The organism is Streptomyces bullii (genome assembly GCF_042657145.1).
Taxonomy (GTDB): Bacteria; Actinomycetota; Actinomycetes; order Streptomycetales; family Streptomycetaceae; genus Streptomyces; species Streptomyces bullii.
The window spans coordinates 1-55,122 of record NZ_JBHSNY010000013.1; the positions used below are offsets into that span (position 1 = coordinate 1).

Sequence of the window (55,122 nt, forward strand, 5' to 3'; positions counted from 1 at the left end):
GCGACCCGCGTCGCCACCGACCAGCTCAACGCCCGCGCCCGACCCTGGATCTGGGGCAGACCCGCACCACCCACCAGGCGCTTACACCGCCGATATGTGTACATCCTTTGAGGAACGCAGCACTAGTGTGCGGGTCGCCCCGGCAGGGACCTTTGCATAGGCTAAAAGTGGGCGGGGCGTCTGCGGAGAAGGGCGGCTCTCGAGCGCCCGGACACCGCAGGAGTGCGACATGACCGACACGAAGCCGTCAGGAAGCTCGACGGCACTGTCCTGCATGCCGGCGGTGGTGATGGCTGTGGTCGCGGTCGCGGACCTCGTGGCCGGGCCGGATGTGGGGCTCCTGCCCTTGGTGTCGCTCGGCCCCGCGTTCGCCGGCCTGGTCGGCGGATGGCGGCGTACGGCGCTGATCGGCGCGGTGGCCCTGGTGCTGTGTGTCGGGCTCGGGTGTACGACGGCCTGTTCGGAGAGCGCCGGGGCTACACCGCGATGGTGTCGGTCGCCGGCGTGACCGGGGCGGGGATCGCGGCGGCCGTGATGCGCTCGCGCCGGGAGGCGGAACTGGCCAGCGTGCGGTCGATCGCCGAGGTCGCCCAGCGGGTACTGCTGCGACCGGTACCGCTGACCGCGGGACCGCTGCAGGCCGCGGTGTCGTACAGCTCGGCCGTCGCCGAGGCGCGCATCGGCGGGGATCTGTACGAGGTCGTTGCCTCGCCGCACGGAGTCCGGGTGATCGTGGGCGATGTGCAGGGCAAGGGGCTGGCCGCGGTGGAGACGGCGGCCGTGGTGCTCGGAGCGTTCAGGGAGGCCGCCCATGAGGCACCGGACCTGGTGGCTCTGGGGGAGCGCCTGGAACGCAGCATGACCCGCGAATTGGAAGGGGAGAAGTTCGTCACGGCGATCCTCGCCGAGATCGGTACGGACCACGAGGCCGTCTTCCTGAACTACGGTCACCCGGCCCCGATGCTCGTACGCCGCGACGGCAGCGTGGACTTCCCGCAGCCCCCGTCCTACGCCCTGCCGCTGGGCCTGGGCGCGCACAGCAGCGAAAGACCCGGCCCCCACCGTGTGCGGTTCCCGCCCGGCGAGCAGCTGTTGCTCTACACCGACGGGGTCACCGAGGCCCGTGACGAGAGCGGACGGTTCTATCCGCTCGGTGACCGCGCCCACCTTCTGAAGGACCCCGACGCGCACCGCGCCCTGCACACGCTGCGGGAGGATCTGGCTCAGCACGCCGCCGGGCCGCCCCACGACGACGCCGCCATGCTGCTCCTGCGCTACCACGGTCATGGGTAGGGAAAATCTGCTCCGGTCGGGTGCGTGGGCAAGGTCTGCGGCGCGGTAGAAAGGAGGCATGCCGGAGCAAGAAATCCCCACGGGAGCCACGGACGATGTCGATGCGGTCACCCGCGCGGTCCTGACAGCGTCCCGCCTGCTGGTGGCGGTCTCCGCCCGGTCGCTGGCCGAGGTCGAGGAGCGGGTGACGCTGCCCCAGTTCCGGATGCTGGTGGTGCTCTCCACGCGCGGTGCCACCAAGCTGGTCGCCCTGGCCGACCTGCTCCAGGTGGCGCCGTCCACCGCCATGCGCATGGTCGACCGGCTGATCGCGGCAGGGCTCGCCGACCGCAAGCCCAACCCCGGCAACCGCCGCGAAACCCTTCTGCAGTTGACCGAGGAAGGGCGGCGCACCGTGGAGTACGTGACCGCTCGGCGCAGAGCCGAGATCGCGGCGATCGTCGAACGGCTCACGCCCCGGCAGCGGGCAGCGCTCATCGAAGCGCTCACCGTCTTCAACGAGGCGGGTGGAGAGCCCCTGGCCCCCGCCCTGGGCGACAAGGAACCCCACCCTTTGGGCTGGGCGGTCGACGTCCCGGTGGCACGCGACGCCTGACACCTCCGCGGCGCTCACCGGCCCCGCTGCCCGGTCCCGGCAATGAGGGCCGCCCGTGCGTGTCCGGTCCGGGGCGCTGCGCATGATCCGGTTTTGCGTCAGGATGCGTGCGCAGGAACGACGTTGGGAGTGGAGACGCACATGCGCCGACCGCGCCGCCGGCCGCCCACGGCCGAGCCGCACTTGATGGCACATCTGCGGTCCACGGTGTGGGGGCCTGCCGAGTTCGTCGGCCTGCCGCCTTGGTGGCTGGTCGCCGAGGGGCTGGTCGCCGGAGTCCTCGGCGCCGGCGCCGTCATCGGCACCACGCTCGTGGGCGCCTGGTACGGACTGCCCGCATGGGCGGGCGGCGAGGTCGCTCTCGTGTGCTGCGCCGCGCTGGTGCTCTATCTGAGCGTGGTGCGGGCCGGGAGGGCACTGATCGGCTTGGTCGCCGTGCTTTCCGTCTGCCTCGCGTTCCAGGCGCCGCAGGCAGCTGCCGGAGTGGTGCTGGCGGAGCGCGGGCGGGTGGAGTCCGTGGTGGTGACGTCGGTGGAAGGCGGATCGGCGGCCGTCCCCGGCCGCGGACGCTACCTCTGCTCGGTCGCCGACCGGGACGGCGTGCCGCTCCAGGTCCGCATCTGGCGGGGCTGCGGGCAGACCACCCGGCCGGGCGACGCATTGGCTGTCGTGTACGACCCGAAGGGGCGGGTGCCGCCTCGGGGGGTGGCGGCCGGCGCAGGACCGTACGAGCCCCTGCGCGATCCGGCCGCCCTCGCGGCTGCCCTGGTGGGTGCCTGCGCGATCGCGGTCGTACGCTCCTACCGGCTCACGCATGTCGTCTCCGATGCCGAGGCGGGTGGGTCCGGCCGGGGCGCTGCCGAACGTCTCTGATCACCTGGCCGGGGACGGTTCCGGAGCGTTCGGAGGGTTCGTCCGCAGGTCCCGCAGGTCCTCGGGGATGTTCAGGGTCAGGACCGGGGATCCCGGCTGCGGAGGCGGCGGTGTCGTCTGCTCCTTGGGGAGTTTGGCCGGGCTGCTCTGCTGGAAGTTGACCTGCTCGTGGTTCACGTAACCGGTCTTCTCCAGCACGGTGATGTGGTCGAGCACCGTGTCGTTGGCCTGGTCGGCCAGTTGCCGCACCAGGGTGTTCCTCGTACTCGCGCGGATTTTCGCGATGACGGGGAAGATCTGGCCGTGGGTGACGCGCATGATGTTCACGGCGATGGAGTCGAACTCCCTGCCGCTGCTGGACTCGACCGTCGACACGAACTGCTGTTGCTGCGGTGATGCCTGGTTCGGCAAGGTGATGCCCAGCTCGATGGCGATCTTGCGGCAACTGGCGTCGAGCCGGCCGTGGCCGACGACCAGGTGCTCACCGGCCTCCTTCATCTCGGGCGTTGTGCCTCGCTGCATCGTCAGCATGCCCAGGGGATGCTCCCACAGCCCGGCCGCGCGCACCTTGACCACGAAGTCGCGGTCCGCCTCGGTGAGCGGGCCGTAGCTGGTGTTGGCGATGATGCGTTCCTGCGAGTTCGCCGTGTTCTCGATTCCGACCATGGCGGGGTAGGCGAGGGCGGCGAGGGTCAGGCCCATCGCGCCGAACACGACGACGCGGCCTAACTTGGCGGGGGAGATCGGCATCGGAGCCTCCTGGTCGGGACGGGTTCGCCAGGAGATACGGACGGGCGGAGACGATCCCTTCATTGCGCTGAGTAAAATTTGCACACTGCTATATGGCGTGCGTCACACGGGGGTGGGCGTGGTGGGTGGCTGAGCCGCCCTGGCCCGCGTGGCTCGCAGTCGCGTACCGGCACAGTGTCGGCAGGCGGACGTGCGGGCCGGTGGGCGCGCGCGAGCGGACCGCCCTCGCTGTGGCTGCGGAAGGCGCAGGCGCTGGACTTACTGCGGCGCGCTGGGGTTGTTCCTCTAGACGGTCACCAAGGCGGCCACCAGGCGCGTGAGGGACGGCCGTGGGTCAGGCGTGCCCGGCCAGCTGGTCATCAGGAGATGGTGGGCGGTGCCGACGATGGCGAGGGCCACGGTCGGCGGGTCGACGGTGTCCGCCACCCGGCCGAGCTTCTGTTCGTCCTTCAGGTAGCCGGTGATGGCCTCTTGGATCGCGTGGAAGCCGGGCGCCCCGCCTTCCAGGGCCTCTCGGATGCGCAGGGCGGCCGCGGGGCGGGTCATGGCGAGGCCCGACAGGGCGGGGCCATGGGAGTCGAACAGTGCGAGGGCGACGCCGTCGAGATTCCCCGCCACTGTGCCCTGCCCGGCGAGTCCCGGCAGCGCCCGCGCCTTCGCCGCCGTCCGCGCGAACCGGTCGAGGCAGAGCTCGGCCAGGAACTCGTCGAACCCCACGAAGTGGGCGTGCAGCAACCCCTTGGCGCAGCCGGCCTCGGCGGTGACGGACCGGCTGGTGAGCGCGCCGGGTCCGCCCTTCTCCACGACGCGCTCGGCGGCCGCGAACAGCCGCTCGCGTACGTCCGGCGTCGCCACTCCGCGCGGTGACATGGGTCGCTCTCCCGTTCCGTCTCTAGGGGCACGCCTTCACGGAATCGTAGCGGGGATTGCCAGTTTGGGCACGCGCCCATACTGTTTGGGCGTACGCCCATTCTCCGTCATCCACCACAGGAGGAACCCGTGCCGGACGTCGTCAACACCGACCAGGCTCAGGCGTGGAACGGCCCCGAAGGCACCCACTGGGCCCGCAACCAGGACCGCTGGAACGCCGTGAACGAGGGCTTCAACGAGCCGCTGCTCGATGCCGCCGGGATCAGCCTGGACCACCGGGTCCTCGACCTCGGCTGCGGCTCCGGGCAGACCACGCGCCTCGCCGCACTCCGGGCACCCCGAGGGCGCGCGCTGGGCCTCGACCTGTCCGCCCCGATGCTGGCCGAGGCGCGGTCCCGAGCGGAACGTGAGGGCATCACCAACGCCTCCTTCACACAAGGCGACGCGCAGATGTACCCCTTCCGGGCGGACGCGTTCGACGCCGCCATCAGCCGCTACGGGGTGATGTTCTTCGCCGATCCCGTGGCGGCCTTCGGCAACGTCGGCCGAGCGCTGCGCCCCGGCGGGCGCCTGGCGTTCGTCTGCCCGGCCGACGCCAGGCTCAACGGCTGGGTGACGGCAGTGGCAGCACTGCGCGACTTCCTGCCGGTCGGTGACTTCGGGAGGCCGGGGCTTCCCGGCATGTTCTCCCTGGCCGCTCCCGACCGCATCCGTGACATCCTCACCGCGGCTGGGTTCACCGACATCACCGTCAACCAGGCGCAGGCATACGGGACATGGGGACACGGACCCGAGGACGCGGCGGAGTTCCTGCTGGCAACCGGCCCCGGTCGCCACCTGCTGGAGCGGGCCGACGCGACTGCACGGGCCCGCGCCCACCGCACCCTGACGGACCATCTGCGCGACCATGTGGCAGCGGACGGCACGGTGCGGCTGCGCAGCACGTCGTGGCTGGTCACAGCGGACCGCCCTTGAACGACCGGGGCGGGGCGTTGTGCGCCGCCCCGACCGTCAGCGGTGGTCGGTCAGGCGGTGGTGCGGAACGGGCCGGTGACCTCGTAGGTGATGCCGCCGGAGGAACTGCCGGACGTACCGCGCTGGCTGGAGAAGTACAGCCGCTTGCCGTCGGGCGAGAACGCCGGGCCGCAGATCTCCGAGCTCGACTGGCCGGTGATCCGCAGGAAGGGGGCGATGATGTCGTCGGGGGTGATGACGCAGATCTCCATGGTGCCGCCGTCCTCGGCGACGAACAGGTCTCCCGAGGAGCTGCCGGTGACGTTGTCGACGCCGGTCAGGGGAGCCGTGCCGTTGGTGACCAGGCTGTCGTCGTAGGCCAGTTCGTAGGTGCTGTTGAGCAGGTCGAGCTGCCAGACGCGGTTGTCGCCCTTGGTGGTGAACCAGACGGTGTCGTTCGCGTAGTGGCAGCCCTCGCCGCCGTTGAAGATCTTGGCGCCGGAGACCTGGTCACGGGTGGAGGTGGGGGAGCCGTCGGGATCGGGCACGTTCACCCAGGTGAAGGGGCCGGAGGTGCCCGTGCCGGCCTTGAGCACCTGCAGAGTGCCGGAGGACAGGTCGCCCCAGGTGGTGGGGACGAACCGGTAGAAGCAGCCGTCCGACTCGTCCTCGGTCAGGTAGATCACCTTGCGCACCGGGTCGGCCGCGGCGGCCTCGTGGTTGAACCGGCCCATCGCGTCGCGGCGGACGGCGGGCTTCACGCCCCACGGGTCGGTCTCGTAGACGTAGCCGCGGCTGACCTCCTCACAGGACAGCCAGGTGTTCCACGGGGTGGCCCCGCCCGCGCAGTTGCGGTTCGTGTTCGACAGGATGCGGTAGGCGCCCGTGACGGTGCCCGAGGAGCTGAACCTTACGGCGCTCGCGCCGCCGGTGGAGGAGATCTCGGAGTTGGAGACGTAGATCCAGCCGGTGCCGTCGGCGAAGCACGCTCCGCCGTCGGGGGCGCTGTGCCAGGTGTAGGAGGTGCCGGGAACCGTCTGGCCGGAGCGGGCGATGACCCGGCTGGTGAAGCCGCTGGGCAGCATGATCCCGTTGGCGTCGGCGGCCAGCAGGCCACCGTAGGGGCCGGCGCCGTTCTGTGCGGGGGCCGCGTAGGCGGCGCCGTGCATGAGTGTGCCGCCGAAGGCGGCGGCCGAGGTGCCGAACACCGCACCACGCAGGAAATTGCGACGTTCCACCGCTACTCCTTCATCCGGGAAGGGGCGAACGCTGACTCGTTGAGCGCCGCCGACTGGTCACCGGGACCCTAGGGCTGTCGACCCGCAGCGGTCAGGGGCCCTTGGACCAACTCTCGCCGACCAACTGGTGAGCAGACATGCGGGAGAAACGACAAGTCCGTCGCCAAATGAACAAGGAGCAAATCCTCGTGGGCCGCGTAGTGCCGGAGGGCGGGACGGCGGGGTATCGGGACGGAGCGCCGGGACCGAGGACTGTGACAGAGGACGGTGTGAAGGTGGGGGGCGAAGTGGTGGCCGGCTGGGAGTGGGACGACACGTTGTTCTCCGGGGCAGCCCCCTACTACCAGCGCGGGAGGCTTCCCTACGCGCCCGGTCTGGCGGACGTGCTGGCCGGGGCCCTGGGGCTCGACGGGCGGGGGCGGCTCCTCGACGTGGGCTGTGGGCCGGGGACGCTCGCCCTGAGCCTCGTGCATCTGTTCCGCGAGATCGTCGGCGTCGACCCGGACAGGGAGATGATCGCCGAGGCGAGGCGGGGCGCCGCCGAGCGAGGAGTCACCGAGAAGGCGCGGTGGGTGCAGGCCCGGGCCGAGGAACTGCCCGCGGGACCGGGGACGTTCAGCGTGGCCACGTTCGGCCAGTCCTTCCACTGGATGGACCGCGACCTGGTGGCGGCGACCACCAGGGGCTTGCTTCGGCCAGGCGGAGCCCTGGTGCACATCTCGGACCTGAAGACGGAGACCCGAACCGTCGACGGGCTGCCGCATCCGGCCGTGCCCTACGCGGCGATCGAGGAACTGGTCAGGCAGTACCTGGGACCGGTACGACGGGCCGGCCAGGGGGTGCTGGCGCACGGCACACCCGGCGGGGAGGCGGCGGTGCTCGCCCGGGCGGGATTCTCCGGCCCGCACAGGCATGTCGTTCCGGGCGGGCAGGCGCTGGAGCGCACGTGCGACGACGTCGTCGCCTGGACGTTCTCGATGTCGTTCTCCGCTCCGCACCTGTTCGGCCCGCGTCGCGACGCCTTCGAGACGGACCTGCGCCGGGTGCTGCTCGACGTCTCCGCGTCGGGCCGGTTCTCCGAACGGGGACCGAGCACCGAGGTCTTCGTCTGGCGGAACGGCGCCGCCGGGGGCTGAGTCAACAGGTGCGTGGCGTGACCAGGCCCGACTCGTAGGCGAAGACCACGAGTTGAGCCCGATCACGGGCGTGGAGCTTGGTCATGGCCCGGTTGACATGGGTCTTCGCGGTCATCGGGCTGATCACCATGCGGTCGGCGATCTCGTCGTTGGACAGGCCCTGCGCGACCAGGGCGACGGCCTCGCGTTCACGGTTGGTGAGCTCTTCCAGCCCGGCGCCGGTGCCGATGCCGAGCGGCTGGCTGACGTACCTGTTGATGAGCTTGCGGGTGATCGAGGGGGCGAGCAGGGCGTCTCCGCGCGCGGCGACGCGTACGGCGTGCAGGAAGTCCTCCGGGACGATGTCCTTGACGAGGAATCCGGCGGCGCCGGCGCGCAGCGCGTCGAAGACGTGTTCGTCCAGGCCGTAGTTGGTGAGGATGACGACGTGCACGCCGGCCAGCGCCGGGTCCGCGGCGATGCGCCGGGTCGCCTCGATCCCGTCGACGACCGGCATCCTGATGTCGACGAGCGCGATGTCGGGCAGGTGTTCCCTGGCCAGGGCCAGGCCCTCCTCGCCGTCGGCGGCCTCGGCCACCACCTCGATGTCGTCCTCCAGGTCGAGGAGCGCGCGGAATCCGCTGCGCAGCAGCGGCTGGTCGTCGACCAGCAGGACCCGGATCACGGCGTCCGGTCCACGGGGAGTTCGGCCTGGACGGTGAAGCCGCCCCCGTCGCGCGGTGCGGCGCGCAGCCGGCCGCCGAGCGCGGTGACGCGTTCGCGCATGCCGAGCAGTCCGACGCCGGGCACGGGGGCGGCGCCGGGCGCGGCCTTGCCGTCGTCGTCGACGCGGACCGCGAGAGTGTCCGGACGGCAGTCGATCCGCACCGCGGCCGTGGCCGCGTCCGCGTGACGGGCGATGTTGGTGAGCGACTCCTGCACGATCCGGTAGACGGTCCGGTCCACCGCGGCCGGCACCTCGGGTCGCCGTCCCTCGATCGTCAGCGTCGCGTCCAGGCCGATGGCACGGGCCCGTTCCACCAGTTCCGGGACGTGGTCGAGCCCGCGCGGCGGGGCCGTGTCGTCGTCGCGCAGCGCCTGCAGCGTCGCGCGCAGCTCCCGGGTCGCCTCACGCCCGGCCTCCTGGATCGCCAGCAGCGCCTCCGGCACCTGTTCACCACGCTTGCGGGCCACATGGACGGCGACCTCGGCCTGCACCTTGATGACCGAGATCTGGTGGGTGAGCGCATCGTGCAACTCCCGTGCGATACGCAGCCGTTCCTCGTCGGCACGGCGCCGCGCGGTCTCCTCGCGGGTGCGCTCGGCCTCGTCGGCCCGCCGCTCGGCCTGCCGCAGTGCTTCCCCCGCGGCGCCGGCGGCGATCAGCCAGGCCAGTTCCAGGGCACCCCGGGCCCGCGCGAACGCCTCGCCCGTGTCGTGCAGGCCCGAGGCGAGGGCCGCGAGGGGGAGAGCGGCCAGCACGGCCACGCTCACCACGACCGTGGCGAAGCGGTGTCCCGCCCGTACCGCCGCGTACACGGCGAACAGGTATGCGACGGCGGGTACGTCGAAACCGGCCGCCTGGTACCCCACCGCGCACAGCCCGGTGACGGCCAGGACGGGGAGCGGCGCGCGGCGGCGCGCGGCCAGCGCCAGCCCGCCGGCCGTCAGCAGCGCATAGCCGAGCAGGTCGAGATGCGTGGCGGTGTGCCGCCCGGACACCCCGGTGATCAGCAGCGTCGCCGCCACGCCGACGGCGATCGCCCCGTCCCCGACTCCGAACCGTCCCCTGCCCATGCGCGCACCTTAGCCCGGACGTCCGCGCGGGCGACTCCTGCGCGGGGACGATCGTCCGGCTACCCCGAACGCGGTACTCGCGCGGCGCTCTGCGGCGTCCGCGGGAGCCGGACGCGGCGTCGACGGCAGCGCGAAGTGTCCGCGTCCGCCGGACGACCGGGGGTGGGCCCGGCGGACATGATCGGGCGACGTCCTGTCGAGGAGAAGTCGAGGAGAAGGAGCACCCGATGTCGGTCGCCTCCGTGTTCGCCGCACCTGCCGCCGCCGCCCACGTCGCGGTCCAGCCGGCCGCCGCCGGTTTCTACACCATGAGCCCCGGGCGACTCGGGTCCACCACGGCCGCGCTGGTGGCGCTGGTCGGCGTGGTCGTCGGCGGGCTGGCCCTGGCCCGCTCCACCGGTCTCTCCCGCCCCGGCGCCCTGCGCGGCAGGGCCCTGCTGGCCCTGGCCGCCGGGCTCTTCGGCATGCTCCTCGGTGGCGTGGTCGCGGCCACCGCCGACGGTGGCCTGGGAACCGGCAACGGGCTGGGCGGCGCCCTCGTGGCCCTGGTGGTCGGGCTGGCCAGCATGGTCCTGGGCGGGCTGGGCCTGGCCCGGTCCCGCCGCACCGGCTGACACCTCGAACCTGCCCGGTACCGCCTTGTCGACCGGTATGCGTCCCGTGCGGTCCCTCAGCCGCGATAGCTGCGCAGCTTCCGGTAGAGCGTCGCCCGGCCGATGCCCAGGGCCGCCGCGGTACGGGCCTTGTTGCCGCCGGGCCGGCGCAGGGCCTCCAGGATGGCGGTGCGCTCGGCGTGCTCCATGGGGCTGAGCGGCCGGGGCGCGGGGCCTTCGCGTACGGGATCCGGCAGCTCGGCGCGCCGGACGGGCCCCGTCACCCTGCGCCGTTCCGCCAAGGAGCGGACCAAGTGAGCGAGTTCGCTGACGTTGCCGGGCCACGGATGGCGCTCCAGGGCGCGCAGGACCTCCAGCGTCCAGGGCAGTGGTGGATGCCGGGGGCTTCGCCTACCGCGGCGGCGGCAAGTGGATGCTCATGGGCACCCTGACCATGCACGGCGTCAGCCGCTCGGTGCCCCTGGACACCACCATCTGGGCACGGTCAACGGGGGCTACGGCGAGGAATTGCGCTGCGCGGTGCTGGCCACGGCGGAGCCGCACCGCGAGGACTGCACGCTGATCCCGGGTCCATGCTGGCGCCGGCATCGCCGTGGTCGGTCCGACGGTGCAGCTGGAATATGAAAGGTCCCCGCATGTCAACCGTGCAGTACTAGCCAGAACGGCCAGAAGGCACAGTTGGTGAAGGCCACGTCTACAGGCAGTGTTCGACCATCAGTCGAAGAAAGGTCCGGGTCGATGGCTTGTCGGTGAGTGGCCGTAGGGCTCTCCCTTGTCGAGTGCTTGCTGGACGAGCTGGGAGAGCGCGCCGATCTGCGACGGCAGGCGCCGACTCCACATCACCCGCGCCTGTCTCACTCCTGCCGCCCCGGCTTCGGGCGGCGGCCAACCGAAAGGCACCAGCCGTGTCCGACACCCAGCCCGAGACGAAGCGGCGCCCGACCGCCCGCGAGGTTCTCAGCGACATGTCCGAACGGATCCTCGCCACCCGGTACGCCGGGCAGGTACGCCCCGTCGTCATCGAACGCGCCCTGATGCCGACGGCCGCAGCCGACGACCGCCGCACCCGCACCGCATCCCAGCGTGCAGGAGGCCGGCCGTGACAACCCACCCGCAGCACTCGCCCCGGGCAGCCCGCCGCGGCAAGCACGCGCCGTGCCCGAAGCAGCACGAGCGCGCCCACCGCCAGGACGCCATCGAAGCACTCCTGAAGCGGGGCGTTCGTGGCATGCTCACCAGCCCCGAAGCGGCCCTGCTCGCGGTGTATTGGCGGGCCGAGCGGTGTCTCGCCGAAAGAAGCCGGCAGATCCTCGGCGACAACGCCCGCGCCCTCCAGCGGCACCCCGGAGCCGCCGACGACGAGATCCGGTGCCTCGAGGCCCGTATGGAGGAGCTGCTGGCCGCCCGTGGGCGAGACGCTGAGGCGGGGGAGCCTGCCGCGTGAGACGACCCCGGCCCGTCGGCACATGCCCCACCGGAAAGCTGCGCTTCCGCGACCGCATCGCCGCCCTCCTCGCCCTCGGCCGCATCGACAACGCCGACCCCCGCCGCGCCGAGAAGCGCGCCTATCGGTGCCACCTCTGCCACGGTTGGCACCTCACCAGCAAGCCGATGAGAGGGAAACGATGACCGGCCTTGGCCGTCAGCCTTCGGCAGCGCATCGCCCAGGCCAGCCAGCGGTCAAGGCAGCACCACTTGGGGCGTGGTGGCCGACGCTGTCCTCACCGAACTCGAACGCGCCGGGCTCAGTCTGCACGGGCCCGACGAGAGCAGCCGGAACCGGCGAGCAGCTTGCCCTGGAGGTCGGACTTCCCAGCGCCGGCCCCCACCCGGAGGTGGAGGCACGCACCCACTGGGAGCACCGCGGCCCCGGTCGGTGGGAGCCCGGGCTTCGCCGGGCATCGCTCACCTCCCCGGGCTCCTCCCGCAGGAGCCGGCCACGAGGGCGTCGCAGCCGTGTGCCGCTGCGACACCCCGGTTGCCCGGTCCCTCTCCTACGCGGCGAGTTCCTTGCGGATGCGGTCCAGCATGAACGCCGAGGACTCCCGGGCCCGCTCCTCCCAGGCGAAGACGCAGGCCGTCGCGACACCGTCGAAGTCCAGCTCGCGCAGGGTGCCGAAGAAGGCGTCCCAGTCGACCTCGCCCTGGCCGATGTCCAGGTGCTGGTGGATGCGGGCCGGGGTGCCGGGCGGGTTGAGGATGTAGCGCAGGCCCGAGGAGCCCTTGTGGTTGAAGGAGTCCGCGATGTGCACGTGCTTCAGCTTGTCGCCGGCGTAGCGCATCATCGCGGCGATGTCCGCGCCCACCTGCGAGGGACCCGACAGGTGGAAGGTGTGCGGGGCGCAGTACAGGTAGTTCACCCAGGGCTTGTTGATCGCGCGGACGAGGTCGACCGCGGGGGTGTTCTCCTCGCAGAAGTCGTCCGGGTGCGCCTCCAGGTTCAAAGCGATGCCTTCACGCTCGAACACCGGCAGCAGCTCCTCCATCGAGCGCCAGAACGCCGCCTCGCTCTCGGCGGCGCGCTCCGGGCGGCCGTTGAACTCCGAGTTCATCAGCGGGCATTCCAGCTCGACCGTGATCTCGATCATCCGCTTCCAGTAGCGGATGGCGGCCTGCCGCTCGGTCTCGTCCGGAGAGGACCACTTGTACAGCGGGAGCACGGAGGACAGCTGCACGCCGTGCGTGCGCAGGGCCCTCTTGAACTCCGCGACCCGCTCGTCGTCCGCCCGGGGATGCAGGAAGAACGGCATGAAGTCGTCGCGTGGCGACAACTCGATGTACTCGTAGCCGAGTTCGGCGACGGTGCGCACCATCTCGTCGAGCGGCAGCGCGCGGAACATGTAGGGGTCGAGGGCGATCTTCATGCGGTGCCTCCGTAGAAGGCCGGGCGGGGCTTCATGTCGACGGTGACGACGGTGCCGTCGGACTCCAGGGAGCGCACGGCGGCGTCGGTGATGACGGTGGCGGCGTAGCCGTCCCAGGCGTTCGGCCCGGTGGGCTCGCCCCCCGTGGCGATGGCGTTGATCCACTCACGGAACTCGGTGTCGAAGGCGTCCACGAACCGGCCCTTCCAGTCCTGCAGGACGGCCGTGCCGTGCCGTCCGGCCGTGCGGACACCGACCGCGGCCGGGTCGGGCAGCCGCACCAGGCCGTCCTCGCCGACGATCTCGCACTGGATGTCGTAGCCGTACTGGCAGTTGACGAAGACCTCGAGGTCGACGCGGACACCGCTCTGCGTCTCGAAGAGCATGATCTGCGGGTCCTTCAGGTGCGCGAACCGCTTGCTCGTGGCGCGCGGGGTGATCACCTGGGCGGAGACGATCTCGTCGTCGAGCAGCCAGCGCAGGGTGTCGATCTCGTGCACCGCCGTGTCCTGCGCGGCCATCGCCGAGTGGTACGCGTCGGGAACGGTCGGGTTGCGGTGCGCGCAGTGCGCGATCAGCGGGGTGCCGAGGGAACCGGAGTCGAGGAGGTCCTTCATCTGGCGGTAGCCCGCGTCGAAGCGGCGCATGAAACCGACCTGGACCAGGCGGCGGCCGTGGGCGCGCTCGGCGTCGACGATGCGCAGGCAGTCCTCGGCGGTCGTCGCCAGGGGTTTCTCGCAGAACACCGGTTTGCTAGCGGCGATGGCGTTCAGGACGTGCTCGGCGTGGGTGGGGCCCCAGGAGGTGACGAGAACGGCGTCCACCTCGGGGGAGGCGATCAGGTCGGCGCCGGTCGGGAACGCGGTGGCGCCGACCCGGGCGGCGACCTCCGCCGCTCGGGCGGCGTCGAGGTCGGTCACGGCGGTCACGGCGGCACCGGTGACGACCTCGGTCAGGCGCCGTATGTGGTCCTGCCCGATCATTCCGGCGCCGATGACGCCTACACGTACGGTCATGTCCATTTCCTTCGACAAAGGGGATCAGGTCCCTCGACACAGGGGGATCAGGAGAAACGGGCGCGCAGTTCGGCCTCGAGGGTCTCGAGCGTGCGGCCCTTGGTCTCGGGGACGTAGAGCTTCACGAACGTGAGGGACACCAGGCCCACCGCGACGAACAGGAAGAAGGTGTTGGAGATCCCGATGCCGGACACCAGCGACGGGAAGACCAGACCGATCACGAAGTTGGTCAGCCACAGCACGACGGCCGCGACGCCCATCCCGAAGCCGCGCATCCGCATGGGGAAGATCTCCGACAGCATCAGCCAGGTCACCGGGGAGATCGCGCCCTGCTGGAAGGCGAGGAAGGTGACGGTCATGGCGAGCACGGCGTACGCGCGCCCGTCACCGGCGGGCAGCGCCAGCGAGAAGACGCCGATCAGCAACAGCGCGGCGGTCGTGCCGAGCTGACCGATCATCAGCATGGGGCGGCGGTTGACCCGGCCCAGCAGCCAGATGCCGACGAAGGTGGCCAGCACCGAGATCACACCGTTGGCGATGTTCGCCGTCAGCGCGCTATTGGCGGCGAAGCCCGCGTCGGTGAGGATCTGCGTGCCGTAGTACATGATCGTGTTGACGCCGGTGATCTGCTGCACGATGGCGATGCCGAACCCGACGAACATCAGCCGGCGCACCCACGGCACCGCCCTGATGTCCTGCCAGCCGCCGAGCTTCTCCCGCTCGTCCTTGACGGCCAGCGCGGACACCTCGCTCAGCTCGGCCTCGGCCCGCTGCCGCGAGCGCACCTGCCGGAGCACCTCCAGGGCGTCGGAGAAGCGGCTCTGCGAGGCCAGCCAGCGCGGGCTCTCCGGCATGACCAGCATGCCGAACCACAGCACGACGGCCGGCAGGGTGGCGATCACCAGCATCCAGCGCCACACGCCGCCGGACTCGCCGCCCACCCGCGCGATGATCGCGTTGGAGGTGAAGGCCAGCAACTGCCCGCTGACGATCATGAGTTCGTTGCGGGTGACGAGCGCGCCGCGCCGCTCGGCGGGGGAGATCTCCGCGAGGTAGACGGGCACGGTCACCGAGGCGCCGCCCACCGCGAGACCGAGGACGAACCGGGCCACGACCATGACCGCGGTGGTCGGGGCAAGGGTGCAGCCGAGCGCGCCGACGAAGAACAGCACGGCCAGCGTGAGGATCGTGCGCCGCCTGCCGCGCGCGTCCGACAGCCGGCCGCCGGCCACGGCGCCGAGCGCGGCGCCCAGCAGCAGCGAGCTGGTGACCATGCCCTCGGTGACCGGGGTCAGCCCGAGGTCGTCGGTCATGTAGGGCAGGGCACCGTTGATGACACCGGTGTCGTAGCCGAAGAGGAGTCCGCCGAAGGTGGCGATGACGGTGATGACCCTCAGCCGCCGCCGGACCGCGGGAGGCCCGTCGTCGACGAGGGTGGCGGGCGTGGTGGGTTTCGTGTCGTCCGTGATGTCCATGGGGCCTCCTAGCGCGTCAGCTTCGGGCGCCGGGTGCCCGTCAGACCGCAGCCGGCCAGGTGCTCACGGGTGCGCAGAGCGATGGGGAGCGGCACGTCGGGTGCGCACGGGTACAGGTCCTGCTCGACGATCACGAACAACTCGGCGCCCAGCTCGGCGAGTTCGGCGACCACGTCACCCGGGTTCGGCACCCCAGCGGGCGGTGTCACGCACACGCCGCGCTTGACGGCCTCGCCGAAGGAGAGGTCCTCGGCGGCGACCTGGGCCAGGACCGTCGGGTCCATCTGCTTGATGTGCACATAGCCGACGCGCTCGCCGAACCGGCGGATCAGGTCGATGTTGTCACCGCCGCCGTAGGCCACGTGCCCGGTGTCCAGGCACAGGTTGGTGTACCGGCCGTCGGACTCGTTCAGCAGCCGCTCGATCTCCGGCTGGGTCTGGATGTGGCTGTCGGCGTGCGGATGGACGACGAGGCGTACGTCGTACTCGTCGAGCAGGAGCTTGCCGAGCCGGTCGGCCCGTGCGCCGAAGCCGGCCCACTGCTCGGCGGTCAGCTCGGGCGACTCGGTGAAGGCGCCGGTCTTCTCGTCCCGGTACATCGGCGGGATGAGGACCAGGTGGTGGGCTCCTGCGGCGGCGGTCAGCGTGGCCACCTGGCGGACGTGCGCGAGCATCTCGTCCCAGGCCTCGGGGCGGTGCAGCGCGCCGAAGGCGGTGCCGCCGGAGACCTGCAGGCCGCGCGCGTCGAGCTCCTCCCTCAGACGCCGCGGATCGGTCGGCAGGTAGCCGTACGGGCCCAGCTCCAGCCACTGGTAGCCGGCCTGCGCGAGCTCGTCGAGGAAGCGGGTGTACGGGACCTGGTGTTCGTCCTCGGGGAACCAGACGCCCCAGGAGTCGGGGGCGGAGCCGAGACACAGATTGCCCGCGACGATCGGGAGCGGGGAAGGCGCCGTTGCCATGGCGAGTCCTTTGGGGAGGGTGCGCGGAGATCCGCGGATCCAGGGATCCTCAGATCGTGTCTGGCGCGCTCTACTAGAGCGCTCTAGACGAGTACGATGAGCCCTGTCCAAATGTCATGTCAATAGCTTGTTGCGGGAAGATTGCGGGACGGCCCGTAAGGTGGGCGGCGGCGAAGGGTGGATGCACAGGTGGACGGATCGAGCGGGCGGCGGCCCACGATGGCGGACGTCGCCGAGAAGGCGGGTGTCTCCCGGGCGCTGGTCTCGATCGTCTTCCGCAACCAGCCGGGCGCCAGCCAGGAGACCCGCGAACGGGTGCTGCGCGTCGCCGACGAGATCGGCTACCGCCCCGACAACGCCGCCCGGTTGCTGGCCCGTGGCCGCAGCCGCACCCTCGGCGTGATGTTCACCGTGCACCAGACGTTCCACACCAACCTCATCGAGGGCATCTACCCGGAGGCCGAACGGCTCGGCTACGACGTGCTGCTCTCCGCGGCGGCCCAGGCCCGCAGCGAGGCCAAGGCGGTCGAGGCGCTGCTCGGCCACCGCTGCGAGGCGGTCATCCTGCTCGGCCCCGACGCGGAGGCCGCCTACCTCGACGAGCTCGGCCGCCGCACGGTGACCGTCTCCGTCAGCCGCCGAGTCCCCCATGCCCGCGTCGACTTCGTGCACTCCGCCGAGGCCAAGGGCATACGCCAGGCCATGGACCACCTCGTGGAACTCGGGCACCGCCGCATCGTGCACATCGACGGCGGCCGGGGCCCCGGCTCCGCCGAGCGGCGGCGCGCCTACCGGTCCGCGATGCGCCGCCACGGGCTGGAGTCGGAGGTGCGGGTGATCCCCGGCGACCACACCGAGCAGTCCGGCATCGAGACGGGCCATCTGCTCCTGGCGGAGCGGGACCGCGGCCTGCCGCTGCCGACCGCCGTCCTCGCGGGCAACGACCGGTGTGCGTGGGGCCTGTTGATGATCCTGACCCGGTCCGGCGTCGACGTGCCGCGCGATCTGTCCGTCGTCGGCTACGACGACAGCCACCTCTCCCACCTGATGCCGATCGGGCTGACCACCGTCCGCCAGGACGCCGCGCTCATGGCGGAGCACGCCGTGCGGTTCGCCGTGGAGCGGCTGGAGAACCGGGCGCTGGAGCCGAGGGAGGCGGTGGTGGACCCGAAACTGGTGGTCCGGGGCACCAGCGGGCCGGCTCCCGAGGAGCCGGCCTCCTGACGGCCTGGCAGGCCTTCCGGCGCGGTCGCGTCCGGATGTCCGCCGCTTTCGCTGTCCGGACAGCGCAGCGGGGCCGTCCGCGCCCCGTCGCCGGCGCGAACGACCCCGCCTGTCCTGGTGCCTAGCGCGTTCCCTTCTCCGCGAACTTGGCGATGGTGTCGACGTTGTCCTTGGTCACGAAGGCGGGTCCGGTGAGCACCGGAGCGGTGCCGCCTCCGCTGAAGTTCCCGTTGGTCTTGTACAGCCACAGGGAGTCCACGGCGAGGTAGCCCTGCAGGTACGGCTGCTGGTCGACGGCGAACTCCACGCTGCCGTCCTGGACGGCCTTCACCAGGTCCTTGTTCAGGTCGAAGGTCGCGACCTTGGCCTTGCTGCCCGCGTCCTTCACCGACTGCACACCGGTCAGCGCGAAGGGTGCGCCGAGCGTGACCACCTGGTCGATGGAGGAGTCCTTCTGGAGCTTGGCGGTGAGCGTGGACTTCACGGACGGCATGTCGGTGCCGTTGACGTAGAGGTTCTCGGTCGTGCCCTTGAAGCCCTTCTTCAGACCGGCGCAGCGCGCCTCCAGCGCGACCTGCCCCTGTTCCTGGATGACACAGACGGCGTGCTTGGCGCCCATCTGGCTGAGCCGCTCACCGAAGGCCTGGCCGGCGATGTTCTCGTCCTGACCGAAGTACTCGAGCATGCCGAGCTGCTGCCAGTTGTCCAGTCCGGAGTTGAAGCCGACGACCGGGATACCGGCCGCCTTCGCCTTGGCCACCACGTCCTTCATCGCGTCCGGCTTGGCGGCCGTCAGCGCGATGCCGTCGACCTTCTGGTCGATGGCGTTCTGCACCAGGTTGGCCTGGTTGCCGGCGACCGGATCGCTGGAGTAGACGAGCTTGACGTTGTCCTTCGCGGCGGCGGCCTGGGCGCCCTTGCGGATCAGGTCCCAGAAGGTGTCACCGGGGGCCGCGTGGGTGACCATGGCGATGGTCATGCGGGGCGTGTTCGCCTTGCCCGCGGCGGCCTCCGTGCCGCCTTCGTCGGACTTCTTGCCACCGGACCCGCTGGAGCAGGCGGTGGCGAGCAGGGCCGCGGCGAGGGCGGTGGCGGTCAGGGCGGCGGCTCGGTGGTGTCTGTGCATGTCCCTTGCACCTCTGTGCTGGTCGGGGCGGGAGTCGGTGTGTGGGGGGGCTTCGGTCGGCTCTGGGCATTCCGAGTGGGCCGTGTGGCCCTGCGGGGTGGGGGAGCGGATGGCGCTGCCCCGGGCGGCGGGAGCGTATGCGGGGTGGTCCGGGGTGAGGACCATGCGTCCGTCGGGTGACTAGAGCGCTTTATTAGCGCGCTCTAGTGGCAGGTACTATGCGGCGGCCCGCAGGGGATGTCAACAGCTTTGTCATGACGTTCCAACAAAAGACGGTGACAGTCCCGCCGACGATGGTGCGGACCCCGAGAATCCCCTGGGTGCCCTGGGTGTCTCCCCGGCCGTGCGCGAGCCACCTGGCCGTGGTTGAGTGCCGCCCGGCGCGATTGCGTACTCATGCGTGACACGCCGGGTCCGGATGCGAGGATGAGGCGCCATGACGGCAGGGTGGTGTGCTCGCGCGACACGGGCCGCGGTGTTCGCGGCCGTCTGTGTCGTGCTCGCCGCCCTGGGCCACGTCATGATGTCCGGCGACCATGTGCCGCCGCCGACGCTGGCCGTCGGCTGGGCCGTGACCGGAGTCGCCGGCTGGTGTCTGGCGGGCCGTGAGCGCGGACTCGCCATGATCGTGACCGTCGCCGTCGCCGCCCAGACGCTCCTGCACTCGGCCTTCTCGCTGACGCCCCAGGCGTCGACGGCGGCCGCCCGCGGGACGGCGGGCGGCGGCCCGGGGCCCCTGGACATGGGGTCCACGGGACCGGCGGGAGCCACGGAACACCACACCGCCTCCCTGACCATGACCCCGCCTGCGCCGGCGCCCGTGTCGACGGGCGGTGGGCACGGCATGGGCGGTCACCTGGGGCACGCCGGGGATTCCGTACCCGGTGACTCGTCGCTCGGCATGGTCGCCGCCCACCTGCTGGCCGCCCTGCTGTGCGGCCTGTGGCTGGGGTACGGGGAGCGGGCCGCCTTCCGCCTGCTGCGCGCCGTGGGCGGCCGGCTGACCGCGCCGCTGCGGCTGCCGTTCGCCCTGCCCGCGCCGCCCGACCGGCCGCGGGTACGGGTACGGCGGGCCCGCTCCGACCGGGCGCCGCGGCTGGTTCTCCTCGTCCACGCGATCACGTCCCGGGGCCCGCCCGCGGGAGCCGCTGCCATCTGACGGCAGCCGGCATCACCCGGGGCCGCCGACGCGTGCCCCGGGTCTCGGCCGTACGCCTGGACACCCGCCCGCCGCTGTGTCGGTGCGGGCCGGGCGAGCCGTACGGCCGTAACCCCCCGCTCACCGGACCGCGCGTCGATGCGGAAGCGGACGCGGACCTCTACGCGTACACGTCCGCACAGCACACGCACACGCCCAGGCCGTCCGTCGTGCATCGGCACGCCCAGGCCGTCGCGCACACGCGCACGGCACCGGCCGCCGTGCACACGCACGGGCCCAGGCCGCCCTGCCCGCCCGCACGCACGGGGCCGCGGGCACACACACGCGCGCGTGCCCGCGGCCCGCGGTCCCGGACATCCCGAGAAGGACACCAGGTGATCATTCCTGCTCAGCCCACCTCGCACGAGAGAACCGAGCCGCCGGTGACGGCCGACGAGTCGACGACCGCATGGGCGCTGGCCGCCAGGAGCGGCGACCCGGACGCCGTCGACCACTTCGTCCGGGCCCTGCACCGCGACGTCATCCGGTACGTCGCCCATCTGTCCGCCGATCCGCAGGCCGTGGACGATCTGGCGCAGGACACGTTCCTGCGGGCGCTGGGCAGCCTGCACCGGTTCGAGGGCCGCTCCTCGGCCAGGGTTTGGCTGCTCGCCATAGCCCGGCGTGCGGTGGCCGACAGTCACCGGTACACCGCCGTACGGCCTCGCCCGGCCGATGTGCCGGACTGGCAGCTGGCGGTCGAGCTCGCCCAGCCGCGCGGGCTGCCCGGGTTCGACGACGGCATCGCGCTGCTGGACCTGCTGGACTCGCTGCCGGACGAGCGGCGGGAGGCGTTCGTCCTCACTCAGCTGCTCGGACTGCCGTACGCGGAGGCGGCCGCAGTGAGCGACTGCCCCGTCGGCACGGTCCGTTCGCGCGTGGCCCGTGCCCGGGCGGCGCTCACCGCCCTGCTCGCCGAGGCGGAGCCCTCCGCGCCGTCGCCGTCGGCGGTGGTCTGAGGCGAGGGGTGTCGGCGCCGTGCGGCCGGGCGGCGCCGACACCCCTGTCCTGACGCCCCGCACACCGTCGGCGACCGCACCGGCCGCCCCGCAAGGCGCCCCTCCGGTAGTGCAGGGAGCCCCGACTCAGCCCGCCGGCCGGACACCGGCCCGCACCGGCCGCGCCGCCCTGGCTCCCCATCGCCGCACGCGGTACCTGCCGGCCATCCGGCACACCGCGTAGACCGTGAACGAGATGGTGGTGACGTACGGGCTGATCGGGATGCTGCTGCCCAGCGCCAGGAGGATGCCGCCCTCGATCGAGACCACGGCGAAGAGCACGCTGAGCGCGGGCAGCAGCACCGGCGAGGCGGTGACCCGGGCGGCGGCCGCAGCCGGGGTGACCACGAGGGTCAGGACCAGCAGCGCGCCGACGACCTGCACGGACAGGGCCACCGCGAGCCCCAGCACGAGCATGAACGCGAAGGACAGCGCCCGCACCGGCACGCCGCGCGCCCGGGCGACGTCCGGGTCCGTGCTGGCGAAGGCCAGCGGGCGCCACATCACGGCCAGGGCGACGAGCACCAGGGCCGAGGTGCCCAGCAGCCAGGACATCTGCGGGGTGTCCACGGCGACGATCTGCCCTGTGAGCAGGCCGAACTTGTTGGCCGCGCGGCCCTTGTACAGGGCGAGGAAGAGCACGCCCAGACCGAGGCCGAACGGCATGATGATGCCGATCACCGAGTTGCGGTCCCGGGCCCGTGCGCCCAGCACGCCGATGGCGCCGGCCGCGAGGAGCGAGCCGACGATCGAGCCGGCCACGATGTTCACGCCGAGCAGCAGTGCCGCCGACGCGCCCGCGAAGGACAGCTCGCTGATGCCGTGCACCGCGAAGGGCAGGTCCCGCATCAGGACGAACACCCCGGCCAGCCCGCCCACGAGCCCCAGGGCGACACCGGCGACGAGGGAGTTGCGGACCAGGGCGAGGAGTTCCCCGTAGTGGTCGAAGGTGAAGATCTGCTGCCAGACCCCGTCGGCGAGCGTCATGGGCGGACTCCGTCGGTCTCGTGGACGGTCGGCGGGTGGTGCGGCGGCGCGGCGGTCTCCTCGGGCGCTCCGCAGACCACGATCCGACCGCGGACGCGGACCACGTCGACCTGGGTGCCGTACAGCCGCGACAGCGACTGCGAGGTCAGCACCTCGTCCGGGGTGCCGATCCGGTGTCCGCCGGGCGCGAGGTACAGCACCCGGTCGACCGGCCCCAGCACCGGGTTGATCTCATGGGTCACGAACACCACCGCCGTGCCGTGGGAGCGGCGCCGGGCGTCGATGAGCGCGGTGACCGCCCGCTGGTGGTGCAGATCGAGGGAGAGCAGCGGTTCGTCGCACAGCAGGATGCGCGGGTCGGTGGCCAGGGCCTGCGCGATGCGCACCCGTTGGCGTTCCCCGCCGGAGAGCATGCCGAGGGGGACGTCGGCGTACGCCGCGGCCCCGACCGCGTCGAGGATCTCCGCCACCCGGCGACGGGTGGCGCCCGTGCGCCGCGGCGGGCCGAAGCGGTGCCCGTCGATTCCGAACCGCACCAGGTCACGGGCGCGCAGCAGCGCCTGCGCGGACAGTGCCGCCTGCTGCGGGACGTAGCCGACGTACCGGCCGGCCTCGCGGGCGGGCCGGCCGAGGACCGTGAGCGTGCCGGCGGACAGGGGCCGCTGCCCCAGCAGGGCACGGACGAAGCTGGTCTTGCCCGCCCCGTTCGGGCCGAGCACGGCCAGGAACTCCCCGGGCCGCACCTCGACGTCGAGGCCGCTCCACACCGTGCGCTCTCCGTAGGACAGGGCCGCCCCGCGCAGGCTGATCACCGCCGGACCGGTACCGGCCCGGCGGGGCGGAGGTGCGGAGGCCATGTCCCGGGCCCTCACGTGCCGAGCGCGCTCGCGAGCGCGTCGACGTTGGCGGTCATCCAGCCGAGGTAGTCCTCGCCCTTCGGCAGCGTCTCGGTCACGGGCACGACGGGCACTCCGGCCGCCTTGGCGGCCTGCTCGGCCTTCTGCGTCTGTGGACCGGAGGTCTGCTCGTTGTAGACCAGCGCGCGGACCTTCCTGCCGGTGAACAGTGCGAGGGTCTCCTGGAGGACCCGTGGGGAGACGTCGTCGCCCTCCTCGATGGCCTCGCTGTACTGCGCGGGCGTCCGGTTGACCAGGCCGCTCGCCTCGATCATGTACAGCGGCACGGGCTCGGTGATGGCCACCGCCGTACCGCCGTACTCCTTCTTGATCCTCGCCTCCTGGGCCTCCAGCGGTGTGAGCCTCGCCTTGAAGGCGGTCGCCCTCTTCCTGAAGGCGGCGGCGTCGGCGGGGTCGGCCTGCCCGAGGGCGGCGGCCACCCGGTCGGCGATCCTGGCGACGGTGGGGAAGTCGTACCAGACGTGCTCGTTGAGCTCGCCGCCCCGGGGAGCCGTCCTGCCGGACACCTTCACGGCGTTGATCACCTCGGCGGAGTCGTTGTGGCCGCTGTTGAGCATCCGGTCGACGAAGTCGTCGTAGCCGCCGCCGTTCTCGACGACGACCTTCGCCTTGGACAGTGCCAGCTGGTTCTGCACGTCGGCCTCGTAGCTGTGCGGGTCCTGGTCGGGGTCGCTGATGACCGAGGTGACGTCGACCCGTGAGCCGCCTATCCGCCGCACGATGTCGCCGTAGACGTTCGTCGAGGCGACCACCGCGACCTTGGCGGAGCCGGCCGGTTCCGCCGCGCCGCCGCTCCGGGAGTCCGAGGAGCCGCCGCAGCCGGTGAGCAGGGCCAGACAGACGCCGGTCAGCAGCGCCGGACGCCAGGACGGGGACAGGGGCATGGGTCCTCCATGACGGGTGCACGGGAGTGCGGGGCGGACGTCACGCTAGATGAAGATGAATGTCAAGAGCGCGTTCTGGCCGAAGTCATGTGAAAACCATTGCCAAGTGTTGGTGATGCCCGGACGGCCGGTCCGCCTGGACTGCCTGTCTGGGCGCCTGGACTGCCCGCCTGGGCTGCCTGTCTGGACTTGCTGGACTAGGAGTCCAGCTCCTGGACGTGTAGTCTAAGTTTCGGTCGAAGGAAAGGAGGTGCCTCATGGCGGGCGAACAGGCCCTGGAAGCCGAGCGCGACGCGATCCTCGCCGCGCTCGCGCCGCTGGTCGACGGGATCGCCGCGACCTTCGGCCCGGTGTGCGAGGCGGTGCTGCACGACTACCGGCGCCCGGAGCGGTCGGTGGTCGCCGTGGCCGGGTCGGTGACCGGGCGGACCGTGGGCGGCGCGATGAGCGAGATCGGCATGCGTGTGCTCGCCCGCGGCGACGAGGCGGCCGACGAGCTCAACTACGTCACCCGCACCCGCGAGGGGACGCTGCTGAAGTCCTCCACGATGGTGCTCCGGGACTCCATGGGGTCCGTGTTCGGCGCTCTGTGCCTCAACGTGGACGTCACCGCCGTGGACCGGGTCCACCGCCTGCTCGGCGCGTTCGCCGGACTCGACGGCGACCCGGCCGAGCCGCCGACCACCACCTTCGGCAACGACATCGACTCGGTCGTCGACGCCCTCGTCGACGCCCACCGGCACAAGAGCTGGGCGGAGCTCGACCGTGCGGAGCGCCTCGCGCTGTTCCGCGGTCTCGACGCGCGCGGCGTCTTCGCCGTACGGCGCGCGATCGAGCAGGTCGCCGCCCGGCTCGGCATCTCCCGCGCGTCCGCCTACAGCTACCTCGCGCAGGCCCGGGCCGCGACCGACACGACTTCCCACGGAGGACACGCGTGACGACCACCACCCCACCGGTGACCCTCGACGACGTCCGCGGCGCCGCCGCCCGGCTCCGGGGCGTCGCGCACCGCACCCCGGTGCTGCGCTCCCGCACCCTGGACGCGCTCGTCGGCGCCGAGGTGTTCCTCAAGTGCGAGAACTTCCAGCGCGTGGGCGCCTTCAAGTTCCGCGGCGCCTACCACGCGGCCTCCCGGCTCGACCCCGGCCGTCTGGCCCGGGGCATCGCCGCCTACTCCTCCGGCAACCACGCCCAGGCCGTCGCCCTGGCCGCCCGCGAACTCGGCACCACCGCGGTCATCGTCATGCCCGAGGACGCCCCGCCGTCCAAACGGGCGGCCACCGAGGAGTACGGCGCCGAGATCATCACGTACGACCGCTACAGCGGTGACCGCGTCGCGATCGCCGAGGCACTCGCCGCCGAGCGCGGGCTGACGCTCATCCCGCCCTACGAGCACCCGCACGTCATCGCGGGCCAGGGCACCGTCGCCCTCGAACTGCTCGAAGAGGTCGGCGAGTTGGACGCTTTGATCGCGCCCGTCGGCGGCGGCGGACTGATCGCCGGCAGCGCCACTGCGGCCAAGGGCCTGTACACCGGGATCCGGGTGATCGGCGTCGAACCGGAGGCCGGGGACGACACCAAGCGCTCCCTGGAGGCAGGCCGCCGCGTCAGCATCCCCGTCCCGCACACCATCGCCGACGGCCAGGCGCTGCACACCCCGGGAGAACTGACCTTCTCCCTGAACCGGCGGCTGCTCGACGGGATCGTCCTGGTCGGCGACGACGAGATCCGGGAGGCGATGCGGTTCGCCTTCGAACGCCTGAAGATCGTCGTCGAGCCGAGCGGCGCCACCCCACTGGCCGCGCTGCTCACCGGCCGCACCGGCCCCCTCCCGCGCCGGGTCGGCGTGATCGTCTCCGGCGGAAACATCGACGCCGGGCGCTTCACACGGCTCTGCGGGCCCGGCACCCCCTGAATGGCGCCCCCGGCCGGGCGGGCGGACCATGGAGGGGTGGGGCGGGGCTACCGCCGTGCCACTCGGGGCAGACGGAGACCGGCCCCGGGTCGCGCGCAGCGCGGCCGGAAGGGAGGAGAGCGTCATGCTGGAGATCAAGACGCTCGACAAGCCCGACGAGCGGCGCGACTTCCCCCGCGGGCACCTCGAAGCCGTCCACATGAGCGGACTGGACTTCGCCGTGGCCACCTTCGAACCGGGCTGGCGCTGGTCCGAGTCGGTGAAGCCGATCGCGGGGACCGACAGCTGCCAGGTCCACCACAACGGCTACGTCGTCCAGGGACGCCTGCGCATCCGCATGGACGACGGTGCCGAGCAGGAAGTCGGACCCGGCGACGTCTTCGTGTGCCCACCGGGCCACGACGCCTGGGTCGTCGGCGAAGAGCCCGTCATCGCCTACGACTTCGCCGGGCAGATGGCGCAGGAGTACGCGAAGGCGGACTAGGACCGGGTACCGTCCTCGTCGCTCACACCGGCAGCAGTCGGCCGACCAGCGCGCCGAGCTGCCGAGCCGTGCGGCACTCGTACATCTCGACCAGCTCGGCGTAGGCCGGCACGACGGAGTCGCCCGTGCCCCAGCGGGAACGCTGCTCGGGGTCCAACCAGTAGACGGCGGGCCTGTTCGGCCAGCCGGCGCAGGGCCGGCAGGTTCGGGTCCGCCCCGTTGGTGCGGGCGTCGCCCAGGACGAACACGGTGGTGCGGGGCCCCACGGCGCCGCCGTACCGCTCCGTGAACTCCGCCAGGGCGACGCCGTAGTCGCTGCTGCCGTGCCAGCCGGTCAGCGTCGCCTGCGACCGGATGCGGGCGCCGAGGCCCTCCGGGTCGGCGGCGCCGCGCACCAGCAACCCGGTCACTCGTCGATCCGGTTGACGAACGCGAACACCCGCACCTTGCTGAGCTGGTCGTGGAGTGCCTGCACCAGCAGCATCGTGAAGTCCGAGAACCCGGACACCGAGCCGGACACGTCCACGCCGCCCGCGTCGAACACCGACCGTTGGCCCGAGGTGTGCAGCAGCGTCGCGGCCAGCGCCTCACGCAGCAGCTCGCGGTCCGCGAACCCCAGCGCCTCCAGGGCCCGCGCCGCGTCCACCGTCTCCCCGGTGCCGACACGCACGCCGTGCGAGCGCAGCGCGCCGACTAAGCCGGTCAGCCGGGCCGCGACATCCTCGGCGGTGTTCACACCGCGTCCAGGTGGAGTCCGGCCGCAGACTTTCAGGACGTCGTCCTGGTGCTTGAGGAGCACGCCCAGGGTGTCGCGTACGGCGGTCTCGTCGAGCGTCTCGGCGCCGAGGGCCAGCAGCGTGCGCGCCCAGTCGATCGTCTCGGCCACCGACGGCGCCTTCCGCAGGCCCATCGCGCGCAGCGCGCCGATCACCCGCACCACGGACGCGGCCAGCGCGGCGTCGATCCCGGGCACCTTCAGCCGTACGATCCGCCGCTCCAGCTCCTCGTCGGGGAAGTCGAGTGCAGGAACAGGCAGCGGCGGCACGCGCCGGCCGGCGAGTTTGAGCGGCAGCACCGCGTCCTGCGCGACGGTCAGCGTCTCCAGCAGGTTGTACTGCTGGAAGACGAACCCGATCCGCCCTCGCCGGAACCTCGTCAGCTCCGCCTCGCCGCCGCCCGTCAGCTCCGTGCCGCCGACCCGCACGATCCCGCTGTCGGGCCGGTCCAGCCCGGCCGCGCACTGCAGCAGCGTGGACTTGCCCGAGCCCGGCGGACCCATCACCGCCGTGAAGGTGCCGCATCCCAGGACGAGTGTCACGCCGTCCAGGGCGGTCACGGCGCTGTCGGCGGTCCCGTAGGTCCTGCTGACCTTGACCAGCCAGAGCGCCTCGGGGGCGGGGCCAGGGTCGGGGGTACGTCGTGGCCCGGTGCGCAGCATCGTCATCACCTTCTCGTGCGGCACGCCCTGTGCCTCACCGACGACGCGGAGACGACGGCCGCACCACAGGGGGCGCAGAACCCGTCATGCGGGGTGTCCTCAGCACCACCGGTGATCCTGCGCCTGCCCGGTTCCGCGCACGGTACGGCCGGCCACCGGCCGCCCTCCGGCCGCTACGCGGTGGCCGCCCCGCTCTCGTGACCGCTCACCAGCACCACCTCCAGGGTGCGCGGACCGTGCACCCCCTCGACCCGGTCCAGCTCGATGTCGCTGGTCGCCGACGGACCGGAGATCCAGGTCAACGGGCGGGCGGGGTCCAGGCGTTCGAGCGCCTGCGGGACGGACGCGACGACCTGCGCGGGGACGCGGACGACGCAGATGTGGTGGTCGGGGACGAGCGTGACACGGCGGCGGCCCTGGTCCGGCGAACCGTCCAGCACGATCGTGCCGGTCTCGGCGACCGCCACCGCGCACGCCGTCACCACGCTGTCGACGCGGTCCAGCTCGTGCGGGGTGCTCTCGGCCCGGTCCGGCACCCGCTCCACGCCGGCCTCCGCGAGCCAGCCCGGGTCCAGGCCGGGCGGGACGACGACCGTCCTGGCGTCGCGCGCCGCGAGCAGGCCGGCGATCACCGAGGCGAGTCCCTCGGTCGTGCACCGGTGCACGACCGCCCGGTAGTCCGCCAGGTTCTCGGCGAGCAGATCGACGGTCTCCTCTACGGTCCGCTCGCCGTGCTCCCGGAGATAGTCGCGGGGCACGGCCCGCTCGTACGGGGTGCCGTCGTCTCGGGGCACGTCCGCCAGCGCGCGCCGCACCCGGCCGAGGATCCGTTCCCTGCTGCTCACTTGCCGCCGTCCTTTCCGCCGCGCGTGCGCTGCCACCAGTCCCGGAACGGCTCCGCCGGCACCGGAGGCAGGTCCCGGCTCCCGCTCCACGCCCGGCCGGGACCCGGCAGCGTGCGCGGATGGAAACGGCGGGTACGGGACGCCAGCCGCTGGCCGGTGCGCAGGGCGCCCGGGTGCGTGAACGCCCAGCGCGCCGCGCGCATCGCCGCCCGCTCGGCGGCGTGCCCCTTCGCGGGCCGCAGGACGACCTTGTTGCCCGCTTGAGTGACCTGCCCGCCCTCCACGACCCGTTCCCGCAGGTGCACCAGGACCTCAGGGATGTCGATGGCGACCGGGCAGACCTCGTAGCAGGCCCCGCACAGCGACGAGGCGTACGGCAGCGAGGCGTCGATCTCGCTGGCCGTACCCCGCAGTTGGGGGCTGAGGATGGCGCCGATCGGGCCCGGGTAGACCGAGCCGTAGGCGTGGCCGCCGGCCCGCTCGTACACCGGGCAGACATTCAGGCAGGCCGAGCAGCGGATGCAGCGCAGCGCCTGGCGGCCGACCTCGTCGGCGAGGGTGTCGGTGCGGCCGTTGTCCAGCAGCACCAGGTGGAAGGTGCGCGGCCCGTCGGCCGTCGCAAAGTCCGTCGTGCCCGTCCACATGGACGTGTACGGGTTCATGCGCTCGGCCGTGGAGGAGCGGGGGAGGGTCTGCAGGAACACCTCCAGATCCCGCCAGGTCGGCACGGTCTTCTCGATGCCGACGACCGAGATCAGCGTCTCCGGGAGGGTGAGGCACATGCGGCCGTTGCCCTCGGACTCCACGACCACCAGCGTGCCGGTCTCGGCGACCATGAAGTTGGCGCCGGAGATGCCGACCTTGGCGCGCAGGAACTTCTCCCTCAGATGCAGCCGGGCGGCCTCGGCGAGCTCGGCGGGCTTGTCCGTCAGCCCGTCCGGCGCCGGGCGGCCCCACTGGCCCATCTCGCGGGCGAAGATGTCACGGATCTCGCCGCGGTTGCGGTGGATCGCCGGGACCAGGATGTGGGAGGGCCGGTCCTTGCCCAACTGCACGATCAGCTCGGCCAGATCCGTCTCGTAGGCGCGGATGCCCTCCGCTTCGAGGGCCTCGTTGAGCCCGATCTCCTGTGTCGCCATCGACTTGACCTTGACGACCTCGGTCTCGCCGGTCGCCTTCACCAGGTCCGCCACGATCCGGTTGGCCTCGTCGGCGTCGGCCGCCCAGTGGACCGTGCCGCCCGCCGCCGTGACCGACTCCTCCAACTGCACGAGGTAGCGGTCGAGATGGCGCAGCGTGTGGTCCTTGATGCGCTTGCCCGCCTCGCGCAGGGCCGCCCAGTCGGACACCTCGGCGACCGCCTTGGCCCGCTTGGCGCGGATGGTGTGCGTGGCGTGCCGGAGGTTGCCGCGCAGGGTCGCGTCGTGCACGGCCTCGTGCGCGGCCTTCGGAAACGCCGGCATCCCGACGAAGGTCCCACTCATACGGCCGGCTCCTCCTTGGTGCTCGCCAGGATCTCCGCGATGTGCACCGGCCGCATGCCGGTCCGCAGCCGGGCCATCGTGCCACCGATGTGCATCAGGCAGGAGTTGTCGGCCGCGCACAGCACCTCGGCGCCCGTGGACTCGGCGTTGCGCACCTTGTCGGTGCCCATCGCCGCGGAGACGTCGGAGTTCTTCACCGAGAAGGTGCCGCCGAAGCCGCAGCACTCCTGCGCCCCCGGCAGCTCCACCAGCTCCAGCCCCTCCACGGCCCGCAGCAGCCGCCGCGGCCGGTCGCCCAGGCCCAGCCCGCGCAGCCCGTGACAGGTCGGGTGGTACGTCACCTTGTGCGGGTAGTAGGCCCCGACGTCCGTCACGCCCAGCACATCCACCAGGAACTCGGTGAGCTCGTACGTCTTCGGCACCACCGGCGCCAGCGTGGCCGCGAGCGTGTCGCCCCGGCCCTCGGCCCGGGCCCGCTCGCCCATGCGCGGATACAGCTCCCGCACCATCGCCCCGCACGACCCGGACGGCGTCACGATCGCCTCGTACGCCCCGAAGACCTCGGAGAAGTGCCGGGCCAGCGGCTCGGCCTCGTGCCGGTAGCCGGTGTTGTAGTGCGCCTGTCCGCAGCAGGTCTGTGCCATCGGGAAGTCGACGTCGACGCCCAGCCTGGTCAGCAGCCTCACCACGGCGCGCCCGGTGTCCGGATAGAGCGTGTCGTTGACACAGGTCAGGAACAGGGCGACACGCATCGCGGCTCCTTGTGGTCGATCTTCGGATGAGAAGCGTAGTCAGGGGCCGGGGGCCCGGGACAGACCCCGTCAGTCCCCCGCGAGCCGGGCCTGCGCGGCCCGCCAGCGCTCCGTGCCGCCGCGCGGCTCGTACCGCGTGAGCGGCTGGGTCCGGGTGAGCAGCCCCCGCATCCCCGGCAGGTCGCCGACCAGGCCGTGCGCCCGGGCCTGCACGAGGACGTTGCCCAGGGCGGCCGCCTCCGTCGGGCCCGCCACCACCGGCAGTCCGCAGGCGTCGGCGGTGAGCTGGCACAGCAGCGCGTTGCGGGTGCCGCCTCCGACGACGTGCACCACGTCGACGGGATGGTCCGCGAGCCGCTGCGCGTCCTCGATCGCCCTGCGGTGGGCGAGGGCCAGCGAATCGAGGATGCAGCGGGTGGTCTCGGCGGGCGTGACGGGCACCGGCTGTTCCGAGGCCCGGCAGGCCTCGGCGATCCGCTCCGGCATCCGGCCCGGCGCCAGGAACGCCGAGTCGCCCGCGTCGACGACCGACCTGAGCGTCGGCACCTTGGCCGCCTCCAGCAGCAGCGCTCCCAGGTCCGGCTCGCCCCAGGCCCTGACGCACTCCTGGAGCAGCCACAGGCCCATGATGTTGCGCAGGTAGCGGACCGTGCCGTCCAGGCCCAGCTCGTTGGTGAAGTTGGCGGCCCGGCTCTGCTCGGTGAGCACCGGCGCGGTCAGCTCCAGACCGGCCAGCGACCACGTGCCGGTGCAGATGTACGCGAACCGCTCCCCGGTCGCCGGGACGGCGGCCACCGCCGACGCCGTGTCGTGGGAACCGACCGTCGTCAACGGCACCGGACCGGTCAGCCCCGTCTCCTCCAGGACGTCCGGCCGCAGCACGCCCGCCGGATCACCGGGCTGTCGCAGCGGCGCGAACAGCCCGAGTTCGATGCCGAGCCGCTCCGCGACGTCGTACGACCACCGCCGGGTGCGCGGGTCGATCAGCTGGGTGGTCGAGGCATTGGTCAGCTCCGTGCCCTGCTCGCCCGTCAGCCAGTACGCCAGCAGGTCCGGGATCAGCAACAGCCGCCGGGCCTGGGCGAGTTGGGCGGTGGAGCGGGCGGCGGTCAGCTGGTACAGCGTGTTGAAGGGCGCGTACTGCAGCCCGGTCGCCGCGTACAGCTCGTCGGCGGGCACGGTCGCCCACACCTTCTCGGCGACGCCCTCGGTGCGGCCGTCGCGGTAGTGCACGGGGTTGCCGAGCAGCGCGCCGTCGGCGTCCAGCAGGCCGTAGTCGACGGCCCAGCTGTCGATGCCGACGGAGTCGAGCCGTCCGGACAGGGCCCCGGCAGCCTTCAGCCCGTCCAGCACGCCCGCGTACAGCGCGAGGATGTCCCAGCGCAGCCCCTCGGGCGTGCGCACGGGCCGGTTGGGAAAGCGGTGGACCTCGGTCAGCTCCAGGCTGTCGGGGTCGACGCGGCCGACCATGACGCGCCCGCTGGACGCGCCGAGGTCGACCGCGGCGTACGACTTCACGGACGTCACCGCCGTCACCGCAGGAACGCGGCGGCGACGCCGGCGTCGACCGGGACGTGCAGCCCGGTGGTGTGCGTCAGCTCACCGCCGGTCAGCGCGAACACGGCGTTCGCGACGTGCTCCGGCAGCACCTCCCGCTTCAGCAGCGTCCGCTGCGCGTAGAACTCGCCCAGCTTCTCCTCGGGCACCCCGTACACGGCCGCCCGCTGCGCCCCCCAGCCGCCGGCGAAGATCCCGGAGCCGCGCACCACGCCGTCCGGGTTGACGCCGTTCACCCGGATCCCGTGCTCGCCCAGCTCGGCCGCCAGCAGCCGCACCTGGTGCGCCTGGTCGGCCTTGGTGGCGGAGTAGGCGATGTTGTTAGGCCCGGCGAAGACGGCGTTCTTGGAGGCGATGTAGACGATGTCGCCGCCGAGCCCCTGCGCGGTCATCACCCGGGCCGCCTCGCGCGAGACGAGGAAGGAACCGCGGGCCATGATGTCGTGCTGGAGGTCCCAGTCCTTCGCGGTCGTCTCCAGCAGCGGCTTGGAGATGGAGATCCCCGCGTTGTTCACGACCAGGTCGACACCGCCGAAGGCCAGCACCGCGGCCTTGAACGCCTCGGCGATCCGCTCCTCGGACGTCACGTCCACGGTCACGGCGACGGCCTTGTCGGGCCCGCCCAGTTCCTCGGCGACCGCGGCGGCGTTCTCCCCGTTCAGGTCGGCGACCACGACACAGGCGCCCTCGGCCGCCAGCCGGCGCGCGATCGCCTTCCCGATGCCGCTGCCCGCGCCCGTGACGAGCGCGACACGGGTGGCCAGCGGCTTCGGCTTCGGCATCCGCTGCAGCTTGGCCTCCTCCAGCGCCCAGTACTCGATACGGAACTTCTCCGACTCCTCGATCGGCGCGTACGTGGAGACCGCCTCGGCGCCCCGCATCACGTTGATCGCGTTGACGTAGAACTCGCCGGCGACCCGGGCGGTCTGCTTGTCCTTGCCGAAGGAGAACATGCCGACACCCGGCACGAGCACGATCGCCGGGTCGGCCCCGCGCATCGCGGGGGAGTCGGGCCCGGCGTGCCGCTCGTAGTAGGCGGCGTACTCCTCGCGGTAGGCGGCGTGCAGTTCCTTCAGCCGGGCGACCGCCTCGTCCAACGGGGCCGTCGGCGGCAGGTCCAGGACCAGCGGCCGGACCTTGGTCCGCAGGAAGTGGTCCGGGCACGACGTCCCCAGCGCGGCCAGCCGCGGGTGCTCGGCCCGGGCCAGGAAGTCCAGGACGACGTCGGCGTCGGTGAAGTGCCCGACCTGCGGCTTGTCCTGCGAGGCCACCGCCCGCACATACGGAGCCAGCGCCGCCGCCCGCTCCCGCCGCTCGGCCTCGGGCAGCGCGTCGTACCCGTCGATCACCGGCCCGAAGGGCTCGGTCCTCCCCCGCTCGGCGAGGAACTTCTCGGCGGTCCGGATGATGTGCAGCGAGTTCCGCTCGCACTCCACCGACGTGTCCCCCCACGCCGTGATCCCGTGCCCGCCCAGGATGCACCCGATGGCCTGCGGGTTGGCCTCCTTCACGGCCGCGATGTCCAGCCCCAGCTGGAAACCGGGCCGCCGCCACGGCACCCACACCACCGAGTCGCCGAAGCACTCGGCGGTCAGCTTCTCCCCGTCGGCGGCGCACGCGAGCGCGATCCCGGAATCCGGGTGCAGATGGTCCACGTGCCGGGCGTCGACGAGCCCGTGCATCGCGGTGTCGATGGAGGGCGCGGCGCCTCCCTTGCCGTGCAGGCAGTAGTCGAAGGCGGCGACCATCTCGTCCTCGCGCTCGACCCCCGGGTACACGCCCTTGAGCGCCCGCAGCCGGTCCAGCCGCAGCACGGCCAGCCCCGCCTCGGTGAGCGTCCCGAGGTCCCCGCCGGACCCCTTGACCCACATCAGCTCGACGTCGCCGCCGGTGACGGGGTCGGTGTCGACCCCCTTCGCGGAGGCGTTGCCCCCGGCGTAGTTGGTGTTCCGGGGATCGGCGCCGAGCCGGTGAGAGCGAGCCAGAAGGGCGTCGGCTTCGGGATGGGGTGCCATGAGTACCAGTTCCTTTTCAGAAGAGAGTGCGTACATGAGGGGCGGGGGCCGTATCGAGGTGCGGTTCCACCGGGTGGGCGCGATCAGCCCGGGACGGCCCGCAGGCCGCCGGAACAAGGCCCGGCAGACGCTTACGCGCCCCATCCGGCCTGCCGGCCACCGACCCGCTCGGCAACGATCTTCTCGGCCCACCCGGACCGGGCGTACGCGGCCAGGGGATCGGGGTCCAGCCCCATCTCCTCGCGCACCTGCGCCAGCAGGGGCCGCACATCGGTGCTGTACGCGTCCATCAGCACGGCGTTGGCCCCGAGCACATCCCCCGCGGCCTGCGCCGCGGCCAACGCGTCCCCGTCGACCAGCAGCGCCTTCGCCGTCGCCTCCTGCACGTTCATCACCGACCGGATGATCGCCGGGATCTTCGCCTCGATGTTGTGGCACTGGTCCAGCATGAACGCCACCTCGGACGTGAACCCGCCCCCGCGCACCACCTCGTACATGATCCGGAACAGCTGGAACGGGTCGGCCGCGCCCACCATCAGGTCGTCGTCCGCGTAGAACCGCGAGTTGAAGTCGAACCCGCCGAGCTTGCCCTCGCGCAGCAGCGTCGCCACGATGAACTCGATGTTCGTGCCCGGGGCGTGGTGCCCCGTGTCCACGACGACCTGGGCCTTCGGCCCGAGCTTCAGACAGTGGGCATAGGCCGTGCCCCAGTCCGGGACGTCGGTCGCGTAGAAGGCGGGCTCGAAGAACTTGTACTCCAGCAGCATCCGCTGCCCCTCACCGAGCCGCTCGTACACCTCCGCGAGCCCCTCGGCGAGCCGGTCCTGCCGGGCCCGGATGTCGTCCTGCCCGGGATAGTTCGTCCCGTCGGCGAACCAGAGTTTCAGATCCCTGGACCCGGTCGCGTCCATGATGTCGACGCACTCCAGCAGATGATCCACGGCCTTCCGGCGTACGGAGGCCTCGGGATGGCAGATGCTGCCGAGCTTGTAGTCGTCGTCCTGGAAGGTGTTGGAGTTGATCGCGCCCAGCTTCACGCCGCGGTCCTCGGCGTGCTTGGCCAGCGCGGCGTAGTCGTCGACCCTGTCCCAGGGGATGTGCAGGGCGACCGTCGGGGCCACCCCGGTGACCGCGTGCACCTGCGCCGCGTCGTCCAGCTTCTCCTGCGGCGTGCGGGGCACGCCCTGCTGCGCGAACACCTTGAAGCGGGTGCCCGAGTTCCCGTACGCCCACGACGGCGTCTCGACGGCCTGGGTCTTGAGAGCGGCCTTCGCCGCGGCGAGCTCGGTCACTTCAGGCTCCTGTGACATCGGGTCGTGAGACCACTGAGTGAAACGATTCAGAAGGGGAAGCTATGGGCCTCCGGAAGGGGTGTCAACCCCTCTCGCGCGGCACGTTTTCCGTGACCAGGGTGTGACCTTCGACTATCGAAATCTTTTCGACCCGGACCCATTGACGTGACATACGAAGCGCGCCTAACGTCCCGGCAACCCAGTTGAAACCTTTCACGACGCCGAGAGGGCCGTCCCGCCGGCGTCGTCGAGGAGCCCCCATGACCCACCCGTCCACCACGGGTCCGGCCCCGGTCCTGGCGCTCAGGGACGTCTCCAAGTCCTTCGGCGCGGTCCGCGCCCTGCGGGACGTCTCCCTGGAGCTGTTCCCCGGGGAGGTGCATGCCCTCGCCGGTGAGAACGGAGCCGGCAAGTCGACCCTGATCAAGACGCTCGCCGGAGTGCACCGGCCGGACGCCGGGCAGGTCCTGCTCGACGGTGAGCCGGTCGTCTTCCACGGCCCCGGTGACGCCCGCGACGCCGGCATCGCCGTCATCTACCAGGAGCCCACGCTCTTCCCCGACCTGTCGATCGCCGAGAACATCTTCATGGGCCGCCAGCCCAGGCGCGCCCTCGGCCGCATCGACCACAAGGCCACGCACGACGCGACCCTCGCCCTGATGCGGCGCCTCGGCGTCGAACTCGACCCCGACCGCCCCGCCCGCGGCCTGTCCATCGCCGACCAGCAGATCGTCGAGATCGCCAAGGCCCTCTCCTTCGACGCCCGCGTCCTGATCATGGACGAGCCGACCGCCGCCCTCACCGGCAGCGAGGTCGCCCGCCTCTTCGGCGTCGTGCGCACCCTGCGCGAACAGGGCGCCGCCGTGCTGTTCATCTCCCACCGGCTGGAGGAGATCTTCGAGATCTGCCGACGGGTCACCACCCTGCGCGACGGCGCCTGGATCGCCAGCGAACCGCTGGACGGCATGACCGAGGACGACCTGGTGCGCCGCATGGTCGGCCGCGACCTCGACGAGCTCTACCCCAAGCAGGACGTGAAGCCGGGCGAGGTCGCCCTGAGCGTGCGCCGGCTGACCCGGGAGGGCGTCTTCACCGACGTCTCCTTCGACGTGCGGCGCGGCGAGATCGTCGGCCTCGCCGGACTCGTCGGCGCCGGACGCACCGAGGTCGCCCGTGCCGTCTTCGGCATCGACCGCTGGGACGCCGGCGAGGTCTCCGTCGACGGCAGGCCGCTCGTCAACGGCGCCCCGTCCACCGCGATGGCCGCCGGACTCGCCCTCGTCCCCGAGGACCGGCGCGCCCAGGGCCTGGTGATGGACATGTCCATCGAGCGGAACATCGGCCTCACCGGGCTCCGTACGACGGTGAAGGCCGGGCTCGTGGACCGCCGCGCCGAGCGCAGCCGCTCCCTGGACTGGGCGGTCAAGCTCCAGGTGAAGTACGCCCGGATCGCCGACGCCGTCTCCACGCTCTCCGGCGGCAACCAGCAGAAGGTCGTCCTCGCCAAGTGGCTCGCCACCCGCCCCCAGGTGCTGATCGTCGACGAGCCGACCCGCGGCATCGACGTCGGCACCAAGGCCGAGGTGCACCGCCTGCTGTCCGAGCTGGCCGCCGACGGCGTGGCCGTCCTGATGATCTCCTCCGACCTGCCCGAGATCCTCGGCATGGCCGACCGCGTCCTGGTGATGCACGAGGGCCGGCTCACCGCCGAGATCCCCCGATCCCAAGCCACCGAGGAAACGGTGATGGCCGCAGCCACGGGGAGGGCCGCCGCATGACCGCCACAGGAAGGGCTGCCCGTATGGCCCCGTTCTCCACCGGGAGCGCCGCATGACGGTGACCGCTCCCGACCAAGCCCCCGTCGCCGAGGCGCCCAAGTCCAGTGGCACCCGGCTCGTCGACCGCGTCTTCAAGATGCGCGAACTCGCCATCGGCGTCGTCTTCCTGGTGATGATCGCCGTCACCCAGGCCGGCAACAGCGAGTTCCTCTCCGAGCAGGGCATCAAGGACCTGCTGCTGAACGCCACCATCCTGGTCCTGGTCGCCACCGGCCAGTCCCTGGTCGTCATCACCCGCAACGTCGACCTGTCGGTCGGCTCCACGCTCGGCATCAGCGCCTTCGCCGCGGGGACGTACCTCCAGGGCGGCGGCAACGCCGTCGTGGCGGTGCTCCTCGCCGTCCTCATGGGCGTCGGCTTCGGACTGCTCAACGGCCTGCTCGTCAGCCTCGGCCAGGTGCCCGCGCTCGTCGTCACCCTGGGCACGCTCTACATCATCCGCGGCATCGACTCGATCTGGGTAGGCTCCCGCCAGATCACCGCGGCCGACCTCCCCGGTGGCTTCGTCGACTTCGGCTCCGGCGGCATCTCGGCCGTGCCCTACCTGGCGCTGATCGCCCTCGCCGTCCTCGTGGCGACCGCCTACTACCTCAAGCACTTCGGCAGCGGACGCGAGCTGTACGCGCTCGGCTCCAACCCGGAGGCCGCCCGGCTCGCCGGCATCCCGGTGCGCAAGCGGATCCTGGCCGCGTACACCTTCTGCGGGGCGCTCGCCGGACTCGCGGGCGCCATGTACCTGGCCCGGTTCGGCAACGTCGACTCCGGCACCGGCACCGGCTACGAACTGACCGTCGTCAGCGCGGTCGTGGTCGGCGGCGTCGTCTTCACCGGCGGCTCCGGCAGCGTCTACGGCGCGGCCCTCGGCGCGCTGCTGCTGACCTCCATCAACAGCGTGCTGCCCGCCCTCGGCGTCAGCTCCGTGTGGGTGCTGGCCATCAACGGCATCCTGCTCATCCTCGCCATCGCGGTCGACCGGATCGTCGCGCTGCGCGTGGCGTCCGCCCTGAAGAAGAGGAACGCCCGCCATGCCTGAGTCCCTCACGCGCGCGATCCGCTGGGACACGGTGGTCGGCGCCCTCCTGATCGTCGTCCTGCTGTCCTCCTTCGGCTTCGTCGACGGCTTCGGCAACGCGCTCAACCTGTCGTTCCTGATCGGCAACACCCTGCCGATCGCGCTGATCGCCCTGCCGATGACACTGCTCGTCGTCTCCGGCGAGATCGACCTGTCGGTCGCCTCCACGGCGGGCCTGTCGGGCGCGGTGATGGGCGCCCTGTGGAACCAGGGTATGGCGATCGAGACGATCATCCCGATCTGCCTGCTGCTCGGCGTGGTCTGCGGGCTCGTCAACGGCCTGCTGGTGACCAGGCTCGGGCTGCCGTCCCTGGCCGTCACCATCGGCACCCTCGCCGCCTACCGCGGCATCGCGCAGATCGTGCTCGGCTCCGACGCGGTCACCGACTTCCCCGCGCAGTACCTCAACTTCGCGGCCGGACGCATCGGCGACACGTTCGTCCCGTACGCCTTCCTGCCGTTCCTGGTGCTGCTCGCCATCGCCGTGGTCACGCTGCACGCCACCCCGTTCGGCCGGTCGCTGTTCGCCATCGGGGCCAGCGAGGAGGCCGCCCGGTTCGCCGGCATCCGCGTCAGGCGTCACAAGCTGATCCTTTTCACGGTGACCGGCCTGATGGCCTCCCTCACCGGCGTCTTCTGGGCCCTGCACTACGCCAGCGCCCGCTACGACAACGCCACCGGCCTCGAACTGTCCGTCGTCGCCGCGGTGCTGCTCGGCGGCATCGACTTCGACGGCGGCAAGGGCACGATCGGCGGCGCGATCGCGGGTGTCTTCCTGCTCGGCGCGCTGCAGAACGTGATGAGTCTGGTCAACGTCTCCGCCCAGTCGCAGATCGTCGTCACCGGCGTCCTGCTCGTCGTCTCCGTGCTCGGCCCCCGGGTCGCACGCCAGATCTCCGTCGCGAGGGCCGGGCGTCGAGCCGCCTCAGCGCCGGTGTCCAAGGCACCCACGCCCACCTCCTGACCCCTCAGCCCACCCTCGTAAAGGAACCACCGCCATGCGCAAGTCATCGCTCCGCCGCACCTGCGCGGCCCTCGCCGCCGTCACTTCCCTCGCCCTGGCCGCCACCGCGTGCGGCGGCACCACCAAGAAGGACGTGCACAGCGAGGGCGGCTCGGCCGCCGCGGCCGGCAAGGCCGACCCGAACGCCGAGCTGAAGAAGGGCCTGACCGTCGGCTTCCTGCCCAAGCAGGTCAACAACCCCTACTTCACCTCCGCCGACAAGGGCGGCGAGAAGGCCCTGAAGGAGCTGGGCTCCAGCTACAAGGAGGTCGGCCCGTCCAGCGCCACCGACACCTCAGGCCAGGTCTCCTACGTCAACACCCTCACCCAGCAGCAGGTCGACGCGATGGCCGTCTCCGCGCAGGACCCGGGCGCCCTGTGCACCGCGCTGAAGCAGGCCATGAAGAACGGCATCAAGGTCGTCACCTACGACTCGGACACCAAGCCCGACTGCCGCAACGCCTTCGTCTCGCAGGCCAGCGCCGAGGACCTGGGCCGTACCGAGGTGCAGCTGCTCGCCAAGCAGATCGGCTACAAGGGCGAGATCGCGATCCTGTCCGCCGCGCAGACCGCGACGAACCAGAACACCTGGATCGAGTTCATGAAGGACGAACTCAACAAGCCCGAGTACAAGAACATGAAGCTGGTCAAGGTCGCGTACGGCAACGACGACGCCCAGCAGTCCTTCCAGCAGACCCAGGGACTGCTCCAGGAGTACCCGAACCTGAAGGGGATCATCTCCCCGACCACCGTCGGCATCAAGGCCGCCGCCCAGTACCTGTCCGGCTCCAAGTACAAGGGCAAGGTCAAGCTGACCGGCCTCGGCACCCCCAACGACATGCGCAAGTACGTCAAGAACGGCACCGTCGAGGCGTTCGAGCTGTGGGACCCGGCCAAGCTCGGCGAGCTGGCCGCCCGCACCGCCGTCGCCCTGGCCTCCGGGCAGATCACCGGCAAGGAGGGCGAGACCTTCAAGGCCGGCGCCATGGGCGAGTACACCATCGGCAAGGACGGCGTGATCAGCCTCGGCAAGCCGACCGTGTTCGACGCCAAGAACATCGACCAGTTCAACTTCTGACACCTGGAGGGTCGTTGATGCAGCGCGTGTGCTTCCTGCTCAAGGTCAGGGCGGACCGCCTCGACGAGTACCGCGAGCGGCACGCCGACGTGTGGCCCGAGATGCGCGAGGCGCTGTCGGCCACCGGCTGGCACAACTACTCGCTCTTCCTGCGCGAGGACGGCCTGCTCGTCGGCTACCTGGAGACCGAGGACTTCGAGGCCGCCCTGGCCGGTATGGAAGCCACCGACGTCAACGCCCGCTGGCAGGCGGAGATGGCGCCGTTCTTCGAGTCGCTGGACGGCGCCCGGCCCGACGAGGCCATGAAACCGCTCACCGAGGTGTTCCACCTCGACTGCCCCCCGTGCCTGATCTCCCTCCGCCCGATCTCGCCCGACAAAGGAGTCCCCCCGAGATGAGACGACGTACGCTGCTGGCCGGAGCCGTCCTCAGCGCCGTGGCCGGCCCAGCCCTCGGCAGCGGCACCGCCCGGGCCGCCGACCCCGGCCCGTCCGTCACGCGGACCGGCACCACCACGCTCGACAGCCAGGCCATCTTCTTCGTGTCGTACGACGGCCTGGTCAACAACAACGCGTTCCAGAAGAACGGCCTGCTGACCTACAAGGGCTACCAGTACGCCGCCTGGTACACCGCCGACCGCAACGCCGTCGTCGGCCGCCGCGCCCTCGGCGCGAGCACCTGGCAGACCGTGAAGGTCGGCCACACGCTCCGCTACAACGACTCCCACAACGTCATCTCCATGGGTGTCTCCAAAGCGGACGGCCGCCTCCACCTCAACATGGACTCGCACAGCGACGGCTTCACCTACGTCAAGTCGGTCGCCGGACTCATGGACAACCCCGCCGGGCTGAGCTGGACCACGAGCCGCTTCGGCGCACCCCAGTCGACGCTCGACGGGCTGACGCTCACCACCCAGTTCACCTACCCGCAGTTCGTCTCGACGCCCGAGGGCCGGCTCCAGCTCAGCTACCGGGTCGGCGTCTCCGGCAACGGCCGCAACGCGCTCGTGGAGTACGACGGCACGCAGTGGACCGCGCTGGGGGAGTGGACGTCCTCCACCGGCACGTACACCAGCGAGCACGGCTCCTCCACGGCCCGCAACATGTACCTGCACGGCATCGACTACGACCGCAACGGACGGCTGCACTCGTTCTTCACCTGGCGCGAGCAGAACAGTGCCGTGATGTGCTCCAGCGGCGGCATCACCAACCACGACACCGGTTACGTCTACTCTGACGACCGGGGCCGCACCTGGCGCAACACCGCGGGCACCGTCGTCGGCGTCACCGGCGGCTCGGACCGGGTCTCCGTCACCGACGGCGGCCTGGTGGTGGACCCGCTCAACCCGGACCACTCCCTGATGAACCAGGAGAGCCAGTTCACCGACTCCGCCGGCCGACCGCACGCGATCATCTCCTACGTCCCCGGCCGCTTCGGCCAGTGCACCACGAACTACGTCGCCGACCGCACCGCCAACGGCCGCGCCTTCCACGTCCGCAGGAACAGCTCCGGCGGTTGGCAGAAGACCGAGATCCCGGTCCCGCTGAACTCCAGCCAGCGCACCAAGCTGATCCTGGACAGGTACGACAACGCGTACGCGATCTTCCCGTTCGGCCGGATCGCCGGCGCCTCGGCGGCCTCCGGGTACACCGACTGGAAGCTGCTGTTCGACGGCAGTGGCCTCAACGCCTTCGGGGAGGTCGTCATCGACGAGACGCGGGTCGCGCAGGACGGGGTGCTGTCCTTCATGTACCAGGAAAAGTCCAGCGGCACGACACCGTCGGCGCTGCGCGTCGTCGACTTCCGGCTGCCCGCCTGACCTCGATGGCACCGAAGCCGTACAGAGGCGGCATGACGGTAATGTGAAGGCCTTCCGGCCGCTCCTCGTCCCGTTGCATCCGTCCCCTTGGAGGTCCCTGCCCGATGGCCCAGTCGGTGGGAATCAAGGACGTCGCCCGCGTCGCCGGAGTCTCCGTCGGCACGGTCTCGAACGTGATCAACCGTCCGGACACGGTCGCCGCCGAGACCCGGGCGCGGGTGCTGTCCGCCATAGACCGGCTCGGCTACGTCCGCAGCGAGTCCGCGCGCCAACTGCGCGCGGGCCGCAGCCGGATCATGGGGCTGCTCGTCCTCGACATGGGCAACCCCTTCTTCGTCGACGTGGCGCGCGGCGCCGAGCGCGCCGCCCGGGAGGCCGGGCTCGGCGTGATGGTCTGCAACAGCGCCCAGAACCCGAGCGAGGAGGCCGAGTACCTGTCGCTCTTCGCCGAGCAGCGGGTGCGCGGCGTGCTGCTGACCCCGTCGGACGCGAGCGGCCGCAACATCGCCTCCTTCCGACGCCACGGCATCCCCTTCGTCCTCGTCGACCGGGTCGCTGAGGGCACCACCGAGTGCTCGGTCTCCGTCGACGACGTGGCCGGCGGCGCCCTGGCCGTACGCCACCTCGTCGACGCCGGGCACCGCTCCATCGCGTACGTCAGCGGCCCGCCCGGCCTCAACCAGGTAAGGGACCGCCGTACCGGCGCCCTGAACGCGCTCGCCGAGGCGGGGCTGGGCCCCGACGCACTGCGCGAGCTGCCCACCGAGCGGCTCGACGTCGCCGCAGGCCGGGACGCCGGTGCCCGCCTGCTCGGCCTGTCCGAGCGTCCCACCGCCGTGTTCTGCGCCAATGACCTGCTCGCCCTCGGCGTACTGCAGGCCATGTACGCGGCCGGCGTCGGCGTGCCCGACGATCTGGCGATCGTCGGCTACGACGACATCGAGTTCGCCGCCGCGGCGGCCGTCCCGCTGACTTCGGTGCGGCAGCCCGCCGTCACCATGGGCGCCCTGGCCGCCGAGCTGCTCCTGGAGGAGACGGAACAGGAGGGCGCGGCGAGGCGACACGAGCACAGACGGGTCGTCCTGCAGCCCGAGCTGGTGGTGCGCCGCTCCAGCCTGTCCGCCCGCTGATCCGCCGTTCAGTACGATTTCATGATCCTGGGGGTCGGCCGGCGGACGATCGTGTGCTGAACTGGGACACGGTCCGAAAACCGTCCGTCCCGGGAGCCCCGTTGACCTCCAGCTACCGCCAGCCCGGTGTCGTCCTCACCGACCGCCGCTTCACCGTGCCCCTCGACCACGACGACCCGCGCGGCGAGACGATCGAGCTGTACGCCCGCGAGGTCGTCGCGAGCGACAACGCGGACCGGGACCTGCCGTGGCTGCTGTACCTGCAGGGCGGTCCCGGCTTCGGCGCGAACCGTTTCGTCGGCAAGCAGGCCTGGCTCGGCCGCGCCCTGAAGGAGTACCGCGTCCTCCTCCTCGACCAGCGCGGCACCGGCCACTCCACCCCCGCCAACCGCCAGACCCTCCCGCTGCGCGGCGGCCCCGCCGAACAGGCCGACTACCTCACGCACTTCCGCGCCGACTCCATCGTCCGCGACTGCGAGGCCATCCGCCCCGCGATCACCGGCGGCGCGCCCTGGACCGTCCTCGGCCAGAGCTTCGGCGGCTTCTGCACGGTGACGTATCTGTCCACCGCCCCCGAGGGCGTGGACACCGCCGTGATCACCGGCGGGCTGCCGTCCCTGGACGCCCACGCCGACGACGTCTACCGGGCCGCCTACCCGCGCGTCGAGCGCAAGGTCGCCGCGCATTATGACCGCTACCCGCAGGACGTCGACCGCGCCCGCCGCGTCGCGGACCACCTGCTGACGCACGACGTGGTCCTGCCCAACGGCTACCGGCTCACCGTCGAGGCCTTCCAGTCCCTCGGCATCCTCCTCGGCGGCGGCGAGGGCAGCCACCGGCTGCACTACCTCCTGGAGGACGCCTTCGTCCGCACCCCGCGGGGCTTGGCGCTGTCCGACGCGTTCCAGGAGCAGGTCCAGGGCCTGCTGTCGTACGCGAGCCATCCGCTGTACGCCCTCGTCCACGAGGCGTGCTACGGCCAGGACGCCCGGCCCACCGCCTGGTCCGCCGAACGGGTGCGCGCCGAGTTCCCGCAGTTCGACGCCGCCAAGGCCCTCGCCGGCGACGAACCGCTGCTGTTCACCGGCGAGTCCGTCCACCCCTGGACATTCGACTGCGACCCGGCCCTGCGCCCGCTGCGCGACACGGCCGGCCTGCTCGCCGCACGCACCGACTGGACGCCGCTGTACGACCCCGCCCGCCTCGCCGCCAACGAGGTGCCGGTCGCGGCCGCCGTCTACCACGACGACATGTACGTCGACACCGCGCACTCGCTGCGGACGGCGCGGGCCATCCGGGGACTGCGCACCTGGGTCACCGACGAGTTCGAACACGACGGCGTCCGGGCCGGCGGCCCCCGCGTCCTGGACCGGCTGCTGGCCCTGGCCCGAAACGAGGTGTGACGCGGCGGGCGGCGGCCTAGTCTTCGACCATGACCGAGCCGACGATCACGCCACTGCAGCCCATGCCCGACGACTGGCAACGCGCCCTGGCGGTCGTCGCCCACCCCGACGACCTCGAGTACGGCTGCTCCGCGGCGATCGCGGCCTGGACCGGCGCGGGCCGCGAGATCGCCTACGTGCTGGCGACCCGGGGCGAGGCGGGCATCGACACGCTCGAGCCCGCGCGGTGCGGCCCGCTGCGGGAACGGGAACAGCGGGCGAGCGCGGCCGTGGTGGGCGTGTCGGTGGTGGAGTTCCTCGACCACGAGGACGGCGTCATCGAGTACGGCACCGCCCTGCGCCGCGACATCGCCGCCGCCGTCCGCCGCCACCGGCCCGAGCTGGTGATCACCCTCAACCACCGGGACACCTGGGGCGGCGTCGCCTGGAACACCCCGGACCACGTGGCCGTCGGCCGGGCCACGCTCGACGCGGCGGCCGACGCCGGCAACCGGTGGATCTTCCCGGACCTCGCCGAGCAGGGCCTGGAGCCGTGGAACGGGGTGCGCTGGGTCGCGGTCGCCGGGTCCAGCACACCCACGCACGCCGTGGACGCCACCGCGGGCCTGGAGCGCGCGGTGCGCTCGCTGCTCGAACACCGCACGTACATCGAGGCGTTGACCGACGAGGACCCGGAGACGTACGTCCGGGGCTTCCTGACCCGGCACGCCGAGGCCACGGGGGAGCGGTTCGGGGGCAGGCCGGCCGTGGCGTTCAAGCTGTTCAGCAGATGAGCGCGTGCGGCGAATGAAGGACAACGGACTCATGACGGGGGAACGCATGACGGGCACGCAAGCCCTGGCCGACCGGTTCGAGGAGCACCGCGGCCAGCTGAAGGCCGTGGCGTATCGGATGCTCGGCTCACTGGCCGAGGCGGACGACGCCGTCCAGGAGGCCTGGCTGCGGCTGAGCCGTACGGACGCGGGCGAGATCCAGAACCTCGGCGGCTGGCTGACCACTGTCACCGGACGGATCTGCCTGGACCTGCTGCGCTCGCGCTCCGCGCGTCGCGAGGAGCCGATGGGTGAGGACCTCACCACCTTCGTCCCGGACCCGGTTCTGCGGCCGTTGCCCCAGGACGACCCGGAAGAGCAGGCGATGCGGGCCGACTCGGTGGGGCTGGCCATGCTGGTGGTGCTGGAGGCCCTGGACCCCGCCGAGCGGCTCGCGTTCGTGCTGCACGACATGTTCGCCGTGCCGTTCGACGACATCGCGCCGATCGTGGAGCGCACCTCGGCCGCGACCCGGCAGCTGGCCAGCCGGGCCCGGCGCCGGGTGCGCGGCGCCGCCCCGGCGGCCGATCCGGACCTCGGCCGGCAGAAGCAGGTGCTCGACGCCTTCCTGGCCGCCTCACGCGCCGGCGACTTCGAGGCGCTGCTCGCGGTCCTGCACCCGGACGTGGTGCTGCGTGCCGACTCGGGCGTCCTGGTCCGGGGCGTGGCGGCGTCCAGAGCGCTCCAAGGGGCGAAGCGGGTGGCCGAACAGGCGCTCATGTTCGCCCGGTTCATGGAAGTGGAGGCGCGGCTGGTCCTGGTCAACGGCGCGGTCGGGGTCGTCAACGCCCCCCAGGGGCGGCCGCTGTCGGTCATGGGCGTCACGATCGCCGACGGCCGGATCACCGGCATGTACATCCTGGCCGACCCGGAGCGGCTGGAGCGGCTGGACCTGCCGGACGTCGCCGGGTGAGTCAGGCGGCGCTGAGTGAGAGCCCCCTCGAGCCCGGAGACCCGTCGGTGAGTTCCCGGTCCGTATCCTGAACGTCATGCGAGATCAACCGGCCGACCGGGCGGACCTGCGGGGCGACTGCGCGCGGTGCTTCGGACTGTGCTGCGTCGCCTTGCCCTTCGCCGCCTCGGCCGACTTCGCGCTCGACAAGGACGCCGGGACGCCGTGCCCGAACCTCCAGGACGACCACCGCTGCGGCATCCACGCGAAGCTGAGGCCGAAAGGGTTCACCGGCTGCACGGTCTACGACTGCTTCGGCGCCGGGCAGAAGGTCTCGCAGGTCACCTTCGGCGGACGGGACTGGCGCACGGGTGGGCGTGAGCACGCCCGCCGCATGTTCGACGTGTTCCCGGTCGTACGGCAGTTGCACGAGCTGCTGTGGTACCTGACCGAGGCACTGACCCTGCCCGCGGCCCGCCCCGTGCACGCCGGGCTGCGCCGGGCGCTGGACCGTACCGAGCGGCTCACCCGGGGGACCCCCGGGGATCTGGCCGCGCTGGACGTCGCGGCGCACCGGCAGGAGGTCAACGCCCTGCTGCTGAGGGCCAGCGAGCTGGCCCGAGCCGGGGTGCGCGGCCGCCGGAAGGACCGCCGGGGCGCCGACCTGATCGGGGCCCGCCTCAAGGGTGCCGACCTCAGGGGCGTCAGCCTGCGCGGCGCCTGCCTCATCGCGGCGGACCTCACCGGCGCCGATCTGCGGGGCGCCGACCTGATCGGGGCCGACCTGCGGGACACCGACCTCACGGACGCGGACCTGACCGGCGCGCTCTTCCTGACCCAGCCTCAGCTGAACGCGGCCCGGGGGAGCGCGGGCACCCGGCTGTCCGCGTCAGTCACGCGGCCCGCGCACTGGACGGCGCGGGGCTGACGGGGCGTCGTCGTCCGGGCGTGCGGGCGCCCCGCCCGCCGTGGCCCGCGCTGCCGCCGTGTCCTCGTGAGGGACGGTGGCCGGGACGGGGCGGTGTTCCAGCCACAGCCGCAGTCCCTCCGGCATCAGCGTCAACCGCTCGGTCACCCGAAGCCGGTAGCCCGGATCGGGCCGCAACGCATAGCGGCGCAGCAGCAGGCCGAGCACCAGCGTGGCCTCGTGCAGGGCGAACTGCCGCCCGATGCACGCCCGCGCACCGGTTCCGAACGGTTTGAAGGCGTGCGGCGGACGGGACCGTACGGCCTTGGCGTCGAAGCGGTCCGGGGCGAAGCGTTCGGCGTCCGCGCCCCACACCCGGGGATCGCGGTGCACCATCGGCGTCAGCACCAGCGCCCACGCGCCCCGCCGCATCGGGTGCTCCCCGGCCAGCACCGTGTCCTCGCGCGCCTCCCGGGCGAAGGCGGGCGCCGTCGGCCACAGCCGCAGCGCCTCGTCCAGGACCCGGCGCACGTACCGCAGCCTTGCGACCTGCTCGTACGCGGGCTCCGCCACGCCGCCCCACACACGGTCCACCTCCGCGCGGGCGCGGGCCGCGACGTCCGGGTGGCGCGAGAGGTAGTGCAGCGCGAAGGAGAGCGCGCCCGAGGTGGTCTCGTGCCCGGCGACCAGGAAGGTGACGACCTGCCGGCGGACGTTCTCGGGCGACAGCCGCTCACCGGTCTCGGGATGCGCCGTGTCGAGCATCCGGTCGAGCAGGTCGCCCTCTCCGGGCCCGGCGGCGCGGCGCGCCCGGATCAGGTCGTCGACGGTGCGGTTGAGGTACGCGATGTCGGCCGTGTTGCGGCGGCTCGCGCGGCGCAGCAGCAGCGGGGCCAGCGGCGAGGGCACGGAGTTGAGGCGCTGCGCGTAAGTGAGCGTTCCGACCATCGCCGTCACGAACGGATGCGGCCGGGAGCGCTCGAAGGACTGGAAGTCGTGCCCGAAGCCGGTGCGCGCGATCGTCTCCAGCGTCAGCTTCGTCATGTCCCCGGGTACGTCCACGGCCCGGCCGGCCGCCCGTTCGCGGTCCCAGTGCTCCATGAGCCGCCCGGCCACCGCCAGCATCATCCGGTGGTAGCCCGCCATGGCGTCCCGGCTGAAGCCCGGCGCCAGCACGTCGTGCGCGAGCTGCCAGCTGGGTTCGTGGTTGTACGCCGTGAACAGCCCGTCCCCGGCGACCGGCCGCAGGTTGGCGACGCCGAGCCCGACGTGCTTGGCGAAGCGCGACTCGTCCGCGAGGTCGGCCACGAGATCGGCGCCCCACACGAACACGAACTCCTTGCCGAAGGCCCTGCGCCGGAAGATGGGCCCGAGTTGCCGGGCGTGCCGCAGGGAGTCCTGCAGGGGCGTGCGCCGGTCGGCGCCGAGCACATCGCCCAGCAGCGGCAGCCGGTGCGGCGGATGAGGTATGCGGTGCAGTGCGGGCCAGCCCTGCTCCGCCCCGCGGAATCCCTTCGGCAGCCCGGTCCCGGTCGTCGTCTCCGCCATGACGCGATCTCCCTCGATCCAGCGGCATGTGATGGCCCCAGCGCCTGTTGCACATGGGTTCAATAACGCGGCCTCAGTCTTGTCCCGTTGTTGAACCGGCGTCAAGTAAAGTGCGGGCATGGCTGCGAACCAGGGCGAGCGCACCCGCCGCCGGCTCAGCACCGCCGAGCGGCGCGAGCAGTTGCTGTCGGTCGGGGCGCGGCTGTTCTCGGAGAACCCGTACGACGACGTGTGGATCGAGCAGGTCGCCGAGATCGCGGGCGTGTCGCGTGGGCTCCTGTACCACTACTTCCCGACCAAGCGGGACTTCTTCGCGGCGGTCGTCGAGCGCGAGAGCGAGCGGATGCTGCGCATGACGGCGGCCGTGCCCGGGGTGCCGGTGCGTGAACAGCTCACCGCCGGTCTCGACACGTACTTGGAGTACGTCCGGGCCCACGCCCACGGCTACCGCGCCTTCCACCGCGCCGACGCGGCGGGGGACCAGGCCGTGCGCCGGGTGTACCGGCGGGCCCTGGCCGCGCAGGAGCGGCAGATCCTGGCGGCCCTGGCCGCCGACCCCGAGTTCGGCCCGGTCGTCGAGGAACGTCCCGACGTGCGGCTGGCCGTGCGCGGCTGGCTGGCGTTCACCACCGCCGTCTGCCTGGAGTGGCTGCGCGGGGCCGAGTTGGGCCGTGAGCAGGTGCGCGATCTGTGCGCCCGCGCCCTGCTGGGCGTCCTGACGCCCTGAACGTCACGTGAGGATCGCCCGGGCTGGTTGGCGCTCACTCGGATCTCCGATAGGTTAGGCAAGGCTCTCTCCGCGGTCACCGCGGAGGACCACGCGACGGCCAGGACCGAACGGGCCCGTTCGGCCGCGGCGGGCGCGGCGGTCCTGCTGTGGCTGTCGTCACCCATCACAAACCTCCTTACGCGCGAGGAGTTCATCGGCGCGCACACCGTGACCGAGAACGGCCGGGTGCTGCTCGACGTGCCCGAGGACAGCGCGCTGCTCGCGGCCGCGATCTGCGCGCCGCGGGGGGAGCCGTCCGCCGTGCTGGAGTTCGCCGACGTCGCGCCCGTCCCGGTACGCAACCGGGTCCGCGCCAGGCTGTGGCTCGCGGGCTGGTTCGCCCCCGAGGACGGCAAACTGGCCTTGCGGCCCACACGCGTGGTGCTGCGTCAGCCCTCCGGGGCCGTCGTCGTCGACCGCGACGAGTTCGCCGCCGCCGCGCCCGACCCGCTGGCCACGGCCGAGGCACGGCTGCTGACCCATCTCGCCGACTGCCACCCGGACGCGGTGGAGCGGCTCACCCGGCTCGTCGACCCCGACAGCCTGCACGGCGCGCTCCGTATCCAGCCGCTCGCCGTCGACCGGCACGGACTGACGCTGCGCATCGAACGCGCCCGCGCCCACGGCGACGTACGGCTGCCCTTCCACGCGCCCGCCGACACCGTCACGCAGCTCACGGAACGCATGCACGTCCTGCTCGGGCAGGCGAGCGCCGCCTCCTGTCCCCGGGCCCTACAGCGGCAGCGCGCAGACGGCGACCGGTGAGGCGAACGGCTCGCCCGCCCGCCGCAGTTCACCGCTTCCCGGGTCCACCCGGAACACGGTCACGGTGCCGGACTTCTGGTTCGACGCGAACAGCAGCGTCCCGTCCGGAGAGAAGGCGATCTGCCGGGGGAAGTCACCGCCCACAGGCACGGTGTCCAGCAGGCTGAGCCGGGCGCCGTCCGCCTCGATCGCGTAGCGCGTGAGGCTGTTGTGGCCCCGGTTGGCGAGATAGGCGAACCGGCCGTTCGCGGTCACCAGGATCTGCGCCGGGTAGCTGGTGCCCGGCCCGGTGCCCGTGGACTGCGCCTCTTCGACGGTCAGACGGCCGGATGCCGGGTCGTAGGCGCAGACGGCGACCGTGTTGTCGACCTCGTTGGCCAGGTAGGCGTACCGGCCGCCGGGGTGGAAGGTGAGGTGCCGCGGACCGGCGCCGGGCCGTGTGTGCGCCTGCGCGACCTCGGTGAGCGTGCCGGCCCGCTCGTCCAGCCGGTACGTGTAGACGGTGTCGGTTCCCAGGTCGACCGCGAGGACGTGCCCCTGGTCCGGGCTGGTGACGAACTGGTGGGCGTGCGGGCCGTCCTGACCCGGACCCGGCGCCGGGCTCGCGTGCGTCACCAGGTCGGTGCGCTCACCGAGCGCTCCCGAGGCGTCGATCGGGTGCACGGCCACGCTGCCCGAGGTGTAGTTGGCGCTGAGCAGCCAGCGCCCGCCCGGATGCACCGACAGATGGCAGGGGCCCCCGCCGCCGGAGCTCCGGCTGCTGAGGACCTCGCGGTCGGAGAGACGGACGGCGGTCACCGCGCCGTCGTCGCGTTCACCGACCGCGTACAGCGTCCGGCCGTCGGGATGGACCGCCAGGTACGACGGGTCGTCGACCCCGGTGAGAGTGCCGGTGCCGGTGATCCGGCCCGTCGTGGGGTCGTAGGTGGCCAGGCCGATGCCCTTGCCGCCGCCCTCCACGGACGTGTGGGTGCCGAGGTAGAGGGGGCGAGGGCCCGACGGCCTGCGGGCCTCGCCGGACGGGCTCGCGCTCGGCTCGGTGTGTGCCTGGGGCGACGAGGCGGACGGAGCGGTCGCGGTCGGCGGTGCCGGGCCGTTGCCGCACGCGGGGAGGGCCGCCCCGGCGGCCGTTCCCGCCAGGGCGCCGACGAATCGCCGCCTGCTCCAGTCACTCCTGGCCAAAGTCCGCACCTCGCGTCGTCGGTCGTCACAGTCGTGACGCCACCCTGACCCGGATGCCCCGCCAGGTGCAACAACGGCACTGAGCGTCGCCTCAGCCCCCGAACTCTCGCCGGCCTCTCCCTCCCCGGCCGTCCTACCAGTCCCCGTCCTCCACCGGCGCCCCGGGCGCGTCCTTGAGGGGCCGCACCTGGTGCGGCGAGGGCGCCTGCCAGGGCTCGTGGTCGTCCCCGAGCCAGTCGCCGACGGGCTTCACCGCCTGGAGCGTGACCGTCGGGGCGAGGTCGTACGCGTCCTGGTCGTAGTAGTCGAACCAGGGCAGACCCGCGCGGGTGTACGCGGCCCGGTCCACCGGCGACGGCGCAGGCGCCTCGCCCGTGATGCGGCGCCACTGCGGCGGTGTCACCAGGTGCACGAAGACCCGCCCCGCGGGCCGCTCCGCCCAGTCCGTGAGCGGCCGGTCGTCCCGGTAGACCTCCTGCCGCATCGACCCGCCGACGCCCAGCCCCATCGCCGCCGAGGCCCGGGGCCGGCCCGGCGGAGCGGCGGCGGGTGCCGGGACCGCGCCCGGCGCGGGCGGCGCCGCCATCGGCAGCGCGGCACCGTAACCGCCGGGCGGCGGCAGCGCCCGGGCCCGCTCCGCACGCCGCCGCTCCTCCTCGCGCCACCCAGCCAGTTCCCGGTCGTTCAGCGGGAAGGACTGCAGTTGTACGCCGCCCCAGACCTCCTCGCCCGTGACCTGGCCCTCGACGGTCGCGCCCAGGCCGAGCGGCACCGCGACGAACTGGCGTACGGTGCCCGTCCCGGAGTTGATGCCGTCCAGCCAGGGCTGGCGGGGCAGCACGACGTAGTTCTGCGGGTCCCGGGACAGCCGGTCGCTCCACGGCCGGCCCGACACGGCGCACACCTTGCCCACGCCGACCTGGAGCGCGGCGGGCTCGATCGTGCCGGAGAAGCTCAGCCACATCGCCTCGCGCAGATACACCGGCAGCATCACGCCGCCCCGGGCCCGCCACGCCTCGGGCACCGTGTCCGGGTGGTCGGCGACCCGCCGGACCGGGAACTCGCCGAGGCCCGGCGGCAGCGGATGGGTGCCGCTCTCGGGCAGCCGCAGCGTACGGATGAACCGCACCGCCACTCCGCCCGGCAGCCGCAGTGTGTTGCCGTCGATCCGCACGGCGGTGTCGGCCATGGGCCACTCCTCGCATCCGGCGCCGGCCCGGTACCGGCGCTCTCCGGCATTCCGCGCCGGCCCCGGACCGACGCGTTCTTCGCCAGTCAGTGCCGATCCGTTCCGGCGCTTGGCGGCGTGCGGTGGGGATCCGTTCGGCGCTTGCCAGCTCGGTGCCGATCCGTCCCGGTGCTCTCCGGCGTCCGCAGCCCGTTCCGGCGCTTGCCGACGTCCGGCCCGTCCCGGCGCTCCCTAGTGAGAACGCCCGCCGATGCCCGCGCGGTTCCGCCACAGCCGATCCTGGACGCCCAGGCGCTCGCGCAGCCGGTTGAGGCCCGACAGCCGTTCGCGCTGCTCGCGCGTGTGGCGGTCCAGTTCCTCCAGCAGCCGGTGCGAACGGTGCTCGGTGTCGAGCTCGTCCAGGATGCGGTTGACCTCCGTCAGGACCGCGCCGTGCAGCTGCCACCGACGGGCGTCGCGCTGCACCTCCTCCAGCAGCAGCTGGGCCAGCTTGTCGCGGGTGGCCGCGGCCTGCCGCAGTTCGGCGGCGAGCCGTTCCTCGGCCGACTCGGCGTTCGCGCTCACGCTGGTGGTGACCAGCACCGCGAAGCTCACCACGGCGTTGGCGATCTCGGACAGCAGTTGCTCGATCGTCGCGCCGGTCTCCGACTCGAACAGCGGCTCCGGCTCCCGTTCCTTCGCGAGGTCCGTCAGGGTCCGTGCGAGCACCCGCAGGACGACCGTGCAGATCTCCAGAGTGTCCAGGCCGGTGCGCAGCACCACCCGGTGCAGCAGGCCCTCCCGCACCCGCGGGTTCAGCCGCAGACTGTCCTCGGCCTGCCGGAGCGCCGCGTCCACCTCGACGATGTCGTGGTCGAGGCGCCGCGCCTCGTGCAACTGCGCCGCCGCGCGGTCCACGGGCAGGCGGCCCGCCGCCTCCTCACCCATCCGCAGCATCAACTGCCGCAGGCGACGCGCCAGCCCCTCGATCGACTCGCCCGCCTCCTCCACCCACACCGGCGGAGCCAGCAGCAGATTGCAGCCGAGCCCGACGACCGCTCCGATCAGCGTCTCCACGATCCGGGCCCAGGCCGTGTCGCCGTGGGTGGTGACCCCGAGGACCAGCATCGCGCTGATCGCCACCTCGGGGACGTACTCGTCGACGCGGACCAGGTGTCCCACGGCCAGCGAGGCGAGGATCAGCAGCGCCAGGCTCCACCAGGTCAGACCGACCAGCAGGCTGAAGGCGATGGCGACGAGGACCCCCGCGACCACCGCGTTCACCCGGCGGATGCCGTTGGTGAGCGTGGCGTAGAGGGTGACCTGGACGACCAGCAGCGCGGTCAGGGGTGCGGTGAGCGGTGCGACCTCCGGGCTCAGCCGCAGGGCGATGACATAGGCGATCGTCGCCGCCGTGGCCGAACGGAACGCCTGGACGACCACAGGGTCCCGGCGCCGCTTCACGAACCTGACGGCGGGAGCCGTCCACTCACGTACCTGTTGCATCCTCTGGGCCGTTCCCTTTCACCAGGCGCATCGAACGTCCTCGTGAAGGACGGTAATCGGCCGAGGGAGCAACGGCAGCATTCGGCCAGGGGAAACAAGGCGGGTTCTCACACAATCCGCGCGACAGGGGGCCGTCTCGGCGCCGGGCGGGGTTGCGGCCCATGCGGCACGACGGTCTTCGGAACCGGCCTCACCAGGCGGTTCGGCACCGCAGGGGGCGGCACGGCGACAGTCCGAAGGCCTCGCCGCACACCGGGGCGAGTGGCAGCGGCGTGCGCATCAGGACAAGGTCCAGCAACCGGGTCGCGGCCTCACCACAGCGATCCGGCCAACGGCGCGACCGCCGACTGCTGGCGGTTGATCGCTGGCCGCCGACCGCTGAAGGGAGTGATCACTCGCCGCCAGCCGCCGACGGCTGATCGCCGGCCGCTGACCGTCAACGGCCGAGCCGTACCGGCGGACCGGTCCCTCCGCTCGCAGCGCGTGCCCCGCGGAACCGACGCCGTCCGGCAGTGGTGCCGGTACGCGCACGCGTGGCGGCCCGCACTGTGGCTACGTCGTCGACCCGTGGGCGGAGGGGCCAGGCTGCCGATCCGCAGCGGGCCCCGGCCGGGGCGAGTGGTCGTCAGGCGGACACCTTGTCGAGGAAGGCGGAGAGATTCCCCGTGGTGCGGGCGATCTGTTCCTTCAGGGTCAGGCTC

General features: G+C 72.1%; 51 protein-coding genes and 5 pseudogenes (1 of these 56 only partly in view). 29 read left to right on the forward strand and 27 right to left on the reverse strand.

The window, feature by feature from the left end; genetic code table 11:
- Window positions 1-229 precede the first annotated feature (229 nt).
- The 3 genes and pseudogenes from ACFPZJ_RS32110 to ACFPZJ_RS32120 all read left to right on the forward strand — a co-directional run bounded on the left by ACFPZJ_RS32110 (window position 230) and on the right by ACFPZJ_RS32120 (window position 2,761).
- Window positions 230-1,293 (forward strand): annotated as a pseudogene (locus ACFPZJ_RS32110) (PP2C family protein-serine/threonine phosphatase).
- Between the two features lie 58 nt (window positions 1,294-1,351).
- Entirely contained in the window at window positions 1,352-1,888 is a 537-nt protein-coding gene (locus ACFPZJ_RS32115) for a MarR family winged helix-turn-helix transcriptional regulator (RefSeq protein WP_381029012.1), read from the forward strand.
- A gap of 141 nt (window positions 1,889-2,029) precedes the next feature.
- Window positions 2,030-2,761 carry a hypothetical protein gene (locus ACFPZJ_RS32120; protein WP_381029014.1) on the forward strand — a complete coding sequence of 244 codons (732 nt, stop codon included), beginning with the start codon at window positions 2,030-2,032 and terminating at the stop codon, window positions 2,759-2,761.
- Here ACFPZJ_RS32120 and ACFPZJ_RS32125 read toward each other — a convergent pair whose 3' ends face one another.
- Both ACFPZJ_RS32125 and ACFPZJ_RS32130 read right to left on the reverse strand, forming a co-directional pair.
- Window positions 2,762-3,511 carry a DUF4142 domain-containing protein gene (locus ACFPZJ_RS32125; protein WP_381029016.1) on the reverse strand — a complete coding sequence of 250 codons (750 nt, stop codon included), beginning with the start codon at window positions 3,509-3,511 and terminating at the stop codon, window positions 2,762-2,764.
- A 285-nt stretch (window positions 3,512-3,796) separates the two neighbouring features.
- Window positions 3,797-4,381 carry a TetR/AcrR family transcriptional regulator gene (locus ACFPZJ_RS32130; RefSeq protein WP_381029019.1) on the reverse strand — a complete coding sequence of 195 codons (585 nt, stop codon included), beginning with the start codon at window positions 4,379-4,381 and terminating at the stop codon, window positions 3,797-3,799.
- 129 nt (window positions 4,382-4,510) lie between these two features.
- Here ACFPZJ_RS32130 and ACFPZJ_RS32135 point away from each other — a divergent pair, with 129 nt between their 5' ends.
- Window positions 4,511-5,356: a class I SAM-dependent methyltransferase gene (locus ACFPZJ_RS32135; RefSeq protein ID WP_381029022.1), complete on the forward strand. Its 846-nt coding sequence runs from the start codon at window positions 4,511-4,513 to the stop codon at window positions 5,354-5,356.
- A gap of 50 nt (window positions 5,357-5,406) precedes the next feature.
- Here ACFPZJ_RS32135 and ACFPZJ_RS32140 read toward each other — a convergent pair whose 3' ends face one another.
- Window positions 5,407-6,573: an alkaline phosphatase PhoX gene (locus ACFPZJ_RS32140; RefSeq protein WP_381029025.1), complete on the reverse strand. Its 1,167-nt coding sequence runs from the start codon at window positions 6,571-6,573 to the stop codon at window positions 5,407-5,409.
- 287 nt (window positions 6,574-6,860) lie between these two features.
- On the opposite strand from ACFPZJ_RS32140, the gene ACFPZJ_RS32145 reads away from it, so the two are divergent.
- Window positions 6,861-7,709, forward strand: coding sequence for a class I SAM-dependent methyltransferase (locus tag ACFPZJ_RS32145; protein WP_381029573.1), 849 nt, complete (start codon window positions 6,861-6,863; stop codon window positions 7,707-7,709).
- 1 nt (window position 7,710) lies between these two features.
- Here ACFPZJ_RS32145 and ACFPZJ_RS32150 read toward each other — a convergent pair whose 3' ends face one another.
- Entirely contained in the window at window positions 7,711-8,373 is a 663-nt protein-coding gene (locus ACFPZJ_RS32150) for a response regulator (RefSeq protein WP_381029027.1), read from the reverse strand.
- Entirely contained in the window at window positions 8,370-9,485 is a 1,116-nt protein-coding gene (locus ACFPZJ_RS32155; RefSeq protein ID WP_381029029.1) for a sensor histidine kinase, read from the reverse strand. Before ACFPZJ_RS32155 ends, ACFPZJ_RS32150 begins: the two co-directional genes overlap by 4 nt.
- Window positions 9,486-9,712: 227 nt before the next feature.
- Here ACFPZJ_RS32155 and ACFPZJ_RS32160 point away from each other — a divergent pair, with 227 nt between their 5' ends.
- Window positions 9,713-10,099, forward strand: a complete 387-nt coding sequence (locus tag ACFPZJ_RS32160; RefSeq protein WP_381029032.1) for a DUF6223 family protein — start codon at window positions 9,713-9,715, stop codon at window positions 10,097-10,099.
- Window positions 10,100-10,155: 56 nt separating this feature from the next.
- Here ACFPZJ_RS32160 and ACFPZJ_RS39855 read toward each other — a convergent pair whose 3' ends face one another.
- Window positions 10,156-10,467, reverse strand: coding sequence for a helix-turn-helix domain-containing protein (locus ACFPZJ_RS39855; RefSeq protein ID WP_465269690.1), 312 nt, complete (start codon window positions 10,465-10,467; stop codon window positions 10,156-10,158).
- 17 nt (window positions 10,468-10,484) lie between these two features.
- Between ACFPZJ_RS39855 and ACFPZJ_RS32170 the strand changes: the two are divergent.
- The 4 genes and pseudogenes from ACFPZJ_RS32170 to ACFPZJ_RS32185 form a co-directional block, all read left to right on the forward strand.
- A pseudogene (locus ACFPZJ_RS32170) lies at window positions 10,485-10,784 on the forward strand (YceI family protein); the annotation flags it as partial.
- A gap of 220 nt (window positions 10,785-11,004) precedes the next feature.
- The gene (locus ACFPZJ_RS32175; RefSeq protein WP_381029035.1) at window positions 11,005-11,202 is read left to right on the forward strand and encodes a hypothetical protein; all 198 of its coding nucleotides are present in this window, start codon (window positions 11,005-11,007) and stop codon (window positions 11,200-11,202) included.
- Window positions 11,199-11,543, forward strand: a complete 345-nt coding sequence (locus ACFPZJ_RS32180) for a hypothetical protein (protein ID WP_381029038.1) — start codon at window positions 11,199-11,201, stop codon at window positions 11,541-11,543. Before ACFPZJ_RS32175 ends, ACFPZJ_RS32180 begins: the two co-directional genes overlap by 4 nt.
- Complete coding sequence (locus ACFPZJ_RS32185; protein ID WP_381029041.1) at window positions 11,540-11,728, forward strand: hypothetical protein; 189 nt, start codon at window positions 11,540-11,542, stop codon at window positions 11,726-11,728. The genes ACFPZJ_RS32180 and ACFPZJ_RS32185 overlap by 4 nt, the downstream gene beginning before the upstream one ends.
- 365 nt (window positions 11,729-12,093) lie before the next feature.
- Here ACFPZJ_RS32185 and ACFPZJ_RS32190 read toward each other — a convergent pair whose 3' ends face one another.
- From ACFPZJ_RS32190 to ACFPZJ_RS32205, 4 genes are read right to left on the reverse strand one after another with little or no spacing between them, the layout of a single operon-like run.
- Window positions 12,094-12,963 carry a sugar phosphate isomerase/epimerase family protein gene (locus ACFPZJ_RS32190; protein ID WP_381029042.1) on the reverse strand — a complete coding sequence of 290 codons (870 nt, stop codon included), beginning with the start codon at window positions 12,961-12,963 and terminating at the stop codon, window positions 12,094-12,096.
- Window positions 12,960-13,979, reverse strand: a complete 1,020-nt coding sequence (locus ACFPZJ_RS32195) for a Gfo/Idh/MocA family protein (protein ID WP_381029045.1) — start codon at window positions 13,977-13,979, stop codon at window positions 12,960-12,962. Before ACFPZJ_RS32195 ends, ACFPZJ_RS32190 begins: the two co-directional genes overlap by 4 nt.
- 47 nt (window positions 13,980-14,026) lie before the next feature.
- Window positions 14,027-15,454 (reverse strand): sugar porter family MFS transporter, encoded by a 1,428-nt coding sequence (locus ACFPZJ_RS32200; protein WP_381029048.1) that lies wholly within the window; start codon window positions 15,452-15,454, stop codon window positions 14,027-14,029.
- Window positions 15,455-15,462: 8 nt separating this feature from the next.
- Window positions 15,463-16,413, reverse strand: a complete 951-nt coding sequence (locus tag ACFPZJ_RS32205; RefSeq protein WP_381029050.1) for a TIM barrel protein — start codon at window positions 16,411-16,413, stop codon at window positions 15,463-15,465.
- 219 nt (window positions 16,414-16,632) lie between these two features.
- Between ACFPZJ_RS32205 and ACFPZJ_RS32210 the strand changes: the two genes are divergently transcribed.
- Window positions 16,633-17,637 carry a LacI family DNA-binding transcriptional regulator gene (locus ACFPZJ_RS32210; protein WP_381029574.1) on the forward strand — a complete coding sequence of 335 codons (1,005 nt, stop codon included), beginning with the start codon at window positions 16,633-16,635 and terminating at the stop codon, window positions 17,635-17,637.
- 121 nt (window positions 17,638-17,758) lie between these two features.
- On the opposite strand, the gene ACFPZJ_RS32215 is transcribed toward ACFPZJ_RS32210, so the two are convergent.
- Entirely contained in the window at window positions 17,759-18,763 is a 1,005-nt protein-coding gene (locus ACFPZJ_RS32215; protein ID WP_381029053.1) for a sugar ABC transporter substrate-binding protein, read from the reverse strand.
- A gap of 436 nt (window positions 18,764-19,199) precedes the next feature.
- Between ACFPZJ_RS32215 and ACFPZJ_RS32220 the strand changes: the two genes are divergently transcribed.
- Together ACFPZJ_RS32220 and ACFPZJ_RS32225 are read left to right on the forward strand one after the other, a co-directional pair.
- Window positions 19,200-19,922: a hypothetical protein gene (locus ACFPZJ_RS32220; protein WP_381029056.1), complete on the forward strand. Its 723-nt coding sequence runs from the start codon at window positions 19,200-19,202 to the stop codon at window positions 19,920-19,922.
- 374 nt (window positions 19,923-20,296) lie between these two features.
- A complete protein-coding gene (locus ACFPZJ_RS32225) occupies window positions 20,297-20,920 on the forward strand; it encodes a sigma-70 family RNA polymerase sigma factor (RefSeq protein ID WP_381029059.1) in 624 nt (207 codons plus the stop codon).
- A 126-nt stretch (window positions 20,921-21,046) separates the two neighbouring features.
- On the opposite strand, the gene ACFPZJ_RS32230 is transcribed toward ACFPZJ_RS32225, so the two are convergent.
- The 3 genes from ACFPZJ_RS32230 to ACFPZJ_RS32240 are packed head-to-tail and all read right to left on the reverse strand — an operon-like array spanning window position 21,047 to window position 23,747.
- Window positions 21,047-21,946: a metal ABC transporter permease gene (locus ACFPZJ_RS32230; protein ID WP_381029061.1), complete on the reverse strand. Its 900-nt coding sequence runs from the start codon at window positions 21,944-21,946 to the stop codon at window positions 21,047-21,049.
- Window positions 21,943-22,803: a metal ABC transporter ATP-binding protein gene (locus ACFPZJ_RS32235; RefSeq protein WP_381029064.1), complete on the reverse strand. Its 861-nt coding sequence runs from the start codon at window positions 22,801-22,803 to the stop codon at window positions 21,943-21,945. Before ACFPZJ_RS32235 ends, ACFPZJ_RS32230 begins: the two co-directional genes overlap by 4 nt.
- A gap of 11 nt (window positions 22,804-22,814) precedes the next feature.
- Window positions 22,815-23,747, reverse strand: a complete 933-nt coding sequence (locus ACFPZJ_RS32240; RefSeq protein ID WP_381029066.1) for a metal ABC transporter solute-binding protein, Zn/Mn family — start codon at window positions 23,745-23,747, stop codon at window positions 22,815-22,817.
- Window positions 23,748-24,004: 257 nt separating this feature from the next.
- Here ACFPZJ_RS32240 and ACFPZJ_RS32245 point away from each other — a divergent pair, with 257 nt between their 5' ends.
- The 3 genes from ACFPZJ_RS32245 (at window position 24,005) to ACFPZJ_RS32255 (ending at window position 26,146) form a co-directional block, all read left to right on the forward strand.
- Window positions 24,005-24,685 (forward strand): helix-turn-helix transcriptional regulator, encoded by a 681-nt coding sequence (locus tag ACFPZJ_RS32245; protein ID WP_381029068.1) that lies wholly within the window; start codon window positions 24,005-24,007, stop codon window positions 24,683-24,685.
- On the forward strand, window positions 24,682-25,662 hold the full coding sequence (locus ACFPZJ_RS32250) for a pyridoxal-phosphate dependent enzyme (protein WP_381029071.1): 981 nt from the start codon (window positions 24,682-24,684) through the stop codon (window positions 25,660-25,662). The genes ACFPZJ_RS32245 and ACFPZJ_RS32250 overlap by 4 nt, the downstream gene beginning before the upstream one ends.
- Window positions 25,663-25,786: 124 nt before the next feature.
- Complete coding sequence (locus ACFPZJ_RS32255) at window positions 25,787-26,146, forward strand: cupin domain-containing protein (RefSeq protein WP_381029074.1); 360 nt, start codon at window positions 25,787-25,789, stop codon at window positions 26,144-26,146.
- 22 nt (window positions 26,147-26,168) lie between these two features.
- On the opposite strand, the pseudogene ACFPZJ_RS32260 reads toward ACFPZJ_RS32255, so the two are convergent.
- From ACFPZJ_RS32260 to rhaI, 8 genes and pseudogenes are all read right to left on the reverse strand, one after another.
- Window positions 26,169-26,882 (reverse strand): annotated as a pseudogene (locus tag ACFPZJ_RS32260) (VWA domain-containing protein).
- 306 nt (window positions 26,883-27,188) lie between these two features.
- Window positions 27,189-27,584: pseudogene (locus tag ACFPZJ_RS32265) on the reverse strand (ATP-binding cassette domain-containing protein); the annotation flags it as partial.
- 173 nt (window positions 27,585-27,757) lie between these two features.
- A complete protein-coding gene (locus ACFPZJ_RS32270; protein ID WP_381029076.1) occupies window positions 27,758-28,429 on the reverse strand; it encodes a LutC/YkgG family protein in 672 nt (223 codons plus the stop codon).
- Window positions 28,426-29,913: a LutB/LldF family L-lactate oxidation iron-sulfur protein gene (locus ACFPZJ_RS32275; protein ID WP_381029079.1), complete on the reverse strand. Its 1,488-nt coding sequence runs from the start codon at window positions 29,911-29,913 to the stop codon at window positions 28,426-28,428. The genes ACFPZJ_RS32270 and ACFPZJ_RS32275 overlap by 4 nt, the downstream gene beginning before the upstream one ends.
- The gene (locus ACFPZJ_RS32280) at window positions 29,910-30,665 is read right to left on the reverse strand and encodes a (Fe-S)-binding protein (protein WP_381029082.1); all 756 of its coding nucleotides are present in this window, start codon (window positions 30,663-30,665) and stop codon (window positions 29,910-29,912) included. The genes ACFPZJ_RS32275 and ACFPZJ_RS32280 overlap by 4 nt, the downstream gene beginning before the upstream one ends.
- A gap of 69 nt (window positions 30,666-30,734) precedes the next feature.
- Window positions 30,735-32,183: a rhamnulokinase gene (locus ACFPZJ_RS32285; RefSeq protein WP_381029577.1), complete on the reverse strand. Its 1,449-nt coding sequence runs from the start codon at window positions 32,181-32,183 to the stop codon at window positions 30,735-30,737.
- Between the two features lie 14 nt (window positions 32,184-32,197).
- On the reverse strand, window positions 32,198-34,237 hold the full coding sequence (locus tag ACFPZJ_RS32290) for a bifunctional aldolase/short-chain dehydrogenase (protein ID WP_381029084.1): 2,040 nt from the start codon (window positions 34,235-34,237) through the stop codon (window positions 32,198-32,200).
- Between the two features lie 131 nt (window positions 34,238-34,368).
- Window positions 34,369-35,529 (reverse strand): L-rhamnose isomerase, encoded by a 1,161-nt coding sequence (gene rhaI, locus ACFPZJ_RS32295; RefSeq protein WP_381029087.1) that lies wholly within the window; start codon window positions 35,527-35,529, stop codon window positions 34,369-34,371.
- 260 nt (window positions 35,530-35,789) lie between these two features.
- On the opposite strand from rhaI, the gene ACFPZJ_RS32300 reads away from it, so the two are divergent.
- The 11 genes and pseudogenes from ACFPZJ_RS32300 to ACFPZJ_RS32350 all read left to right on the forward strand — a co-directional run bounded on the left by ACFPZJ_RS32300 (window position 35,790) and on the right by ACFPZJ_RS32350 (window position 47,504).
- Window positions 35,790-37,307 carry a sugar ABC transporter ATP-binding protein gene (locus ACFPZJ_RS32300; protein WP_381029090.1) on the forward strand — a complete coding sequence of 506 codons (1,518 nt, stop codon included), beginning with the start codon at window positions 35,790-35,792 and terminating at the stop codon, window positions 37,305-37,307.
- A 52-nt stretch (window positions 37,308-37,359) separates the two neighbouring features.
- Window positions 37,360-38,400 (forward strand): ABC transporter permease, encoded by a 1,041-nt coding sequence (locus tag ACFPZJ_RS32305; protein WP_381029092.1) that lies wholly within the window; start codon window positions 37,360-37,362, stop codon window positions 38,398-38,400.
- The gene (locus tag ACFPZJ_RS32310) at window positions 38,393-39,403 is read left to right on the forward strand and encodes an ABC transporter permease (RefSeq protein WP_381029095.1); all 1,011 of its coding nucleotides are present in this window, start codon (window positions 38,393-38,395) and stop codon (window positions 39,401-39,403) included. Before ACFPZJ_RS32305 ends, ACFPZJ_RS32310 begins: the two co-directional genes overlap by 8 nt.
- A gap of 34 nt (window positions 39,404-39,437) precedes the next feature.
- On the forward strand, window positions 39,438-40,520 hold the full coding sequence (rhaS, locus tag ACFPZJ_RS32315; protein ID WP_381029097.1) for a rhamnose ABC transporter substrate-binding protein: 1,083 nt from the start codon (window positions 39,438-39,440) through the stop codon (window positions 40,518-40,520).
- Window positions 40,521-40,537: 17 nt separating this feature from the next.
- Window positions 40,538-40,852 (forward strand): annotated as a pseudogene (locus ACFPZJ_RS32320) (L-rhamnose mutarotase); the annotation flags it as partial.
- 62 nt (window positions 40,853-40,914) lie between these two features.
- Complete coding sequence (locus ACFPZJ_RS32325) at window positions 40,915-42,339, forward strand: BNR repeat-containing protein (RefSeq protein ID WP_381029100.1); 1,425 nt, start codon at window positions 40,915-40,917, stop codon at window positions 42,337-42,339.
- 104 nt (window positions 42,340-42,443) lie between these two features.
- Window positions 42,444-43,469: a LacI family DNA-binding transcriptional regulator gene (locus tag ACFPZJ_RS32330; protein WP_381029102.1), complete on the forward strand. Its 1,026-nt coding sequence runs from the start codon at window positions 42,444-42,446 to the stop codon at window positions 43,467-43,469.
- A 101-nt stretch (window positions 43,470-43,570) separates the two neighbouring features.
- Complete coding sequence (locus ACFPZJ_RS32335) at window positions 43,571-44,872, forward strand: alpha/beta fold hydrolase (protein ID WP_381029105.1); 1,302 nt, start codon at window positions 43,571-43,573, stop codon at window positions 44,870-44,872.
- Between the two features lie 29 nt (window positions 44,873-44,901).
- Entirely contained in the window at window positions 44,902-45,645 is a 744-nt protein-coding gene (locus ACFPZJ_RS32340; RefSeq protein ID WP_381029107.1) for a PIG-L deacetylase family protein, read from the forward strand.
- Window positions 45,646-45,691: 46 nt separating this feature from the next.
- Window positions 45,692-46,597, forward strand: coding sequence for an RNA polymerase sigma factor SigJ (sigJ, locus tag ACFPZJ_RS32345; protein WP_381029580.1), 906 nt, complete (start codon window positions 45,692-45,694; stop codon window positions 46,595-46,597).
- A 76-nt stretch (window positions 46,598-46,673) separates the two neighbouring features.
- A complete protein-coding gene (locus tag ACFPZJ_RS32350; RefSeq protein ID WP_381029110.1) occupies window positions 46,674-47,504 on the forward strand; it encodes a pentapeptide repeat-containing protein in 831 nt (276 codons plus the stop codon).
- Here ACFPZJ_RS32350 and ACFPZJ_RS32355 read toward each other — a convergent pair.
- Entirely contained in the window at window positions 47,466-49,031 is a 1,566-nt protein-coding gene (locus ACFPZJ_RS32355; protein WP_381029112.1) for a cytochrome P450, read from the reverse strand. The genes ACFPZJ_RS32350 and ACFPZJ_RS32355 overlap by 39 nt on opposite strands.
- Window positions 49,032-49,149: 118 nt before the next feature.
- Here ACFPZJ_RS32355 and ACFPZJ_RS32360 point away from each other — a divergent pair, with 118 nt between their 5' ends.
- On the forward strand, window positions 49,150-49,758 hold the full coding sequence (locus ACFPZJ_RS32360; protein ID WP_381029114.1) for a TetR/AcrR family transcriptional regulator: 609 nt from the start codon (window positions 49,150-49,152) through the stop codon (window positions 49,756-49,758).
- A gap of 144 nt (window positions 49,759-49,902) precedes the next feature.
- Entirely contained in the window at window positions 49,903-50,565 is a 663-nt protein-coding gene (locus tag ACFPZJ_RS32365) for a DUF2470 domain-containing protein (protein ID WP_381029581.1), read from the forward strand.
- Here ACFPZJ_RS32365 and ACFPZJ_RS32370 read toward each other — a convergent pair.
- The 4 genes from ACFPZJ_RS32370 to ACFPZJ_RS32385 form a co-directional block, all read right to left on the reverse strand.
- Window positions 50,533-51,747: a lactonase family protein gene (locus ACFPZJ_RS32370; protein ID WP_381029117.1), complete on the reverse strand. Its 1,215-nt coding sequence runs from the start codon at window positions 51,745-51,747 to the stop codon at window positions 50,533-50,535. The genes ACFPZJ_RS32365 and ACFPZJ_RS32370 overlap by 33 nt on opposite strands.
- A gap of 133 nt (window positions 51,748-51,880) precedes the next feature.
- A complete protein-coding gene (locus ACFPZJ_RS32375) occupies window positions 51,881-52,936 on the reverse strand; it encodes a hypothetical protein (protein ID WP_381029120.1) in 1,056 nt (351 codons plus the stop codon).
- A 231-nt stretch (window positions 52,937-53,167) separates the two neighbouring features.
- Window positions 53,168-54,421 carry an FUSC family protein gene (locus tag ACFPZJ_RS32380; RefSeq protein WP_381029122.1) on the reverse strand — a complete coding sequence of 418 codons (1,254 nt, stop codon included), beginning with the start codon at window positions 54,419-54,421 and terminating at the stop codon, window positions 53,168-53,170.
- A 625-nt stretch (window positions 54,422-55,046) separates the two neighbouring features.
- Window positions 55,047-55,122: the 3' end of an FBP domain-containing protein gene (locus ACFPZJ_RS32385; RefSeq protein WP_381029124.1), read on the reverse strand. 419 nt of this gene lie beyond the right edge of the window; 76 of the gene's 495 nt are visible here — the last part of the coding sequence; the start codon falls outside the window, past its right edge — the gene reads right to left on this strand; its stop codon occupies window positions 55,047-55,049.

Bases quoted from the DNA above. Each gene is read 5' to 3' on its own strand.
- ACFPZJ_RS32115 (WP_381029012.1), top strand. From the start codon at position 1,352: ATGCCGGAGCAAGAAATCCCCACGGGAGCCACGGACGATGTCGATGCG.
- ACFPZJ_RS32120 (WP_381029014.1), top strand. From the start codon at position 2,030: ATGCGCCGACCGCGCCGCCGGCCGCCCACGGCCGAGCCGCACTTGATG.
- ACFPZJ_RS32125 (WP_381029016.1), bottom strand. From the start codon at position 3,511: ATGCCGATCTCCCCCGCCAAGTTAGGCCGCGTCGTCGTGTTCGGCGCG.
- ACFPZJ_RS32130 (WP_381029019.1), bottom strand. From the start codon at position 4,381: ATGTCACCGCGCGGAGTGGCGACGCCGGACGTACGCGAGCGGCTGTTC.
- ACFPZJ_RS32155 (WP_381029029.1), bottom strand. From the start codon at position 9,485: ATGGGCAGGGGACGGTTCGGAGTCGGGGACGGGGCGATCGCCGTCGGC.
- ACFPZJ_RS32160 (WP_381029032.1), top strand. From the start codon at position 9,713: ATGTCGGTCGCCTCCGTGTTCGCCGCACCTGCCGCCGCCGCCCACGTC.
- ACFPZJ_RS32190 (WP_381029042.1), bottom strand. From the start codon at position 12,963: ATGAAGATCGCCCTCGACCCCTACATGTTCCGCGCGCTGCCGCTCGAC.
- ACFPZJ_RS32195 (WP_381029045.1), bottom strand. From the start codon at position 13,979: ATGACCGTACGTGTAGGCGTCATCGGCGCCGGAATGATCGGGCAGGAC.
- ACFPZJ_RS32200 (WP_381029048.1), bottom strand. From the start codon at position 15,454: ATGGACATCACGGACGACACGAAACCCACCACGCCCGCCACCCTCGTC.
- ACFPZJ_RS32205 (WP_381029050.1), bottom strand. From the start codon at position 16,413: ATGGCAACGGCGCCTTCCCCGCTCCCGATCGTCGCGGGCAATCTGTGT.
- ACFPZJ_RS32210 (WP_381029574.1), top strand. From the start codon at position 16,633: ATGGCGGACGTCGCCGAGAAGGCGGGTGTCTCCCGGGCGCTGGTCTCG.
- ACFPZJ_RS32215 (WP_381029053.1), bottom strand. From the start codon at position 18,763: ATGCACAGACACCACCGAGCCGCCGCCCTGACCGCCACCGCCCTCGCC.
- ACFPZJ_RS32220 (WP_381029056.1), top strand. From the start codon at position 19,200: ATGACGGCAGGGTGGTGTGCTCGCGCGACACGGGCCGCGGTGTTCGCG.
- ACFPZJ_RS32230 (WP_381029061.1), bottom strand. From the start codon at position 21,946: ATGACGCTCGCCGACGGGGTCTGGCAGCAGATCTTCACCTTCGACCAC.
- ACFPZJ_RS32235 (WP_381029064.1), bottom strand. From the start codon at position 22,803: ATGGCCTCCGCACCTCCGCCCCGCCGGGCCGGTACCGGTCCGGCGGTG.
- ACFPZJ_RS32240 (WP_381029066.1), bottom strand. From the start codon at position 23,747: ATGCCCCTGTCCCCGTCCTGGCGTCCGGCGCTGCTGACCGGCGTCTGT.
- ACFPZJ_RS32245 (WP_381029068.1), top strand. From the start codon at position 24,005: ATGGCGGGCGAACAGGCCCTGGAAGCCGAGCGCGACGCGATCCTCGCC.
- ACFPZJ_RS32255 (WP_381029074.1), top strand. From the start codon at position 25,787: ATGCTGGAGATCAAGACGCTCGACAAGCCCGACGAGCGGCGCGACTTC.
- ACFPZJ_RS32275 (WP_381029079.1), bottom strand. From the start codon at position 29,913: ATGAGTGGGACCTTCGTCGGGATGCCGGCGTTTCCGAAGGCCGCGCAC.
- ACFPZJ_RS32280 (WP_381029082.1), bottom strand. From the start codon at position 30,665: ATGCGTGTCGCCCTGTTCCTGACCTGTGTCAACGACACGCTCTATCCG.
- ACFPZJ_RS32290 (WP_381029084.1), bottom strand. From the start codon at position 34,237: ATGGCACCCCATCCCGAAGCCGACGCCCTTCTGGCTCGCTCTCACCGG.
- ACFPZJ_RS32300 (WP_381029090.1), top strand. From the start codon at position 35,790: ATGACCCACCCGTCCACCACGGGTCCGGCCCCGGTCCTGGCGCTCAGG.
- ACFPZJ_RS32305 (WP_381029092.1), top strand. From the start codon at position 37,360: ATGACGGTGACCGCTCCCGACCAAGCCCCCGTCGCCGAGGCGCCCAAG.
- ACFPZJ_RS32310 (WP_381029095.1), top strand. From the start codon at position 38,393: ATGCCTGAGTCCCTCACGCGCGCGATCCGCTGGGACACGGTGGTCGGC.
- rhaS (WP_381029097.1), top strand. From the start codon at position 39,438: ATGCGCAAGTCATCGCTCCGCCGCACCTGCGCGGCCCTCGCCGCCGTC.
- ACFPZJ_RS32325 (WP_381029100.1), top strand. From the start codon at position 40,915: ATGAGACGACGTACGCTGCTGGCCGGAGCCGTCCTCAGCGCCGTGGCC.
- ACFPZJ_RS32330 (WP_381029102.1), top strand. From the start codon at position 42,444: ATGGCCCAGTCGGTGGGAATCAAGGACGTCGCCCGCGTCGCCGGAGTC.
- ACFPZJ_RS32340 (WP_381029107.1), top strand. From the start codon at position 44,902: ATGACCGAGCCGACGATCACGCCACTGCAGCCCATGCCCGACGACTGG.
- sigJ (WP_381029580.1), top strand. From the start codon at position 45,692: ATGACGGGCACGCAAGCCCTGGCCGACCGGTTCGAGGAGCACCGCGGC.
- ACFPZJ_RS32350 (WP_381029110.1), top strand. From the start codon at position 46,674: ATGCGAGATCAACCGGCCGACCGGGCGGACCTGCGGGGCGACTGCGCG.
- ACFPZJ_RS32355 (WP_381029112.1), bottom strand. From the start codon at position 49,031: ATGGCGGAGACGACGACCGGGACCGGGCTGCCGAAGGGATTCCGCGGG.
- ACFPZJ_RS32360 (WP_381029114.1), top strand. From the start codon at position 49,150: ATGGCTGCGAACCAGGGCGAGCGCACCCGCCGCCGGCTCAGCACCGCC.
- ACFPZJ_RS32375 (WP_381029120.1), bottom strand. From the start codon at position 52,936: ATGGCCGACACCGCCGTGCGGATCGACGGCAACACACTGCGGCTGCCG.
- ACFPZJ_RS32380 (WP_381029122.1), bottom strand. From the start codon at position 54,421: ATGCAACAGGTACGTGAGTGGACGGCTCCCGCCGTCAGGTTCGTGAAG.